The following is a 57671-nucleotide window of genomic DNA, read 5'->3' on the forward strand; positions in this document are numbered from 1 at the left end:
CCGCAGCGCGTGCGCGTCCACCGTGGCGGCGAAGCCAGCGGCGAAGCGTTGGAACGCCGCCGGGACATGGACGTAGCGCGGGTCCACCGCCGGCAGCACCGCGAGGTGTCCCAGGAAGCAGGCGAGGTCATCCACCCGGTACCCCGGGCCCAGGGAATCCACATCCAGCAGCGCCGAGACCTCCCCGCCGCGCATCAGCAGATTGGCCTCGTAGAAGTCCCCATGGGTGGGCACCACCGGACCACGGTCGGTCAGCGGAAGCACCGCGCTGATATGGTCCACCAGCGCCGTGATGCGTTCGGCGGCCCCGGGCAGCGCCGAGGTCGCCGCCGAGGCATAGGCCGAAAGCCGGTCGGTCCAGGCCTCCCGTGCCGGGAGCGCCATCACCTCGGCCGGGAGCTTCTCCAGCAGATCGATGAACCGCTCCGGCCCAGCTGCGGCGGCGCCGTCCGCGAGGAAATACTCGGCCAGGGACTCCCCCGGACCTTCTCGCAGCGCGACCACGTCGAGCACCGGCTCCCGGATCGGCACGGCGGCCGGGACCCCGGCGTCGAGCAGCAGCTGGTGCCGGGTGTGCAGGTGCTGGGCGCGCCGAGCGCGCAGCACCTTCAGGAACAGGCGGGTGCCGTCGTCGAACTCTGCGGCGATCACCGCGCGGCGCAGCGGACGGTAGCTGATGGTCTCCAGGCTGACCAGGTCGCGGCCGGCCCCCCAGATATTGCGGACCGAATCTGGGTCGGTGGCGATGCGCAGACCCGGAAGCGCGGGGTCCAGCGGATGCTGCCAGATCGAGAGTCGACCGTAGGGGCTGTGGGACTGCACGACCCCGTCGGCTTCTGCGGACACCGGCTCGGTGGTCATGCCCACGTAGAGCTCGTCCACGTGGTCGGAGGTCTCGGTATAGGCCCCTGCCGGTCCGCCGCGCGGCATCACGGGACGTCCGGTCGCGACCCGGTAGACCCCGGTCACCCCGGCCCCAGGGCGGTGCTGCAGGGATTCCAGGTGCACGCTGGTCGCGTAGACCCCGGTGTGCTGGATGGCCTCGGCGATCGGCGGGTGCGCGTCGAAGGACTCCATGAACGCCAGCTGCCTGGCTTCCAGCTCTGCCGGGGTCATGCCGCGAGACATCAGGCGCGCCGGCGCTTCAGCACTTCATCGAGGTTCATCGAGTCCTGTTTCGGCGCCTCGACCTGGGACCGCACAGCGGCGGGGTGCTGCGCGGGGGCCTCTTCGGCTGCCGGGGTCTGCTCCTCAGGGGTCTGCTCCTCGGCGGGTGTGGTGTCCAGGAACCTACGCTGGGTGAGCTTGACGTCGCTGCGCGGGGCCGGGGTCTGCACCGCGAGCGCCTCCGGTTCGATCCGCTGCGCCTTGTCCAGGTCAAGGTACTTCGGGCGCGGCACGGCGCGCGGCTGCCAGGGCCCGACCGGTTCAGCGGCCTCGCCGAGGACCGGGCCCGAGGCCTGCACCTCGGCGTCGAAGGTGCGTTCTAAACCCACGGGCAGTCCGTCCTCGTCGGTCGGCTGTAGCGAGTCCGGGCCTCCGGCGCCGCGGCCGTCTGCGCTCAGCGCGTCGAAGAGCCCCGCCTCGGTCGGGTTCACCCAGTCGGTGCCCTGCAGCGGGTTCATCGCCTCTTCGATGGCGGACTGCACCCGGGCCCGGCGGAGGCCGCGTCGGCGCAGCACCGCCATGGTCCGCAGGGCCACCAGTGCGAGCAGGAAGACGCCGGCGGCACCCAGCGGCACCGCGGCCGGGACTGCGGTCAGCGGAGCCAGGATCCCGGTGACGACGGCGCTCAGCGCGGCGATCACGCCCAGGAGTGCGACCAGGGTGCGTCCCCAGTGCATGTGAAACCCGGAGCCGGGCCGGGCAGAAGACCCCTCACGTGGGGAAGCGGCACGCGCCGAATCCGAACGTGTGAAAGCGGCACGCGCCGAATCCGAACGTGTGGAATCGGTGCGCTGGGATGAGCTCGCGCTGCTGGGCAGGTCGGTGCTGGAGGACATGGTCGCCCCTCGGTGGGTGTCGGGGTGGGCGGTGGGGCCGATCGTCGGCTCCGTGGAGGCCGGCGTCGCCGTCAGAAAGGACGCTGCGGCGCTGCTCGGCGCCGGAAGCGCGACGGGCGCGGCGTCCGCGAGGCTGGTCGCCTGGCGTCGTCCGCGCAGGACCAGGGTGCCCAGAAAGAGCACGGCGATCAGTGTCATGAGCGCGGAGGAGGGGATAGACAGGCCCTGCACCGTGGAGAGGAACGCGCTCTCGGTGTGTTCCATGCCCAGCATCCCTGACCCCCTCGCCCTTCATGAAGTACAGGCTGAGCCTATCCGATACCGGATTGTGATCCGCGGCAACGCGCCACAAGACCCTCACCGATCTCTTCGCGGGTCAGCGCGAAGCATCGGTGGTCCCGCCAGGCACCATGGATGTGCAGGAACCGCAGACGGACTCCTTCCTCGCGGAAGCCCAGCTTCTCCACCACGCGCAGGCTTGCCGCGTTCTCCGGACGAACGGCGACCTCGACCCGATGCAGTCCGCGTTCGAAGAACAGGTGATCCACGGCCAGTGCGACCGCGAAGGGGGTGATCCCGCGCCCGGCGTGGCCCTCGTCGAGCCAGTAGCCCAGGGAGGTGCTCCGGGCGGAGCCGCCGATGATCGGTCCCACGGTCAGCTGCCCCACCATCCGGGGCTCACCGCCCTGGGCGGTGAACCAGATCAGCCAGGGCAGGTGGGTGCCGGACCGGGCGCTGCGGCCCAGGCCGCGGGCCATCTGCCGGAAGCTGGCCGAGGAGTCCCGGGGATCCGGATTCTCGGGAGTGGTGGCATCCCAGGGCTGGAGCCAGGCGCTGTTGAGCACGCGCAGCGCCATATAGCGATGCTCATCCTCGGCTCCAAGCGGGCGCAGCTCGACCCGTCCGGCGGGGATCTGCCCGGCGGGACTCACCGGCCAGTCTCGGCTCCGACCGGGGAGCAGCCTCATGGGCGCATCGCGAAGCGCAGTGTGTCCAGCCCGATCATGCCGAGTCCGAGCAGCTCGGTATGGAAGGCCCGCAGATCGAAGGGCTCCCCGGCTTCGCGAGCGGACGCCTCGCATTCGGCCCGGAGCTCCTCGAAGACGCGCTGCCCGACCTTGTAGGACGGCGCCTGCCCGGGCCAGCCCAGATACCTGGTGAACTCGAAGTCCAGCTGTGCTGAGGAGATCGGAAGGTGAGCGCGCAGGAACTCCTTGCCCTGCTCGGGGGTCCAGGTCTGTCCGCCCCACTCCGGCGGGGCCTCGAAGCCGCAATGGACCCCGATGTCGAAGACCACCCGGGCCGCGCGCATCCGCTGCATGTCATACATCCCCATCAGATCTCCGGGGTCCGCGAGGAAGCCCAGCTCCGCCATGAGCTGCTCGGCGTAGAGCGCCCACCCCTCGGCGAAGCCGGAGACGAAGCTGCCGTGACGGCGCCAGGAGTTCAACCGGTCCTTGACCAGGGTCGCGGTGGCGATCTGCAGGTGATGCCCCGGGACCCCCTCGTGGTACACGGTGGTGGTCTCGGTCCAGGTGGTGAAGTGTTCATCGTCTTCAGGAACCGACCACCACATCCGACCCGGCCGGGAGAAGTCATCGCTGGGTCCGGTGTAGTAGACCCCGCCGTCCTGGGTGGGCGCAATCATGCATTCCAGGACGTCCATCGGGGCCGGGATGTCGAAGTGCACGTCTTTGAGCGCCGCGAGCGCGTCGTCGGAGAGTCGCTGCATCCATTCCTGCAGCGCAGCGGTCCCGGAGAGCTGCCGTGCGGGATCCGCGTCCAGGATCGCCTTGGCCTCCTCCACGGAGGCGCCCGGGCTGATCTGCTCGGCGACCACTTCCTGCGCCGCGACCAGTCGGGCCAGCTCTTCGATCCCCCACCGGTAGGTCTCCTCGAGGTCCAGCACGGTGCCGGTGAAGAACTGGCTGTGCAGCCGGTACGCCTCGGTGCCCACCGCGTCGGTGGCCGGCGCCTGCGGCAGCAGCTCTGTTTCCAAGCGCTGCGCCAGGCGCTGGTAGGCCTGCTGCGCGGCGTGGGTCCCGGCGGCGAGCGCCTCCTGTGTGGCGGAGCTGACCTGCGCCTGCCTCCCGCTGCGCGTGTACCCGGCGAGCGCGCCCGCGGGCAGGGCGTAGCTGCGGCATTGCTCCGCCACCGCCTGAACCTGTCGCTGGGCCGGCACCTGGCCGGCCTGGGCGGAGTTCACCAGCGAGGCCCAGTAGCCGTCCAGCGCGGCCGGGAGATTATGCAGCCGCCCGGCGATGTGCACGAAGTCCTGTTCACTCTGCGCGGGCATCAGCTCCAGCACCATCCGCACCGTCTGGGGCGCCGAGGCCAGGTTGTTCAGCTCGGTCCGCCCGGACTCGTGCAGCGCCACGTCGAGTCCGATCCGCTCGGCCATCGCGTGCAGGGTCACCGCGTCGATGCGGTCTTCCGGTGTCATCCCAGCCAGCTGGGCGAGGGTCTCTCGCTGCAGCGCGGCGATCTCTTCACGTCCGGCCGGAGAGTAGTCCGCGTACTCGGTCTCGACTCCGGGGCGGCCCAGCACCGTGGCCTCCTCCGGGGCCAGGGCGAGCAGCCGCTCGAAGTAGTCCTCGGCAAAGGCATCCACAGCCGTCGGGGTGCGGGGCGCGGGGTCGGACGGCGTGGGTTCGAGCCCAGCGGAGGCGGGCGCCACAGGTTCGCTCCCGGCGGGGTCGGACGGTGTGGCCGGCGTCGAGCTGCTCATGCGGATCAGTCCTCCGGATCGGTGACGTGAAGGTGGAGTCGGCGGGCGGCCTCGGAGATCGAACCGGTCAGCGAGGGGTAGACGGTGAAGGTGGTGGCCACGTCGTCGACGTGCAGCTTGTGCGTGACCGCCAGCGCGAGCGGGAAGATCAGCTCGGAGGCGCGCGGGGCGACGACGACGGCACCGATCACCGTGCCGGATCCCTTGCGCGAGAAGATCTTCACGAAGCCCTCACGGATGTTCATCATCTTGGCCCGGGCGTTGGTGGCGAGGTCAAGCTTGACCACGTCGGCCTGGTACTTTCCGGAGTCGACCTGCTCCTGGGTGACCCCGACCGTGGCGATCTCCGGAGAGGTGAACACGTTGGAGGCGACCTGGTGCAGCTTCAGCGGCTTCACGCTCTCGCCCTGCATATGGGCCACGGCCACGCGGCCCTGCATCGCGGCGACGGAGGCCAGCGGCATCACCCCGGTGCAGTCCCCGGCGGCGTAGATGTTGTTGGCCGTGGTGCGCGAGACGGTGTCCACCTGGATGTGGCCGGATTCGGAGATCTCCACCCCGGCCTCCTCGAGCCCCAGGCCGGCGGTGTTCGGGATCCCGCCCACCGCCATCAGGCAGTGCGAGCCGTGCAGCACCTCCCCGTTGCTGAGCCGGACCTCGACGCCGTGTTCCGTGCGCTCCACGGACTGGGCGCGCGTCCGCGAGGCCACGTGGACTCCGACACGTGCAAAGGAGTTCTCCAGCACCGTGGCCGCATCGGCGTCCTCCCCGGGCAGCACCTGGTCGCGGGAGGAGACCAGCGTGACCTGGGCGCCGAGCCGACGGTACGCCGAGGCGAACTCGGCTCCGGTGACCCCGGAACCGACGACGATCATGTGCTCCGGCGCCTCGGTGAGGTTATAGGCCTGGGTCCAGTTGAAGATCCGCTCCCCGTCGGGCTTGGCGGAGCCCAGCTCGCGCGGGTGGGCACCGGTGGCCACGATGATCGCGTCGGCGACGACCACCTCGCCGGCCTCTTCGCCGGAGGTGACCTCGATGCTGTGCGGCGGCACCAGCTTGCCGCGCCCGATAATCACGCGCACTCCGTAGGACTCCAGGGTGGCGCGGATGTCCCGGGACTGGCTGTGCGCCAGCTTGAGCAGACGCTCGTTGACCTTGGAGAAGTCGGCCCAGGCCTCCGCCTCCTGGGGGTCCTCGCCCTGCCCGGCTCGCAGGCCCTCGGCGTGCTCCCCGAAGCGCACGCCGAAGGCGGTGGAGATGTTGACCCGGCGCATCGCGTCCGCGGTGGCGATCAGCGTCTTGGAGGGGACCACGTCGGTGAGCACCGCTGAGCCGCCGAGGCCCTTCTCCTCGATGATGGTGACCTCCGCGCCGGCATCGGCGGCGACCATAGCGGCTTCGTAGCCTCCGGGGCCTCCGCCGAGGATGGCGATGCGGTCAGGGGCGAAGCGTCGTTGCAGATTAGTTGGAGTCACGGGCCCATTCTGCCGAGTCGACGCGGCAATGTCATACGCCACACGGGGATGTGACCGCTCCCGAGGACCTCATCGGCCGCGTCAGCCTGCCGCGGTGTCCCACCCAGACGGTAGATTGATCCCTGTGAGCCATGACAAAGTCCAGACCCAGCACAGCGCCCCGACCGACGACGGAATCGGAGACCGCCTGGTCCCGCATCCGGAGCTGACCCCCACCAATGACCCGACCGCCCCGGCGAATCTGCGGGCCGAAGCGGCAGCCCGCGCGCTGCTTGACCAGGCGGGGGTGGATTCCATCGACCTGGCCTGCACGCTGGGCTCGGGATGGGGCGAGGCCGCCGCTCAGCTCGGCGAGCTCGTCGCGGAGATCGACGCCGAGCAGGTGCCGGGCTTCCATTCCTCCGGCGTCTCGGGCCACAGCGGGACGCTGAAGGTCATCCGCTCCGACTCCGGAGCCCATGTCCTCGTCATCGGGGCGCGCACCCACTACTACGAAGGCCGCGGCGTGGACGCCGTCGCCCACGGGGTGCGCACCGCTGCCGCCGCGGGCGCCACCACCATGGTCCTCACCAATGGCTGCGGCGGACTGAACCCGCAGTGGAGGCCCGGCACCCCGGTGCTCATCTCCGACCACCTGAATCTCACCGGCACCTCCTCGCTGCGCGGCGCGCACTTCGTGGACATGACCGACCTCTACTCCCCCCGGCTGCGCGCCGTGGCCCGCGAGATCGATCCGGACCTGCCCGAGGGCGTCTACGCCCAGTTCCCCGGCCCGCACTATGAGACTCCCGCCGAGGTTCGGATGGCCGGAGTGCTGGGCGCGGATCTCGTCGGCATGTCCACCGCACTGGAGGCCATCGCCGCTCGCGCGGCCGGCATGGAGGTCTTCGGCATCTCTCTGGTCACCAACCAGGCCGCCGGGATCTCCCCGGAGCCGCTGAGCCACACCGAGGTGCTTGAGGCCGGACGCGAAGCGGCCCCACGGATCTCTGCCCTGCTGGCCAAGGTGATCGGGCGCCTCTTGGCCGGGTGAGCCTGGACTCCGACCGGCAGCCACCGATGACCAACCCCGACCCGTTACCCCGACCGAGATGAGGGAGCAGACCGCCATGACCGAGAAGCTGTTCGGCGCCGTGCGCCGCTGGATCGAGAATGACCCCGACGCCAAGACCCGGTCCGGGCTGGAGCGGCTGCTGCAGCGCGCCGAGGCCTCCGACGCCTCAGCCACCGAGGAGCTCCAGCGGCTCTTCGCCGGTCGGCTCGCCTTCGGCACCGCCGGGCTGCGCGCGGAACTGGGTCCAGGGCCGCTGCGGATGAACCGCCTGGTGGTGCGCCAGACCGCCGCCGGGATGCTCAGCTACGCCCAGGAGCAGCTCGCAAGTGCCCAGCAGAAGCCGGACAGCTCCCAGGAGTCGATGCGCAGCGCGACGCCGAAGATCGTGATCGGCTTCGATGCCCGCCACCAGTCCGACGAGTTCGCCGCCGATACCGCGGAGATCTTCTCCGCCGCCGGCTGGGAGGTGCACCTGTTCACCCGCCCCGGGCCCACCCCGCTGCTGGCCCGCCAGGTGCTGGTGCTCGACGCCGAGATCGGCGTGATGGTCACGGCAAGCCACAACCCGCCCCAGGACAACGGGTACAAGGTCTACCTCGGCGGGGAGCTCTCCCGCTTCCTGGAGCCCGATGGTCATGGGGTCGGCGCTCAGATCGTGCCGCCGGTGGATCAGGACATCGCCGCCCGGATCGCAGAACTCGTCGACGCCGACACACCATCCCGCGCCGACGGCGGCAGCGATGGCAGCACGCATGGCGGCGCCCCAGAGACCCGCCCGATCACCGATGAGGCCCGCGACAGCTATGAGCGCGAGGCTCTGGAGCTTCTGGACCCGGAGACCTACCCGCACCGGGACCTGCACGTGGTCTACAGCGCGATGCACGGCGTGGGCGGGGAGATGGTCACCTCGTTGCTGCGCGCCGGCGGATTCACCGTGACCCCGGTGGCGGAGCAGCACGAACCCGACCCCGACTTCCCCACCGCTGACTTCCCGAATCCCGAGGAGCCCGGCGCCCTGGACCTCGCGCTGAAGGCCGCCGAGGCGAACCACGCGGACCTGGTGCTCGCCAATGATCCCGACGCCGATCGGCTCTCCGCGGCGGTCTATGACGAATCCGCCAGCGCCTGGCGCCAGCTCTCCGGGGATGAGATCGGCGCACTGCTGGGCCGGCACCTGCTCGAGCGCGGTCCGCTGCGCCCCCAGGCCGGGGCCGGCGCACCGGTGCTGGCCAACTCGATCGTCTCCTCCCGGCTGCTGGAACGGCTCTGCCAGGTCCGCGGCGTCGGCCACGCCGCGACGCTCACCGGGTTCAAATGGCTCGCCCGCGTCCAGAACATGAGCTTCGGCTACGAGGAGGCCATCGGTTTCAACGTGGATCCCGAGCACGTCAAGGACAAGGACGGCGTCTCGGCCGCGCTGATCTTCGCGGAAATGACTGCCTCGCTGAAGGCTCGCGGGATCAGCCTGATCGCCGCGCTGGATGAGATCGCCGCCGAGGCCGGGGTCTTCGTCACCGGCCAGGTCACCATCCGGGTCAGCGACCTCTCCGAGCTGGGCAAGGTCACTGCCGCGCTGCGCGCGCAGCCTCCTGAGGAGATCGCCGGCTCCGCCGTGGTCGAATCCCTGGACCTGACCCAGGACCCGCTGCCCGGCACGCAGCTGAGCGGGGCTACCAAGACCGACGCGCTGATCTACCTCACCGCCGACGGCGACCGGGTGATCGTCCGGCCCTCCGGCACCGAGCCGAAGGTCAAGTGCTACCTCGAGGCTGTGGCGGAGACTCCCGGCGTCAATGCCGACCCCGAGGCCATCGGGGCCGCCCGCGCCCAGGCGACCGCGCGTCTCGAGCAGCTGCGCAGCTCGATGGAGTCCATGCTGGGCTGACCCCGCCGCTTCCCCCACTTGTTGTTCCGCAGATGCACGAGGAGACCCGATGACGCACACCCCCACCCCCGCCGAGATGGCCCCGCTGATCGATCACACCGCCCTGAAGCCCGACACCGATGAGGCCACTATCCGGCGGATCGTCGATGAGGCGCGCACCCATGGATTCGCCGCGGTCTGCATCAACCCGCGGTGGGTGCCGCTGGTCGTTGCAGAGCTCGCCGGCACCGAGGTCAAGACCTGTACCGTGGTCGGCTTCCCGCTGGGAGCCTCCACCACCGCGTCGAAGCTCGCCGAGACCGTGGAAGCGGTCCAGCTCGGCGCCCAGGAGGTCGATATGGTGGTGGACATCGCCGCGGCCAACGCCGGTGACCACAGCTACGTCGAGGCGCAGATCCGTGCGCTGGCTGATGCCGCCCATGCCGGCGGCGCGATCCTGAAGGTGATCCTGGAGACGGCGCTGCTCAGCGAGTCCGCGAAGGAGCTGGTCTGCCGGGCAGCGGAGGCCGCCGGTGCGGACTTCGTGAAGACCTCCACCGGGTTCGGCGGGGGCGGAGCCACGCTCGCGGACATCACGCTGATGCACTCCCTGGTCGGTGGCCGGCTGGGCATCAAGGCCTCCGGCGGCGTGCGCAGCTATGACGACGCGGCCGCGATGGTCACCGCCGGCGCCACACGCATCGGAGCGAGCTCCTCTCTTGATATCGTGGAGCCTAGAGATTCCAGCACATCGGGTGCTGCCGGCGGCTACTGAGGTGGGCGTCGCGCAGACCGCACCGCACCTAAGGGGAGCACATGATCAGCAACGGTAAGGTCAAGGCCCATTCGGGTCAGGGCAATTTTGTCGGAAACTTCGTCGCGTTCCTCGTCGTCTTCTTCATGCTCGTCGGGTCGATGGCCTCACTGTACTTCTGGGATCTGGATCAGGTGTGGCTGCCGGGGATTCTCTTCATCCTGCTCTACACCGGCTCGTTCTTCGCGGCCAAGGAGATCATCGGCCGCTCGGACTCCCTGGACATGCAGGACCTCCACGGTGAGCACGGCGAGCCGCTGGACGCCATGGCCTCACGGGTGAGCTCCTCGCGGGAGTCGGCTGCGGAGCCGCACGTCCGCTGATCTCCCCGCCCGGACCGTGATGACCACCTCGGCGCTGCGACCCGTGCGCGCTCGGAATCTCGGGATCGACCTGTTGCGGGTCATCTCGGTCGCCGCGGTGGTCATCGGTCATGCCTGGGCCGGGATGCCCGGAGCCGAGTACCTGCAGATCTGGCGGATGCCGCTGTTCTTCTTCCTGGCCGGGTTCTTCTTCTCCACCTCGCGCGGCCTCACCGAGGAGCTGCGGGCTCGCAGCAAGAGCCTGGCGCTGCCCTACCTCGTCTGGCTGCTGCTGCTCAGCGCGGCGGTGCTGGCGATGGCACATACCCCCTGGCCCTTCGAGCCCGGCACCATCAGCGGCGCCGTCATCGGCGGGGCCCGCACCGATATGCCCTTCCTGGCCTTCTGGTTCATCTCGGTGCTGTTCTTCGCCGCGCTGCTGCTGCGCGCGGTGCTCGCCCTGCCCTGGTGGGTCGGGGTGCTCCTCGGGGTCTCCGGGTTCGCCCTGGCTCAGCTGCCCGACTCCGCCATGGCCTACACCCCGCTGGGGATCGGTCTGGTGCCGGCCTGTATGGCCTTCATGCTGGCCGGACACTGGTTCGGCCGGTTCATGCGCTCACCGCGCGGGCAGGCTCTGCCGGGCAAACCCTGGTGGGGGCTGCTCTGTCTGGGCCTGGGCTTCGGCGCCGTGGCCAGCGGCGTGCCGACGATGAACATCAAGTGGTCCGGGTTCGGCGCGTTCCTGCTCTCTCCCGCGGTCTCGGTGCTGATCAGCATCGGCCTGGTGCTGATCTTCTCCACCGCGGTCGATGCGCTGCTCGGCGGCCCGCAGTCGCAGCGCGCGGAGGCCTCGCGGCAGCCGCGGCGCGCGCGAGTCCTGGGCCGGGTCATCTCTGAGCTGGTGCAGACCGCGACCTTCGTGGTGTTCTCGCATGCGCTGGTGCTCTATCTGCTGCTGCGCCTCTTCGAGCTGGAGAACCCGGTGCTGCGCACCGTGATCGCACTGGGTCTCTGCTGGTCGCTGGGCGCGATCATCAACCGCACCCCGCTGGCGCTGCCGCTGAACGGACTGCCGCGGTCGGCGCTGCGCCGCCCGGGCGCGACTCAGACCGGCGGGAAGATCGCCTCGAAGACCTGATTCAGCCAGGCCAGCAGCTCTGCGTCGGTGAGCTCCACCCCGGTGATCCCGCTGGTCTTCGGCTTGGGGATCAGCACCTGCTTCATGCTGGCCTTGTGCTGGCTGCCCGGGTACATCCGCTCCAGGCGCATCGCCTTGGACTCCGCGAGCTCGGCCACCGGGGCGAACCGGATGAACTTGCCCTGGGTGCCGACGTCGTGGATGCCCGCGGCCCGGGCGCGGTTGCGGAACCGGGCCACCTCCACGATGTTGGTCACCGGGTCGGGCAGGTCGCCGTAGCGGTCCTGCCATTCGGTGATGACCTCGCCGATCTTCTCCTCGGTGTCCGCCGCGGCGAGCTTGCGGTAGCCCTCCAGGCGCAGCCGCTCCCCCGGGACGTAGTCGTGGGGCAGATGGGCGTTGATCGGCAGCTCGATCTTGACCTCGGTGAAGGTCTCCTCGGTGTCCCCGCGATAGTCGGCCACCGCCTCACCCACCAGGCGCAGGTACAGGTCGAAGCCGACCCCTGCGATGTGACCGGACTGTTCCCCACCCAGCATGTTGCCGGCACCGCGGATCTCCAGGTCCTTCATGGCCAGCTGCAGGCCGGCACCGAGCTCGTTGTTCGCCGCCACCGCGCGCAGCCGCTCCAGGGCCACCTCGCCCAGCGGCTTCTCCGCCGGGTAGAGGAAGTATGCGTAGGCCCGCTCCCGGGAACGGCCCACGCGTCCGCGCAGCTGGTGCAGCTGCGAGAGCCCGTAGGTGGAGGCCCGGTCCACGATCAGGGTGTTGGCGTTGGAGATGTCCAGGCCGGTCTCGATGATCGTGGTGGAGACCAGCACGTCGAAGCGCTTCTCCCAGAAGTCCTGGATGATCTGCTCCAGCCGGGACTCGCTCATCTGACCGTGGGCGACCTCCACCCGCGCCTCGGGGACCAGCTCGCGGATCCTCGCGGCGGTGGCGTCGATGGAGGAGACCCGGTTGTGCACGAAGAAGACCTGGCCCTCGCGCATCAGTTCGCGGCGGATCGCGGCCGAGACCTGCTTATCGGTGTAGGGCCCGACATAGGTCAGCACCGGGTGCCGCTCCTCCGGCGGGGTGGCCAGCGTCGAGGTCTCCCGGATCCCGGCCATGGACATCTCCAGGGTGCGCGGGATCGGGGTGGCGGACATGGCCAGCACATCCACGTTGGTGCGCATCTTCTTGAGCTGTTCCTTGTGCTCGACGCCGAAGCGCTGCTCCTCGTCGATGATCACCAGGCCCAGGTCGTGGAAGTCGACCTCCTTGGAGAGCAGCCGGTGGGTGCCGATGACGATGTCCACGCTGCCCTCGCGCAGACCCACCATGGTCTCCTTGGACTCCTTGGCGGTCTGGAACCGTGAGAGCGGGGCCACCCGCACCGGGAACCCGGCGTAGCGCTCGGTGAAGGTCTCGTAGTGCTGGGAGACCAGCAGCGTGGTGGGCACCAGCACGGCGACCTGCTTGCCGTCCTGCACCGCCTTGAAGGCGGCGCGGATCGCGATCTCGGTCTTGCCGTAGCCCACGTCGCCGGAGATCAGCCGGTCCATCGGGATCTCCCGCTGCATATCGGCCTTGACCTCATCGGTGGCGGTGAGCTGGTCCGGGGTCTCGGCATAGGGGAAGGCGTCCTCCAGCTCCGACTGCCAGGGCGTGTCGGGGCCGAAGGAGAACCCGCGCGAGGCCATGCGTGCCGCGTAGAGCCTGATCAGCTCGCCGGCGATCTCCTTGACCGCCTTCTTGGCCTTGCGCTTGGTCTGGGACCAGTCGCTGCCGCCCATCTTGGAGAGCGAGGGCGCCTCTCCGCCGACATACTGCGAGACCTGGTCCAGCTGGTCGGTGGGGACCATCAGCCGGTCCTTGGCGCCGCCGCGCTTGGAGGCGGCGTATTCCAGGACCAGGTACTCGCGGATGCCCGCGGTGCCGGCCTTGATCGCCTGCGGGGAGCCGACCTTGCGCTGGATCAGCTCCACGAACTGCCCGATGCCGTGCTGCTCATGGACCACATAGTCTCCGGGCTTCAGCGCCAGCGGGTCCACCACATGACGACGACGCCGGGCCGGGACCTTCCGGGCGGAGCCGGAGTCCTGCCGGATGGCGCGGCCGAGCATCTCGGACTCGGTGAGCAGCGCCAGCTGCAGCGGGTCCACGGCGAAGCCCTCGGAGACGTTCGCTGTGGAGATCGTGATCCTGCCAGGAGCGGGGGCCTCTTCCAGGGTGTCGACCCGGACGCAGGGCACCTCGTGCTCGGTGAGCAGCTCCTGGACCCGCTGGGCGGAACCGGCGGCGGCGGTGGTGACCACCACCGACCAGTTCGCCTTGGCCCGCTCGCCCAGGAAGGTCATCACGTCTTCCACGCTGCCGCGGTAGCCGATCGGCTCGCGGGAGGCGATCGAGACGATGTCGGCGTCCTGTTCCAGCTCCTCGTCCAGTCCCAGCGAGGTCATCGACCACCAGCCGGCTCCGTGGGCGATCGAGGCGTCGCGGGTCTCGGCGAGGCTGGCGAAGCCCCCGGAGGCCAGGCCCTGCTGCTCGCTGCCGATCTGGGCGCCGCTGAGGTCCAGCGGTGCGGCCGCGCCGTCGGGGGCCGCGGACCAGGCGGCCGCGAGGAACTCCTCGTTGGTGGCGGCCAGATCATGGGCGCGACCGCGGGTCTTCTCGGGTTCGATCACCACGGTGAGCGAACCGGCGGGCAGCTGGTCCACGAAGGGCACCATCTCGGGCACCAGCACCGGAGCCAGGGACTCCATGCCCTCGGCCGCGATCCCCTCCGCAAGCTTGGTGAGCAGATCCGCGGCGTGCGGCATCTGCGCGATGAGCTCCTTGGCGCGGGCCTTCACGGCCTCGGTGATCAGCAGTTCGCGGCAGGGAGCGGCGTCGAGCACCTCGGGGTGTTCGGTGGACTCGGTGTCCAGCGAGCGCTGATCGGCCACGGCGAACCAGCGCATCTGTTCGACCTCGTCGCCGAAGAACTCGATGCGCATCGGGTGCGGCTCGGTGGGCGGGAAGACGTCGAGGATCCCGCCGCGCACGGCGAACTCGCCGCGTCGGGTGACCATGTCCACCCGGGAGTAGGCGGCGTCGGCGAGCTGCCCGACGGTCTGGTCGAAGTCCGCGAACTCACCGACCTTCAGCCGCACCGGCGCGAGGTCGCCCAGCCCAGCGACCAGCGGCTGGACCACAGCACGGACCGGGGCGACGACGACGTCGAGCACTCCTCCGGACTGATCCGGGTGCGCGAGCCGGCGCAGCACCCCAAGTCGGCGTCCGACGGTGTCGGAGCGTGGGGAGAGCCGCTCGTGCGGCAGGGTCTCCCAGGAGGGGAAGTGCGCCACGGCGGCGTCAGGGGCGTAGGCGGCGAGCGAGGTGGCCAGCTCATCAGCTTCGCGGTCGGTGGCCGTGACGGCCAGCAGCGTGCCGGTGGAGCTGGTGCGGCGCAGCGTGGTGGCGATCTCCGCGATCAGCGCCGGACGCAGCCCGGTGGTCGAGGCGATCTGCAGCTCCTCGGTGCGCTCCCCTGCAGGGTGCGCGGCGGCCGCGGCGACCCGCTTATAGGAGGAGTTCGCCGTGAGCGCTGCGCGCAGACCTGACAGAGCCATAGAAGAGTGACGCCTCATTTCGCATACAGAACGATGCCGGAGATCCGCGAGCGGGGTTTCGGCGCGGTGGGAGATTCGTGAGTTCGGGCCTCCCACAGGATACTCGCTGATCCGGTCAGAGCACCCCGGTCCTGCCAGGCTCCTCGGCAGATGACCCGCCGCCCGGGAGCGACCCGGTCCGGGCCGCGCGGCGGGTCCGCAGCACCCCGATCTCGTAGCCGACCAGGGCGGTGATCCAGAGCGCGGTGATCGGCAGCACGAACCAGAGCATCGCGGAGCTGAAGGGTTCCAGGGCGGCGTGACCGGCGGCGTAGAGCACCAGGTAGACCACATACGCGCTGTAGAAGGTCACCAGGACCAGCCCCTCCCAGCGTCCGATCGCCTGGGCGGTGAACGCCAGCGGCAGCAGGACCATCGCGGTGGCGATCATCACCGGAAGGTCGAAGTTCACGGCGGCGGAGGCGACCTCCACGCCCTCGGGAGAGATGATCGAGGTCAGTCCCAGGACCGCACCGATGTTGAAGATGTTGCTGCCCACCAGGTTGCCCACCGCCATGTCACGTTCTCCGCGCAGCGCCGCGATGACGCTGGTGGCCAGCTCCGGCAGCGAGGTGCCGATGGCCACGATGGTCAGCCCGATGATCAGGTCGCTGACCCCCAGGGAGAGCGCGATGGTGCTCGCGGCCGAGACCAGCATCTGCGCACCGACCACGAGCAGCGCGATGCCCACCACGAGCAGTCCCAGGTCCACCATGATCGAGCGCCGCTTGGTGGTGCGCAGCCCCTTGGTCAGCTTCACCGAGCCGCCGCCGACCGCCCGGTCGACGTCGAGCGTGTTCTGCTGGCTCGAGACGTCCCGCGCGCTGGAGATCTCCTGCTCGCTCGAGGCAGTCCGCTCGCGTCGCGTCTGACGCCGGGCGAGGACCACGGTGACCGCGAGGTAGACCACCAGCAGACCCACCAGGATGGATCCCTCAAGCGTGCTGATGCCGCCGTCGAGCGCCATCAGCAGCGCGATCACGGAGAACCCGATCATGATCGGGATGTCGACCTTGATCAGCTGGACCTTGACCACCAGCGCCCCGAAGATCGCGGTGAGTCCGAGGACGAAGAGGATGTTGGCGATGTTGCTGCCCACGACGTTGCCCAGGGCGAGTCCGGGTGAGCCGCTGAGCGCGGCGCCGGTGCTCACGGCCAGTTCGGGGGCGGAGGTGGCGGAGGAGACCACGGTCAGGCCGACGATCAGAGAGGAGAGCCCGACGGTGCGGCCCAGCGAGGCGGCCCCTCGAACCAGGGCCTCGCCGCCGCCGACGAGCAGGACGAAACCGCCCAGGAGCAGGAGAAGAGTCATGATGGTCACTCGCGCAACTTTACAATGGGAAGGTTCCGTGACCGCCGTCGCCGAACGCCTTCAGCAAGACGTCTACGAGGAGACCATCAGTGGCACTTGAATCAGAGCTCGTGATCCCGCACAGCGCGCAGGACATCATCGAGGCCTACGCCGATCGAGACTTCAATGAGCACCTCTCCGAGAAGGTCGGTGCGAAGCTGGTGAGCTTCGAGGTCGTCGGCCCGCTGGACGGTCCCTTCGAGATCATCACCGAGCAGTCGATGTCGGCCGAGAAGCTGCCGGAGATCGCCAAGAAGGTCATCAAGGGCGAGGTCAGCGTGCACGTGACCCACTCCTGGGGCGCACCCGACGCCGCGGGTTCACGCCGGGCCGACACGGCGGTGAAGATCTCCTCGGCCCCGGTCTCCGCGCAGTCCGCGCAGAACCTGCATGTGCGCGGGGCCACCGAGACGCTCTCCACGGTCCGTGGCGACGTCAACGTCAGCATCCCGATCGTGGGCAAGAAGATCAAGGCGGCCGCGGAGCCGTATATGCGCAAGTTCGTGGACCTCCAGGCCCGCGAGGTCAGCGCCTGGATCTCCAGCCGCAGCTGATCCGCCGGCCGCTGTGGCCGACGCGCCGCAGTACGCCTGGAGCTGCCGCGGGCGTCATGCGGCCCGTCTGCCCTGGTCCCGGACCTCGTGACGATTCAGCGGCGGGACCACGGGGCTCGTGAGAGGCGGGACCGTGGGCCGCGCGAGCGGCGGGATCGATGGCGCACCGATCCCTGACGGGCTCGCAGCGGAGTTCTTCTCGGAGGGCCCTCGGGCCGGTCTGCGGGTCTGCCCGAGGATCCTCTGCGCCTTGGACTCCCGGGTGATGAAGTAGATGAACACCATGAAGGCCGGCACAAAGACCAGGGACAGGATCAGGAAGAAGGACCAGATCAGATTCCAGAGATAGAGCCAATCGAACATCATGCGCCCCCTGCGCTGTGGTTCTGTGGAACGGAGACCGGTCAGCGGTTCAGGCTGACCGTCCTCGGTCGAGATCGACCGGCTCCCGCGGCCCGGCCGCGTGCCGCTCAGTAGGGTCGGACGTTGAGCCGGTTGTCGACCTGGGTGACGTCCGGAGAGGACCAGGTGGCCGCCCCGGCCTGATTCTTCTGCGCCAGGGTGGTCACATAGCCGGTGAGCACCGCCGTGTTCTCGATCACGGTCACGTTGATGTGGCTCGCGTCGACCTGTGGGTTGCGAAACAGCGCGGTGCGGATGCGTTCCGCGGCGTCTTCTGCGCCGGGGCGGGAGAGCAGCGTGATCTCGTTGAGCACCGATCGGACCCCGCGAATGTTCTCCACGGCCCGTTCGGCGGCATCGCGTTGGAAGTGCCAGTCGACCTGCCCGGTGAGCGTGATGCACCCGGCCTCCACCTGTGGCCGCACGCTGGCTGGGATGTTCGCAGACCAGGTCAGCGCGCGTTCGGCGACCCGGGCGATATCGGCGTCGGTGACCCATTTGGCCGACCGTGGGTTCACGGTGAGGTGGTTCAACACGGCCGCGATGCCGTGGACCCGGCGCATGGCGCGCGAGGCCGCGAGGAGTTCGAAGTAGTCCCCCACCGCTCCCGAGAGCGTGACGACAGACGCCTCCACCTCGACCTGAATCTCCGAGGCGTCAAGATCCGGGGTCCAGTCGAGTTCGGCGAGGACCAGCGAATGGATCTTGTGGTCTGAACGCGTCCTAGTAGCAATAATCCCAGGCGGGCCTCCTCGTCGCTGCTCGCCATCTGACGAGCTGTGACCAGCCTCTCCCGCCCGGCGTGTCGGATGTAGGGCCTTAGGTCCTACAGAGGTTCCCGGTGTTGCGCAAGCGGTCGGCCTCAGCTGTGGAAATCAGCGGTGGAAACCCGTGACGTGAACTCGAATCTGCTGCCCCGGGGCTGGGCACCGGTGGGACGCCGTCGGTCGGTGCACAGGGGCAGGGCGCAGGGTCAGTGCAGGGGGCCAGGGCGCAGAGTCAGTGCACGGCGTTCTGCGCGGCCGGCAGTCCATCGGAGATCAGCAGCTCCACCGCGTCGGCCAGCCGGGAGATGAAGATTCCCAGCTCCTTCTGTTCGGCGGCACTGAACTTCTGCAGCACGTAGTCCGCGCTGTCCATGCGTCCCGGGGGCCTGCCCACTCCGGCGCGCACGCGCAGGTAGTCGCGGTCGCCCCCGAGGTGGGTGGTGATGGACTTCAACCCGTTGTGCCCGCCCTCGGAGCCGCCACGCTTGAGCTTGGCGCGGCCGAAGTCCAGGTCGAGCTCGTCGTGGACCACGATCAGGTTCTGCGTGGGGACGGAGAAGTAGTCCATCAGTCCGCGCACCGGTTTCCCGGAGAGGTTCATGTAGCCCTCGGAGATCGCGAAGACCACCTTGGGTCCGCCGGGACCCAGTCGGGCTGCTACGGCCTTGGCCCCGACCTTGGTCCGCGTGTATTTCGCGTCCATGCGGTCGAGGAGTTCCTCGAGCACCATGTGCCCGATATTGTGCCGGGTATGACGATAGCGGGACCCGGGGTTCCCGAGTCCCGCTACCAACCACGTCTCTGAAGCCATGCTTCGAGCCTAGTGGAGTCTCAGCGTGAGGTTGTTCAGCTCTCTTCGCCTTCGGCCTTCTCTTCGGACTCGCCTTCGGCGGTCTCGCCCTCGGCGGCCTCATCCTCGGTGGTCTCTTCCTCGTCGCCCAGGTCCTGCTCGACGGGCTCGTGGATGGAGACGACCGGGGACTCCATGTCGCTCAGCGCCAGGGTCACGCCCTTGGGCAGCGTGATGTGCTCCGGGAGGGCGTTCTCGTCGCGGTCGGTGATGTCCACGGTGACGTGCTCGGGCAGGTGGGTCGCCTCGGCCTCGACGGCGACGGTGGCCTGCTCCAGGATCCACTCGAAGCCGACTGCGGGCTCGCCGGTGACCTCGACGTAGACGTCGACGACGACCTTCTCGCCGCGACGCACGGTGAGCAGGTCCATGTGGTCGATGGAGCGCTTGATGATGTCGCGCTGGATGGCCTTGGGGATCACCAGCTGCTCGGTGCCCTCGATGTCCAGGGTGATCAGCGCGTTGGGGTTACGCACTGCGAGGTGGGTCTGGTGACCGGGGAGCACGACGTGGATGGGGTCTTCGCCGTGGCCGTAGACCACTGCCGGGATCAGGTCGTCGCGGCGGGCCTTGCGGGCTGCGCCCTTGCCGAACTCGGTGCGCTTGGTGGCGGGAATGACAATCTTGTCAGCCATGGTGTTGTCCTTCGTTGGTTGGATTCGTATTGATCCAGGCACCAACGACAAGTGAATTCCAGGCTCTCCGCGCATGAGCAACGGTGATGTTCTCCTGCAAGTTCGCCTCGTCGATCACGGGGCTGACGTCTCACGGATCGATCCGCGGATGTCGCCCCCTCGCCTGGGCACAGCTGATGACTATACCAGCTGGTTAGCCGGCGATCACCACGGGGAAGTCGAACCGCTTCACCAGCTCCTCGGGCGCGATCCCGTAGGCCTCGCGCAGCACCAGTCGGGGTCCGCCGTCCTGCGCCTCGATCAGGAAGACGCCGTGGTCGGTGTAGACCCGGCTCACGCAGCCCAGCCCGGTCACCGGGTAGCTGCAGTCGGCCACGATCTTGGGGGTGCCGTCCTTGGCGAACAGCGACATCATCACAAAGACCTCTTTGGCTCCGATGGCGAGATCCATGGCGCCGCCCACCGCCGGAATGGCATCGGGGGCGCCGGTGGACCAGTTCGCCAGGTCCCCGCCCGTCGAGACCTGGAAGGCGCCGAGGACGCAGACGTCGAGGTGCCCACCGCGCATCATTGCGAAGGAATCGGCGTGGTGGAAGTAGCTGGCTCCGGGGAGTTCGGTGACCGGGATCTTTCCGGCGTTGATCAGCTCTTCGTCGATATCCTCGCCGTGGGCCTCACGCCCCATGCCGAGCATTCCGTTCTCGGTGTGCAGCGTGACCCGCTGCTCGGGAGTGAGGTGGTCCGAGACCTTGGTGGGCTGGCCGATGCCGAGGTTCACATAGGAGCCGGGCGCGATGTCGGCCGCGACGAGCTTCGCGAGGTCCTCACGGGAGAGCGGCTGGTGGTCCATCTGGCTGGCGGTGCTGTTCTGGCGGCTCATGCTTGCTTCGCTTCCTGGGTCTGGCTGGTGCCGGGGGTCAGGGCGGTCACGGTGTCCACGTAGATTCCGGGGGTGATCACGTTCTCCGGATCGAGGGAGCCGCTGGGGACCAGCTCCGCGACCTGCACCACCGTGTGCGAGGCGGCGGCGGCCATCACCGGGCCGAAGTTCCGGGCGGTCTTGCGGTAGACCAGGTTGCCGACGTCGTCGGCTTTGAGTGCCTTGATCAGCGCGACGTCGCCGCGGATCGGGTGTTCCAGCACGTAGTTCCGGCCCTCGATCTCTCGGGTCTCCTTGCCCTCGGCGAGGCTGGTGCCATAGCCGGTGGGCGTGAAGAAGGCGCCGATGCCGGCACCGGCGGCGCGCAGCCGCTCGGCGAGGTTGCCCTGCGGCACCAGTTCCAGCTCGAGCTCCCCGGCCCGGTAGGCCGCGTCGAAGTGCCAGGAGTCTGACTGCCGCGGAAAGGAACAGATCACCTTGCGCACTCGACGCTCCTTGATCAGCAGCGCGAGACCACGGTCCCCCTGCCCGGCATTGTTGCTCACCACCGTGAGGTCGCTGGTGCCGGAGTCCAGGAGCGCGTCAATGAGCTCCATGGGCTGCCCGGCGTTGCCGAAACCGCCGAGCAGCACGGTGGCGCCGTCGCTCACGCCGGCCACGGCCTCGGCGGCGGTGTCTACGAATTCAGTCATCGGTCTCTTCCCTCTAGTTCTGGGTGGGCTGGGCGGTCTGGATGGGCTGGGCGGCATGGATGGGCTGGGCGGCGTGGATGGGCTGGGTGGGCTGGGCGGCGGTACGGGTGGTGGCGTTCTCGAGCACGACGGCCAGGCCCTGACCCACTCCGATGCACAGTGTGGCCACGCCCCAGCGTTCGCCGCCCAGCTGCATCCGCTTCGCCAGGGTGGCCAGCACACGGGTGCCCGAGGCGCCGAGCGGATGGCCGATCGCGATGGCACCGCCCCAGGCGTTGACGATCTCCGGGTCGACCTCCCAGGCGTCGAGGCAGGCCAGGGACTGCGCGGCGAACGCTTCGTTGAGCTCCACCGCGCCGACCTCGGCCCAGCCGATCCCGGCGCGCTTGAGCGCCTTGTTGCTGGCTTCGACCGGGGCGTAGCCGAAGTACTGCGGTTCATTGGCGGCCGCGGCCCAGCCGGCGATCCGCACCTGCGGCGTCAGGCCCAGCTTCTCTCCGCCGGCCGCGGATCCGAGCCAGACGGCGGAGGCGCCGTCGTTCATCGGGGAGGCATTGCCGGCGGTGACGGTGCCGTTCTCGCGGCGGAACACGGTGCGCAGCCCGGCGAGCTTCTCATGCGTGACGCCGGCCCGGATGGTCTCATCAGTGTCCAGGTCTACGCCGGGCACGGCCACGGTGAGGTCGCTGAGGTGCCCCTGCGCCCAGGCGCGGGCGGCGAGGTCGTGGGAGCGGGCCGCGAACGCGTCCTGTCGTTCGCGGTCGATGCCGTGGCGCTCGCGCAGCTGCTCGGTGGCCTCCCCGAGCGAGACGGTCCACTGGCTGGGCATGCGCTCGTTGATCAGCCGCCATCCCAATGTGGTGTTGGCCAGCTCGAGGTTGGCCATCGGGAAGGGGCGTTCGGTCTTGGGCAGCACCCAGGGGGCTCGGGACATGGATTCCACGCCGCCGGCGAGGATCACATCGGTCTCCCCCAGCGCGATCTGCCGGGCGCCGGAGATCGCGGCATCCAGGGAGGAGCCGCAAAGCCGGTTGATGGTGGTGGCCGGCACGCTGACCGGCAGCTGGGCCAGCAGCCAGGCCATGCGCGCCACGTTGCGGTTCTCCTCGCCGGCGCCGTTGGCGTTGCCGAAGATCACCTCCCCGACGACCTCCCCCGCATTCTCCGGGTCCAGCCCGGGAGCCTGTGCAACGAGTTCGGAGATCACCAGTGCGGCGAGGTCATCTGGGCGCTGTCCGGACAGGGCGCCGCCGACCTTGCCGAAGGGGGTCCGAAGACCCTGATAGACGAAGACGTCCTGCATATGAGCTCCCTGTCTCTGGGTGAATCCACACCGTTGTTCGCTATGCAAACATCTGTGCGCTATGTAGTAGGGAGCATAGTCGGACCCCCAGCATTTCGCCAGAGGTGCGGGTCAGAGGTGCGGACTAGGGGTGCGGACTAGGGCTCGGGTCAGAGGCCCTGCGGCACGGTGAGTCGACGGACGTCCTCGCCCAGGGAGCGAATCAGGTCCTCCACCGCCGCGGCGCAGCGCTGCAGATCGGGCAACGTGCGAGCGAGGGACTCCTGAGCGGACTCCCTGCCGGCCGAGAGCGAGGTGTTCAGTGCGAGCACGGTGTTCCCGGCGGCGTCGCGGACCGGGACCGCCACCGAGCGCAGCCCGTCCTCGAGCTCTTCATCGACCACCGCGTAGCCCGTGGCGCGGACCCCGGCGATGATCTCGCGCAGCCGGGTCGGGTCGGTGACGGTGCGCGAGGTGTAGGCCCGATGGTCTGCGGTGCGCAGACGATCCTCGAGCGCCTCCTCCCCCAGCCCGGCGAGCAGCACCCGCCCCATCGAGGTGGCCAACGCCGGAAGCTTGGTGCCCAGCCCCAGGTCGATCCGCATGATCCGGCGGGTGTGCACCCGGCAGACATACATCACCTCATCGCCGAGGAGCAGCGCCGCCGAGCAGGATTCGCCGAGCTTCCCGGAGAGCTCACCGAGCGAGGGCTGAAGCAGCTCATGCCAGCCGCGTCCGGACCAGTATCCCTGCCCGAGCCCGAGCACCTTGGGCGTGAGCTCGAAGAACCGGCCATCGGTATAGGCGTAACCCTCGTGGACCAGGGTGAGCAGCATGCGCCGTGCGGTGGCCCGGCTGACCTCGGCGCGCCGGGCCACATCGGAGAGCGTCAGCTTGGGCTCCGTGGCGGAGAAGGACTCAAGGACCCGGAGCCCGGTGGCGAGCGATCGGACGAACTCATTGCGATTGACGCCGGACTGCGCGGCGGGCTCCTGATCCATGCAGTGATCCTATCCACCCACTGAACCACCCCTCCCTTCGCTGAGGGGCGGATTCTCCGAGTGGTTGACGCGGTTCTCGGGTCAGAATGCTCGCTGAATCCGCCTCTCAACGCTGGCCACGCATTGCCATGTCCGGGATTTCGAAGGGGTCAGCGAGGAGCTGCTCGAGCAGAACCTGCGCCGCGCCGAGGCGAAGCTCCAGCTGATGAACCGCCTGGGCGCGGAGACCATCCTGGTGTGCAGCAACGCCGGCACGGCCACCGTCGACGACGACGCGGTGGTCGCCCAGCAGCTCGCCGCACTGGCCGACCTCGCCGCCGGCTACGACATCCGGATCGCCTATGAGGCACTGGCCTGGGGCCGCTACGTCAATGATTACCGCCACGCCTGGCGGCTGGTGCAGCTCGCCGACCGCCCGAATCTCGGCACCTGCCTGGACAGCTTCCACATCCTCGCCCGCGGCCACGACCCGGCGGAGATCGAGGGCATCGACGGGGAGAAGATCTTCTTCCTCCAGCTTGCCGACGCCCCGCAGCTCGATATGGACGTGCTCTCCTGGAGCCGGCATCACCGGCTGTTTCCCGGCGAAGGCTCCTTCGACCTCAGCGGCTTCCTGAGCCATGTGCTCAAGGCGGGTTACACAGGTCCGCTCTCTCTCGAGGTCTTCAACGACACCTTCCGGCAGACCGACGTCACCAGCACCGCCGCTCATGCACGACGGTCGCTGACCTGGCTGGCGGACCGTGCCTCGGCGGCGAATGGGTGGAGCACCGACCGGCTCCCGTCCGCGCAGAGCCCGCGCAGCGTGGACTTCGTGGAGATCACCGGCTCCGATCTCGAGGCGGCAGATGAGAGCCTGGACCAGCTCGGCTTCACCTTCCGCGGCAAACACCGCACGAAACAGGTGCGCCTGTGGACTCTGGGCTCTACCCGGATCATCCTCAATGAACAGAGCCAGCAACCGGCACCGCACCTCTCGGCGATCGGACTGCTGGTCGACGACGCCGGCCAGGCCCTTGCCCGCGGTGCGGCCCTCGGGGCGCCCGTGGTCTTTCGCCGCACCTATGCCGGGGACCACGAGCTCCGAGCCCTCGGCGCACCGGATGGGACGGTCATCTACTTCAACGATGCCCCGGCTGAAGACACCTGGGTCACCGAGTTCGAGGGTGGGCAGGCTGCCGCGGAGTCCCGCCACGCGGTGGATCACATCAACCTGTCCTACCGCTGGCATGAGTTCGAAGAGACGGTGCTCTTCTTCCACAGCGTGCTCGGGCTGCAGGCGCAGACCCCGGAGAACGTGCCCAGCCCACAGGGCCTGGTGCGCAGCCAGGTGATGCGCACCGCCGATGCCACGGTGCGACTGCCGCTGAACCTCGCCCCACCCACTGCCCCGCTGCCCCCGCGTCACATCGCGGTGACCTGCACGGACATCCTTGAACTGGCGCGCCGAGCGCAGGAGCGCGGACTGCGCTTCCTGTCCATCCCGGACAACTACTACGCCGATCTGCACGCCCGCTTCGGGCTGGACCAGGACTACCTGGCCCAGCTGAAGACGCTGAACCTGCTCTATGACCGAGACGCCGACGGCGAGTTCATCCACTTCTACACCCCGACGATCGGGGGGCTCTTCCTGGAGATGGTCCAGCGCGTCGGGAGTTACGACGGCTACGGCGCGGCCAACGCCCCGGTCCGCCTGGCAGCCCAGCGCCGCCAGTCCCAACCCTTGCGCTGAGGCACAGATGCCGCGACTGACGAGGCGAGCCGGGGAGGTGCTGGTGGGTTTGAGCGGGCGCCCAGCGGGAACCCTGAACGATCGTCATCGGTGCCGCCTTCATCCTCGGTGAGGTCTTTGGTTCACCCACCTCCGAAAAGTGCACCTATGAATCCGCGGGGGACGGCTCCCCTTTACGCCTCAGGGCCGCAGCACGACCATGGGTGGATGAGTCCTGGAACCGAGACGCTGACCGTGGTCCTGGAGAACGTCGGGGGCACCTCATGGTGGGCCGGACTGCTGACCGTCTTGGCCTCACAGTCCGGAAGCACGCAACAGCGCTTTGTCGGTCAGGTCAATGGTGAAACGCGGTACAAGAGCTCCACGTTCCCCGTGGCAGGGCCGATCAGCTCCATCCCTCCCCAGGAGCAGTGGGCACCGGGGCTCACCGCCGCGCTGGACGAGCTGCGAGACGATCTGGCCCGAGACGGGTGGGAGCAGCAGACCCAAGGGAGTCAACCATGGTCTCTGACGTTTAGGCGGGCAGACCCTTCGGCCCCCTAGCCGCCGATCCACTGATACCGCACGGCCCGACACCCGGCACGGCCCCGCACCCCCGCCGCACTATGTGGAGGTCGATCTTTCGCGCATCTGATTCAGACGCTGCGCGGTCAGCTCTGAATCCGGCACGGAGACGAAATACCACTCGGCCAGCCTCCCCCGGCCCGGCACTGTGACCTCTCCTGTCGAGACTCTCTGCCTGAACTCCGAGCTTGTCTTGATCAGAACGTTCTCCGCACCCGCCAGGTACCCTATTCGGCCGGTTCCCATCCACTTCCATCCCACGTCCATAGCTCCTCCCGTGGGGGCTTTCTCGATGGAGTTGATGGCCTCCCAGGGAAGTGTTCGAGAGACGAATGGACCGACGGAAAGCGTCAGACCTGCTTCGTTCGCATGCGTGTGCACCACGAGCACCTTGATGATTCCGACCAGGAGAACAGTGGTCAGACCGAGGCCCACCAGCGTCAGGACGATGCTCTGGACAGATGCGTCCTGGGAAGCGAAAGAAACCACTATCGCAATTGCCGCGGTCCATCCCAGAAGACCGTAGATCAGCCAGTACACAGGCTTCTGGGGATAGCTGACTGTACTGAGGTTTTCGCCCACGGTCTGAACCCTTCTAGTGTCGACTCATTCGAGCTCGCAAGTCTGCTCCATTCCAGCACAGAGGACCTGCGGATGACAGCGCACCTCAGACCAGGGCCGGCTTGAACTCTGTTCCCACCGCGCGACTAGGTTCCACGCGGCGCCAGGCCTCGGCCAGGATCTCCACGGCGAGGCTGGTCTCCTCCGCGGGGTAGCTCAGGGGGAAACGGAGGAAACGCTCGAAGGCCCCTCCGAGTCCGAACCGTGGGCCGGCACCGATGGGAAGGCCGCCGTCGCGCGCCGCCAGGGCGAGCTGGGAACTGACGGGGTCTCCGATGTTGACCCAGGTGCACAGCCCTCCCGCCACGTGCGGCACCTCCCACTCCGGGAAGTTCGCTCCGAGCAGGCGCTCGACGTGATCGCGCCCCTCGGTGAGCTGAACGGTCCGAAAGCGCAGGATCTCGTCGTACTGCCCGAGCAGCTCAAGGGCGATGAGCTGTTCGAGGATGGGGGTTCCCAGGTCCTGGGCGTATCGAGCTTGTTCGAGTCGTCTGATCTTCTCGGGCTGCGCGCGGATCCACCCGATCCTCAGCCCTCCCCACACGGTCTTTCCCATAGATCCCACGAGGATCGCCGGCCCATACGCCGCCAGCGGCGCTCCCGCGGCACCGTCGATGCGCAGGTCCGCCGTCGTCTCGTCTGCGACCACCAGCGAATCGTGGCGAGCGGCGAGGTTCATGAGCAGCTCACGCTGGGGAGCCGGCATGACGGCGCCCGTGGGGTTGTGGAAATCCGGCATGACATACGCGAGCGCCGGATTCGCGCTGCGGAAGGCTTGCATGAGCCCGTGATCGTCCCAGCCGCGGAGGGGATCGACCGTGACGGTCACGAGTCTGCGGGCGGCTGATTTCAAGGCGTCGTAGGCGTGCGGGTAGCTCGGAGCCTCCACGAGAGCGGTGTCTGCGCGAGAGAGAAACGTCTTGGTGATCAGCGAGATCGCATGCTGGGCCCCTAGCGTCACCATGATGTTTCCCGGGTCGGTCGGCAGGCCTTTGGCCGTGTACCGATCGGCGAGCGCCTGGCGGAGGCGAGGCAGCCCAAGGGGGTCATAGCCAGTGCCGCTGAGGTAAGCCGGCAGTGCTTGCGCCGCTCGCAGCGAGGCCTCCCCGACCTGTGGCGCCGCAGGGAGCGCAGCTTTGCTGAAGTCGAGAGTGGTGGTGGTGCGCGCCTCGATGTGCTCGACCGGGCCATGACGACCCGGAATCGCGACCACGCTTCCGGATCCTCGGGTGCTGTGCAGGTAGCCAGCCTCTCGAAGACGCGCATAGGCCGCCGCGACGGTCGTGCGGCTCACTCCCAGCTCGGAGGCAAGCTCACGTTCCGCGGGCAGCCGCGTGCCGAGTGGGATCCGTCCATCCAGGGTGAGGAGCCTGATGCGATCCGCGAGAGCGCTGTAGGCCGACCCGGCCACGCGCCAGTGACCGAGCTCAGCGGCCAACCGGCGAGCAGTGAGAACCATCATCAGTCCACCCTGCCACAATTGGCATCTTGTTGTAATGCCAATCTGCTGGTGAACTTCTCTCATGACCCTTCTGAGCGCGTGGCGCGGCACCCAACTGTTGATCGGGCTGTTCCTCTACGGGTTCTCGCTGGCGATGATGATCAGAGCCACCCTCGGCGTCTCGCCCTGGGACGTCCTGGGTCAAGGCTCCGCGCTGCAGACAGGCCTGCCCTTCGGCGTCATGACCAACATCATCGGCCTCATCGTGCTGCTGCTGTGGATCCCGCTGCGGCAGAAGCCCGGTGTCGGCACCATCCTCAATGTCCTCCTCGTAGGCCCCAGCGCAGAGGTCGGCCTGGCGGTCCTCCGTGAACCCGAGACCCTGTGGGCACGCATCCTGTTGTTCACCGGTGGCCTGATCCTCCTCGCCGCCGCGAGCGGACTCTACATCGGAGCGCAATACGGACCCGGACCCAGAGATGGGCTCATGACTGGGATGCATCGTCGTTTCGGGTTGCCCATATGGTTCGTGCGCACCGCGATCGAAGGCACAGTTCTTCTCCTGGGCTGGCTCCTCGGTGGTCCTGTCGGAGTTGGCACGGTCGCTGTGGTCCTGCTCATCGGCCCGCTGGTCCACCTGGCGCTGCCGATCTTTCTTATCCCCATACCCGAGCAGAACCCACAAGGCACTGCGCCGAAACACCCCGATCGGCCCTCACAGACCGAGAGTGTGGACGTCGGCGGCGAAGCCCGCGGACCCAAGGGTGCATGACGGCATCGGCCCCGGCGCGTCCTCCCCTCCACCGTTCGACGTCGGCACCATGATCCTGGCTCAGGTCGTATGTGCGATCGCAACCTGTGGAGCCGGGAACACGGCAGGATTCACGGAATAGACCAGCCCCGCGTCAACCGGGCCGGTCAGGTCCTCGCAACCGGGCCTGAATTATGGTGTGCTTCTCTTCACACGCGCGACCGTCCTGGGCGGTCCACTTCGGAGAGAGGTATCGAATGAGTCCAGAGGTCGTCGGGTTCGCGATCGTGATGCTGGCAGCAGTGATGCTGATCGGCAAATACATCCGGGTCAAAGTGCCGTTCATTCAGAAGCTCCTGCTGCCCAGCGCCATCATCGCCGGCTTCATCGGACTCATCATCGGCCCCCAGGTCTTGGGCCGTCTCGGCGAACCCCTGGGCTGGGGCTGGTTGGAGGATGGTGGACTGCTCACGACTGGGATCTTCGACGTCTGGGCCGAACTGCCTGGACTGCTGATCTCGGTGGTCTTCGCCACGTTGTTCCTGGGATCGAGGATCCCGTCCCCGGTGCGGGCAGCGAAGCTGGTCGGCCCACAGCTCTCGATCGGTGTGGCCTACGGCTCCGGCCAGTACGTCATCGGCATCACGCTGGGGCTGCTGGTGCTCTCTCCGCTGCTCGGGGTGGACCCGATCTTCGGTGCGCTGCTCGAGATTGCTTTCGAAGGTGGTCATGGCACCGCTGCCGGCATGCAGCCCGCCTTCGATGACATGGGAATCCCAGAGGCAACAGACCTCGCCCTGGCCATCGCCACCGTGGGGCTCGTCTTCGGCATCCTGATCGGCATCTCGGTCATCAACTGGGGCGTGCGCACCGGGCGAACCCGAGTGATCAAGAACGTCTCCAAGCAGTCCAAGGCCGAATTGCGCGGGCTCTACAGCAAGAAGGAGAACGTCTCCACCGGCCGGATGACCGCGCGTCCCAGCTCGATCGAACCGCTGACGCTGCATGTGGCGATCGTGGGGCTGGCCATCATCATCGGGTGGATCATCCTGGAGGGGCTGGTCTGGGTCGAGGACCAGCTCTGGGGCCAGCCGGGATCGGTCTTTTCCGAGGAGGGCCTGACCCTGTTGGGCTATGTTCCGCTGTTCCCGCTGGCGATGATCGGTGGAGTGATCATCCAGGTGATCCTGGATCGCACCGGCAACACCAACCTGGTCGACCACGAGACCATGAAGCGCATCCAGGGCCTGGCTCTGGACATCCTGATCGTGGCCGCACTGGCGACCATCTCCTTGGAGGTCATCGCGAACTTCTGGGAGACCTTCCTGATCCTCTCGGTCGCAGGCATCCTGTTCTGCACCACGATCCTGCTGGTCTGCACCCCGCGCATCATCCCGGAATTCTGGCTGGAGCGCGGCATCGGCGACTTCGGGCAGTCCATGGGCGTCACGGCCACTGGTCTGGTTCTGCTGCGGGTGGCCGATCCCTACGACGAGTCCCCCGCCCTGGAGGCCTTCGGCTATAAGCAGTTGTTCTTCGAGCCGTTCTTCGGCGGTGGGCTGATCACAGCCCTGGCGATCCCGATCATGGTCGCCACCGGCAACGTCTATATCGTCCTGATCCCGATGATCGTGCTGTTCATCGCCTCCCTGGTGGTCGGCCGGATCTACTTCCGAGGAGTGCGCTCGGGCCGGTGGAAAGACCCCTCCGTGGAGGCGGCCAAGGTCAAGCAGGAGTGAGCGGAACTGCGCTCACTCTCTCGCCGCCTCTCGGCAGCTGGAATCAGCTGCCGGGGCGGCCGTAGCTCTCCAGGAGCCGCAGCCAGATCTCGCTGATCGTGGGATAGGCCGGGACCGCATGCCAGAGACGGTCCAGCGGCACCTCGGCGCTGACCGCGATCGTCGCGGCATGCAGCAGCTCTGCCACGTCGGGGGCGACGAAGGTCATCCCCAGGATCACCCGGCGCTGCTCATCGACGACCATGCGCGCCTTGCCTGAGTATCCGTCGGCATGCAGCGCCGCGCCTGCGACGTCGCCGAGCTCGTAGTCCACCACACGGATCTCATATCCGGCCTCGCGGGCCGCCGCCGCGGTGAGCCCTACCGAGGCCACCTCCGGGTCGGTGAAGGTCACCTGAGGCACGGCCGCGTGATCTGCCGTGGCGACATGTGCGCCCCAGGGGGCGTCATCGACCTTCGCACCTCGGGCACGGGCGACGACGACGTCCCCGGCCGCGCGGGCCTGGTACTTGCCCTGGTGTGTGAGCAGGGCGCGATGGGTCACGTCGCCGACGGCGTAGAGCCAGTCGAACCCGGAGACCCGCATGGTGTCGTCCGTCTCGATCCAGGAGCCCGGCTCCAGATCTACGGTCTCAAGACCCAGATCCCCGGTGCGCGGGGTGCGCCCGGTGGCGGCGAGCACCTCCTCGACCACGAGCGTCTCACCGGTGGACGTCTCGAGGCGGACCCCCTCACCCGTGCGGCTCACCCGTTCCGGAGCGGTGTGCAGCCGCAGCTCCACCCCTTGTGCCTCGAGTGCCTCGCCGACCAGCTCACCGGCGAAGGGTTCCATGCCTCCCAGCAGACCGCTGCGCGCCAAGACCGTCACCTTGCTGCCGAGGCCGGCATACGCCGTGGCCAGCTCCGCGGCCACCACACCGCCCCCGATGATCGCAAGGCTCTTCGGCACGCTCTGCGCGCTGGTGCCCTCGCGGCTCGTCCAGGGATGAGATTCATGCAGTCCAGGCACCTCGGGGATCGCTGCAGCGGAGCCGGTGGCCAGGACCACAGCGTGCCGGGCCGTGATCGATGTGACGCTGCCGTCGGCGGCGGTGACGCTGACCTCTCGGGGACCCCTGATCCGGGCATGACCGCGGAGCAGCTCGATCCCGGCACCCTGGAGCCAGCTCACCTGCCCCTCGTCCTTCCACCCGCTGGTGAAGGAGTCGCGGCGGGAGAGCACCGCGTCGACGTCGAGCTCCCCGGTCACCGCCTGGGCGGCTCCGGAGACTCCGCGGGCGGCTCGCAACGCCTGCGCCGAGCGCAGCAGCGCCTTCGAGGGCATGCATGCCCAGTACGAGCACTCTCCACCGACAAGCTCTGCCTCCACGATCACCACGCTCAGGCCCCCCTGAACGGCGCGATCGGCGGCGTTCTCACCGACAGCTCCTCCCCCGATGACGATCAGGTCGTAGACCTGGCCCGCAGGAGACTGCTGATCTGGTGCTTCTGCCTGGGATTCCATGACTGCTCCTTGGGATGGCGGGGGTGCTCTTCGGTCGCTGCTCGGCCCGGCCGCACGAGATGCCGCTGCGCCTTGTCCTAGTGCTCAACGCGACACCCCCGCGCTCTATTCATCAGGCCCGAATCCAGCGGCGGCTGTTCCTGGGCGACATCCAGTCCGGCAGCGCCGGCACCGAGATGCGCGCGGCGCTCATCAAGATCTGTTCGGACAGGGCCGGCATCACCGAGGACATGGCCCAGGTCTTCACCGCGGCGGCCGAGGCGCACCGGAGCACCGGGTCGCCGATCACCACCCATTCGGACCCGGGTTCACGCGGAGGCCTGGATCAGCAGCGACTGCTCCGGCGCCTGGAAGTGGATCTGACCCGGGCGGTCATCGGGCACAGCGGAGACTCCACCGATCTGGAGTACCTCAAGGAGCTCGCCCGGGCCGGGTCCTTCCTCGGCTTCGCCGCTTCGGGATGCGCCACACCGGATCCGACGAGGACCGGATCAGAATGCTTCTGAACCTCCTGGAACTCGGTCTCGAAGACCAGCTGCTGCTCTCCCACGACGCGGCGGTCTCCAGCCGGATCACCCCGCCCTCCTGGCGCACGGCGCACACCCCGCACTGGCGGAGGGACCACCTGCATCGACGGATCCTGCCCCAGCTGCGGGCGCAGGGCATGGACTCTGTCGTGGAGCATCGACTCATGGTGGGGAACCCGCGCCGAGGTCCTGGCAGTGGCCACCGAGGCCTTCGCCGATGACGGATACTCAGGGGCTCGCATCGACGAGATCGCTCGCCGCACCCGCACCACCAAGCGGATGATCTACTACTACTTCGGCGGCAAGGAGAAGCTCTACCTCGCAGTGCTGGAGAACGCCTACCGCGGGATCCGGCAGGCCGAACAGTCCCTGCACGTCGATGAGACGCAGCCGATCGACGCGCTGCGCGAGCTCGCCGAGCTGACCTATGAGCACCACCTGCGCAACACCGCCTTCATCCGGCTGGTCGCGATCGAGAACATCCACCGCGGCAAGTTCATCCGGAAGGTGGAGTCCCTGGGCGACCTGGGCAAGCCGTCGGTGACCATCCTCGAGGGGATCATCGCCGAGGGAAAGAAGCAGGGGGCCTTCCGCGAGGAGGTCAATGCGCTGGACCTGCACCTCTTGATCAGCTCCTACTGCGTGTTCCAGGTCGCGAACCGATACACCTTCGGGCACCTCTTCGACCCGGACTTCACCACCGAGTCCCGCCAGGAGCACATGCGCCGGTTCATCGGCGACGTCGTCGTCGCCTGGGCCACCCACCCCACGCGTTGAGGGGCGGATTCTGCGAGCATCTGACCCCTCACGAGGCCTCAGATAGTCGCAGAATCCGCCCCTCGGCGCAGGGTGAGTGCGGGACGGCGCTGCTGGTTATGCGTGACCGTCGAAGAGGGAGGTCACCGAGCCGTCGGTGAAGACCTCCTTGATCGCCCGGGCCAGGATCGGCGCGATCGAGAGCACGGTGAGCGTCTCGAAGCGCTTCTCCTCGGGGATCGGCAGCGTGTTGGTCACCACGATCTCGCGCGCCCCACAGTTGGCCAGCCGCTCGGCGGCGGGGTCGGAGAACACCGCGTGGGTCGCGGCGATGATGACGTCCTTGGCCCCGGCGTCCTTGAGCACCTGCACGGCCCCGGAGATGGTGCCACCGGTGTCGATCATGTCGTCGATGAGCACGCAGGTGCGGCCCTCGACCTGGCCCACGACCTGCTTGGAGACCGCCTTGTTCGGCTGGGTCACGTCGCGGGTCTTGTGCACGAAGGCCAGCGGCGCGCCGCCCAGGCGCTCGGCCCACTGCTCGGCCACGCGGACCCGACCGGTGTCTGGGGAGACCACGGTGACCTCGTCGTCGGCGACGCGGCCGCGGATGTGATCAGCCAGCAGCGGCACCGCGAAGAGGTGATCCACCGGGCCGTTGAAGAATCCCTGGATCTGCGCAGTGTGCAGGTCCACGCTCATGATCCGGTCAGCGCCGGCGGCCTTATAGAGGTCCGCGACCAGTCGGGCCGAGATCGGCTCGCGGCCGCGGCCCTTCTTGTCCTGGCGGGCATAGGGGTAGAACGGGGAGACCACGGTGATCCGCTTGGCCGAGGCGCGCTTCATGGAGTCGACCATGATGAGCTGCTCCATGAGCCAGTTGTTCATCGGCGCCGGGTGGGACTGCAGCAGGAAGATGTCCTTGCCGCGGACCGATTCAGAGGATCGGACGTAGATCTCTCCGTTGGCGAAGTCGTAGGCGCTGATCGGCAGCAGCTCGGTGCCGAGCTCCTTCGCGATCTCCTCGGCCAGCTCCGGGTGTGCGCGCCCCGATGCCAGCACCAGCGTCTTCTCCCCGCTCAGCCTGATTTCGTCCATGGGTGTTGTTGCCTCTCGCCGGCGTTGCTGTGGGTGGGTTAAGTAGGTGGTCGTCAGACGGCGTCGGGCCGCGTGGACGCCTGGGCGTCGGCGGCCGTGGCCTGGGCGGCGTCGGCGGCTGCGGATCCTGGCCGTTTGGCCTGGACCCAGCCCTCGGCGTTGCGCTGCGGCGCGATGGAGAGCGCCAGCGCTCCGGCGGGCACATCCTTGCGCACCACGGCGCCTGCCCCGGTGTAGGCGCCGTCGCCCACCGAGACCGGCGCGACGAAGACGGTGTTGGAGCTGGTGCGCACGTGAGAGCCGATCTGCGTGCGGTGCTTGTTCTCGCCGTCATAGTTCGCGGTGATGTTGCCGCAGCCGATATTGGTGAACTCCCCGATCGACGCGTCACCGGCATAGCCCAGATGGCTGAGCTTGCTGCCCCGGCCGATCTCCACGTTCTTGGTCTCATAGAAGGCGCCGATCTTGCCCTCGGATCCCAGCACGGTGCCCGGACGCAGGTAGGTGAACGGTCCCACGCTCGCACCGGCGCCGATCTGGGCTCCGGAGCCGTGGACCCGGGTCAGGGTCGCAGCCTCTCCGACGATCACGTCGCGCAGCGTGGTGTCCGGGCCGACGACGGCGTTGCGCCCGATATGCGTGGCGCCGTGGAGCTGGGTGCCGGGAAGGATGGTGGAATCCTCCTCCAGGGTGACGGTGGCGTCGATCCAGGTAGTGGCCGGATCGATCACGGTCGTGCCGGCGCGCATGGCCCGCTCCACGATGCGCTTGTTCATCTCCGCGCCGAGGGCCTGGAGCTGGACCCTGTCGTTGGCACCCTCGACCTGCCAGCGGTCCTCGGTGATCACGGCAGAGACCCGCCCACCCTCGGACCGCGCGATGGAGAGCACATCGGTGAGGTACATCTCACCCTGCGCGTTGTCCGTGGTGACCTGGGCCAGCGCGCGGGTGAGCACGGCGGCGTCGAAGGCGTAGATCCCGGAGTTGATCTCGGTGATGCTGCGCTGCTGCGCGCTGGCGTCCTTGTGCTCCACGATCCCGAGCACGTCCTGCGGGTCCTCGGTGCTGCGCAGGATCCGGCCGTAGCCGGCGGCGTCCTGGAGCACCGCGGTGAGCACGGTGACGGCATTGCCGTCCCGCTCATGGGCCTCCACGAGCTCGGCGAGCATCTGGGTCTGGAGCAGCGGAACATCGCCGTAGGTGACGACGACGGTGCCGGTCTCCGCGGGAGCCCCTGCCGCGGTGAGCGCGTCCAGAGCACAGGCCACGGCGCGGCCGGTGCCGGGGACCTCGTCCTGGTCGGCGATCACAGCGCGCGGCTCGACCGAAGCGATGTGGTCCGCGACCTTCTCGCGCTGGTGACGCACCACGGCGACCAGCTGCTGCGGGTTCAGGCCCTTGGCCGCGCTCAGCGCGTGTCCGATCATCGAGACGCCGCCGATCGGGTGCATGATCTTCGGGGTGCTGGACTTCATCCGGGTCCCGGCTCCGGCCGCGAGCACGATCACTGCGGTGGGCTGGGAGGACTGGGTGTTGGTCACGAAGGCTGCTCCTCGACGCGGTATTTGGGACTCCTCAGTGTAGAGAGGTCCGGCGATCTCGACTGCCGTTCCGCCTCTAGGATTCGAACCTAGACTGCACAGCTCCAAAGGCTGGCGTGCTGCCATTACACCAAGGCGGAGTGCGACGGCGGTCCGAGGATGCTCGGCGCTGCGAACACCCTCATCTCCGGCCACGCGCTGGTCCATCTTTGCATGGGCCGCCTCGCGGGATGAAACTGCGACCCCACCGTGGCATTACCCTGGATGGGTGGCACATCTTCTCGGGGCCGAAGCCCTACACCTGGAATTCCCTACCCGCACCGTATTCAACTCGGTGACGATCGGCATCAACGAGGGCGACCGCGTCGGCGTCGTCGGGCGCAACGGCGACGGCAAGTCCTCGCTTCTGGCCATGCTCACCGGCCGGCTGGAGCCCGACTCGGGCCAGGTCACCCGGCGCAAGGGCGTGCAGTTCGGCGTGCTGGACCAGTCGGATGATCTCCAGGATGAGCACACCGTGGGCTATTCGGTGGTCGGCGACGCCGATGACCACGAGTGGGCCTCCGATGCGAAGATCCGCGACGTGATCGCCGGACTGGTGGCCGACATCCCCTGGGAGTCGAAGATCTCCGAGCTCTCCGGCGGCCAGCGCCGCCGGGTGGCGCTGGCGAAGCTTCTGGTGGGCGAATGGGACATCATCGCCCTGGATGAGCCCACGAACCACCTCGACGTGGAGGGCATCTCCTGGCTGGCGAACCACCTGAACCGACGCTGGCCGCGCAGCTCCGGCGGACTGCTGGTGGTCACCCACGATCGCTGGTTCCTCGATGAGATCAGCACCACCACCTGGGAGGTCCACGACGGCCTGGTCGAGCCCTTCGACGGCGGCTATGCCGCCTATGTGCTCCAGCGCGTGGAGCGCGACCGGCAGGCGGCCACCGTGGAGGCCAAGCGGCAGAACCTCATGAAGAAGGAACTCGCCTGGCTGCGCCGCGGCGCCCCCGCCCGCAGCACCAAGCCGAAGTTCCGCATCGAGGCGGCCAACGAGCTCATCGCCGACGTCCCGCCCCCGCGCAACCCGATCGAGCTGAAGAAGATGGCCACCGCCCGGCTGGGCAAGGACGTGGTCGACGTCCTCGACGTCTCACTGGCCTTCGGCGACAAGCAGATCCTCAACGAGGTCACCTGGCGGATCGGTCCCGGTGAGCGCACCGGAATCCTCGGAGCCAACGGCGCCGGCAAATCCACGCTGCTCAACCTGATCGCAGGCAAGCTGCAGCCCGACACCGGCCGGGTCAAGAGCGGCAAGACCGTGCGCCTGGCCACCCTGGATCAGCAGTTCTCCCAGCTGGCCGACATCGAGGGCGACCGGGTCCGCGAGGTGCTGGCCCGGGAGAAGACCCAGGTGGTCATCGACGGCAAGGAACACACCCCGGCGCAGCTCTTGGAGCGCCTCGGCTTCTCCACCGCCCACCTCTCCGCCCGAGTGGGCGAGCTCTCCGGCGGACAGCGACGCCGCCTGCAGCTGCTCCTGGTGCTGCTCTCCGAGCCCAACGTGATGATCCTCGACGAGCCCACCAACGACCTCGACATCGACATGCTCGCCGCCATGGAGGACCTGTTGGACTCCTGGCCCGGCACCCTGATCGTGGTCTCCCACGACCGGTACCTGCTCGAGCGCGTGACCGATCAGCAGTACGCGATCTTCGACGGACGCATGCGCCACGTGCCCGGCGGCGTGGAGGAATACCTGCGGCTCAAGAATGCCCGGGCCAACGGCGCCTCCGCGGACACCTCAGGATCTGGCAGCTCCGGGTCCGGTGGCAGCGCCGGTGGCGGGTCGAGCAAGGCTGCGGCCGTGGCACGCCGCGAGGCGATGAAGTCTGCCTCGGCCTCCTCCGCCGGTGGCCCGGCGCTGAGCAGCGCCGAGGAGCGCGAGGTGCGCAAGGAGGTCGGATCGCTCGAGCGCAAGATGCAGAAGCTGATCACCCAGATGGAGAAGAAGCAGCGCCAGATGGCCGATCATGATCCCAGCGACTTCGAGGGTCTGGGCAAGCTCACCGCCGACGTGAGCCGGCTGCAGAGCGAGAATGCGGCACTCGAGGAGCGCTGGCTGGAGCTCTCCGAAAAGGTGGGCTGAGCGGGTCGGGCTGAAGCCGAGACCAGCTCGGCCTGGCTGCTGAGCGCTCAGCCCGGCTGATGCTGGAGGCGACCCTTCACAGCCACTCGTCGCCGACTTCGAGGTAGTTCGGGCCGCCTTCGGGGGCGAGGGTGCCGGCGTCGATCACCCAGGTGCCGTCCTGCGCCTTGTTCAGCTCGATCGGCGCCTGGTCTTCGATGAGGGCCCAGACATACTCCCGGGAGCAGTCGCCTCCTGAACCGGCCACCTCCGGGTTCGGAACGATGTACACCCGAGAATGCGTTCCTTGTTCATCGACGAAGATGTAGTCATCGTCGAAGACCATGTACGGCGTCTCGAGTTCGTTGAAGAAGGCATACGCGTACTGGAAGTACGACGCGTGGGAGAAGGCGAGCACGACGTCGTCGATGTCCTCCGGGCTGGCGCGGCTCTCCTCGTCGGCGACGTCTCCGAGGTAGTCCGTGTGCTCGAGCACCTCACCCAGGTGTCCTCTGGATTCCTCGTAGACCAGGGGCTTGTACTGCCTCCACCCCACGTCCGCCTCCTCGGGCAGACGCTCATAGATGCTCTCGACGTCGACCTTCCCCACGGAATCGTTGAAATCCTCGATGGCAGCGCGAACCTCGAGAACGTCGGCTCTATCGGAGGTGTTCTCCGAATCGGCCGGGGAATCCGCAACCGGCTCTGGTCCCGCGCAGCCCGTCGCGGCCGAGACGATCCCTTCCACGGCAGACGCGACAGGTGCGCACGCGACCATGGTGAGCGCCGTGGCGGGAATCAAAAGGACTGCTGGGATCGCTCTGCGGTTCATGCTCAGCCCTGTTTCGCGAGGAGGAGTTGATCTGTCTGAAGTATGCCCTGGAATCCTCGGTGGCGGAACTGCCCCGCGCACCGTCACCCTGGGCGAAGCCTCAGCGCAGTCCCCGCTGGCCTCAGATATCGCGGCCGTTGATCAGCCGCGCCCCAGGAGCCGGACCGGTGACCGGTATCGCCCACACCTCGGTGCGCTCCTCCAGGCTGGTGCAGAGCTGATGGGCGGATTCCGCGTCCCGGGCGAGGAACACCAGGGTCGGGCCGGAGCCCGAGACCATCCCCTGCAGCGCACCCTCGATCATGCCGATGTCCATCATGTCTTCGAGCGAGGGCAGACTGGCCACAGCGGGAGCCTGCAGGTCATTGGCCATCAGCGAGGCCACCAGCTCGGCGTCGGCGGTGCACACCGCCCGGACCAGGTCTGGATCCAGGACCGGCGCCTCGGCCTCGACTCCGGCCTCGGCGCGCATCTGGTCAAGCTTGGCGTATACGCCGGGCGTGGACAGCCCCGTGTTGGCTGGGACGAGGACCAGGTGAAGCTCCCCGCGGCTGAGCAGCGGCGAAAGCTCATCGCCCACACCCTGACCCACGGCCGCCCCGCCCAGGATCGCGAACGGCACGTCGGCGCCGAGCTCGGCACCGAGCTCCGCCAGCTGCTCCTTGGAGAGCCCCGCCTCCCAGAGCGCCGAACAGGCCACCAGAGCGGCGGCGGCATCGGCAGAGCCTCCGCCCATCCCCCCGGCGACCGGGACGTTCTTGGTGATCGTGAGGTCCACCCCGTCGGTGATGCCGAGCCGGTCACGCAGCTTCGAGGCGGCGCGGTGCACCAGGTTGCGCTCATCGAGCGGGATCGCCGCGGCCACCATCTCCTGGGTCTCCGGATCCCGGGTCTGGACCTCGGTGAAGCTGGAACGCTCCGAGAGGCTCACCGTGATCGCGCCGTCCTCGCGCCGCGCCGCGCTGACCTCCTCATAGAGCGAGACTGCCAGATACAGCGTGGCGACCTCGTGGTAGCCGTCCTCGCGAAGCGGACCGACCCGCAGGCTCACATTGATCTTGCCCGGAGCTGCGGCGGTGACATGTCCGAAGAATTCGCTATCGCGCATGCCTCGACCCTACTTCTCGCCACTGACATGTGGGACCGCGCGGTCCGGACCGGAGCCGGGCGCGTCGTCGTCCGCGGTGGGGTCCGGCGTTGCGTCCGCGGTGGGGTCCGGCGTCGGGTCCTCGGGCTGGGCTTGCGTTGTGTCCTCGGCGGGGGCAGCGCGCAGCGCGGCGGCGATCGCGGTGAACCCGGTGATGTCCAGGGTCTCGCCGCGGGCGGAGGGGTCCACTCCGGCGGCGCGCAGCACCGCCTCGGCGCGGGTCGGAGAACCGGCGATCCCGGCCAGGCAGGCCCGCAGGGTCTTGCGTCGGGTGGCGAAGGCAGCGTCGATGACGGCGAAGACCTCTTCGCGGCTGAGCTCATCGGAGGCCTCTTCGCGCCGGTCGAAGCGGACCAGCCCGGAGGAGATTCTGGGCTCGGGCCAGAACACCCGCTTTCCGACCACGCCGGCCTTGCGCATGGACGTGTCCCAAGCGGCCTTCACACTGGGAACACCGTAGATCTTGGAGCCGGGCCCCGCGCAGAGCCGATCCGCGACCTCGTCCTGGACCATGACCAAGCCCTTGCGCAGCGAGGGCAGGATCTGGAGCAGGTGCAGCACCACCGGGACCGCCACGTTGTACGGCAGATTCGCGACCAGCACCTCCGGGCCCTGCCCGTCGCCGAAGTCCGCGAAGGACTCAGGCGTGAGCTTCAGCGCGTCCTGCTCCATCACACGCAGATTCCCGGCACGCTCGGGCCGGAAGCTCTGCACCGTCTCAGCCAGCTGGCCTGCCAGCTTGGGGTCGATCTCCACGGCGCTGACCAGCGCCGATTCATCCAACAGGCCCAGTGTCAGGGAGCCGAGTCCCGGTCCGACCTCGAGCACATGCTCACTGCCGTCGAGATCGGCGAGGCTCACGATCCGCCGGATCGTGTTGGGGTCGATGACGAAGTTCTGTCCCCACTGTTTGGTGGGGCGCACGCCGAGCTGATCCGCCAGCGCGCGGACATGGGCTGCGGAGAGCAGCTGCGGCGGTGACGGCTGCGGTGACGGCTGCGGTGACGGCTGCTGCGGCGAGGACGGCGGTGTCTTGGAGTCGCTCATGTCCAGCTCCCATAGGCCTGGGTGGTGTTGAACATGATCTGCTGGCACATCGAGTCCAGCCCGGTGTCGCGCACCTGGGCCATGAGCCGCATGGTCTGCGGGATCAGATACGGCGCGTTGGGCTGCCCGCGGTAAGGGTGTGGTGTCAGGAAGGGCGTGTCGGTCTCCACCAGGATCAGCTGCGGATCGGCGACCGAGAGCGCCTCGCGCAGAGCACGGGCGTTCTTGAAGGTGACCGTGCCGGCGAAGGACATGTACCACCCGTTGGCGTTGCAGATCCGAGCCAGGTCCGCGTCGCCGGAGAAGCAGTGGAAGACCACCGAGCTGGGCAGGGTGGGCGCGGCGTTGAGCACCTCCACCACCTCTGCGTGAGCCTCGCGGTCATGGATCTGCATCGCGAGTCCGCGTTCGACGGCGAGCGCGATGTGGTCCTCGAAGCTGCGTCGCTGGGCGGCGATGCCCTCCTCGCCGGTGCGGTAGAAGTCCAGCCCGGTCTCGCCGATCGCCACCACCTGGTCATGGCGAGACAGCTCGCTGATCTGGGCGAACGCGGTCTCGTAATCACCCTGGGCGGCGAGCACCGGTGCATCATTGGGGTGCAGCGCGACGGCGGCCTTCAGCGCAGGGTGCTCGGCGGCGGCGTTCACCGAGAATTCCGAGGATGCCACGTCGTAGCCCACGCACAGCGCGCCGACCACGCCGACGGCCCGGGCGGCCTCGAGGGCCTGCTGCACCGAGACCGAGATCTCCCCGTCCCGGAAGTCCAGGTGGGCGTGGTTGTCGATCACCGGCACAGCCAGCGGCTCGGGGGCAGGCGGGTACTGCAGCCGGCGCTTCTTCCCGGATTTCTCCTCCGCCTGATCGCGAGCGGGGCCCGTGGCAGCCCCGGCGGTGACGCCGTCAGCGGAAGCCTCCGAGGCGGGGGCTGATCCGGACGAGACCGGGCGCGCGCCGTCGTCGTCGGACGGTGCCGGCCGATAGGCGGGCGGGGTCTCCCCCGCCACCGCGGCGGGGCTCGACTCGGCGTCTGGAAGGATTCGCTGCTGATGACTCACGGTCATCAACTCTATCGCTCACCCCCTGCCTCGCCTTCCACACCACGGCCTCCGGCTGCTCGCGCCTCGAAGGACCTGGCCTCCCCTGGCTGGGGCGAGAACAGGTGCCATATCCCGTGCGAAACCCTCCACAGCACCCGTCATCGCCCCAGGAACCGCAGCGAGTCAATCCCGGCGGTGCGTGACGGCACCACGGACCTGACGCGTCGCGGAGACGAAGCCCTCCGCGTGGTCCCTGGCGTTGAAGCGCAGCACGATCCATCCGGCGGCCAGGAACGCGTTGTCCCGCCGCTGATCGGCCATCGCCTGTTCCGGGGTGAAGTGGCTGGCGCCCTCGTACTGGATGGCGATCTTGAGTCCCGGATATCCCAGGTCGGCGCATCGGGAGCGCGGGTCATCCGCGTGCAGCGGCACCTGGAGCGTCGGCTCAGGAAGCCCTGCGCGGACCAGCGCGAGTCGCAGCCGGGTCTCGGCCCCGGAGTCAGCACCCACCCGGACATACGGCAGGGCTGCCAGCGCCCGCGCTCGGCCTGGGACTCTGATCACGCGGGCCAGGGTCTCCCGAAGCTCATCGATCGTCGTGTAGGGATCCCGCCTGCCCTCAAACTTTGGATACGGGGACCGCACCAGGTGGTCCCCGAAGCACACGAGCTCCACCTCCTTGAGCGCGGCGGCGAAGTCCAGCCAGGTGCGCGCCGGGCTCGCCACACGAGCTCCCTCGAGTCTGAAGTGATCATCGAGCACGGCGGACTGCCGGTGGCTGACCACCTCGGGGCGTCGTATCCGCCGGTTCGACTCTCGCGGTTGGGTCAGGTGTATCGTCTCGCTCTCCCCCAGCCGTCGGGGCGGCTCCCAGCCATAGAGGCGGGCGGCGGTCGCATGCGAGATCCAGCAGTCCGGCAGGATTCGAGCCAGGGCTAAGGCATCCTGCAGAGAGGTCCGCTGCGACGCGGCTGAGATGTGGAGCCCATGGGCCAGGCAGCGGATATCCCGACGCCGGACCCGATCCTCATGCAGCTCCAGCGATCGCAGATCCGCCCGGGTGAACACGCTCTCCCGGAGGTCTGCTGGCAGTTCCTGCGGCTCCCGCATGGGAGACATCCTGGCCCATGCGCAGCATCACATCGGAGTTCTCCACAGGTCTGAACCTCGAGACTCGACACCCGAGGTCGCTGGGGCGCAGACGGGTGTATCAACCTCGGGAAGACAGCTCATTCCGCCTGTTTGCGCCCCGCAGAGGCAGGGAGAGGCGCACGCACGCAGGCGGGACGCACCCAGGCAGAGGCAGGCAGAGGCGCCCGGCCCGGCTCAGTTCGCGTAGATCCAATCGATGACACCCTCGAAGTCGGCGAGCACCCGATGGCGCTGCAGCTTCATTGAGGCGGTCATATGACCGGACTCCTCGGAGAGTTCGACGTCGAGCAGCTCGAACTTCCTGATGGACTCGGCGCGGGAGACCCTGCGGTTCGCGGCCTCCACCGAGAGCCCGATCTCCTGGCGCACCCGGGGGTGCTTGGCGGCGTCGATCAGCGAGAGCGAGCGGTAGCCCTGAGCCCGGCACCAGTCGGCCACCGCGTCGGCGTCCAGGGTGATCAGCGCGGCGACATAGGGCCGGTCATCTCCGACCACGATGACCTGCGCGACCAGCGGATGCGCCCGGATGACCTCCTCCATCGGCATCGGGTAGACGTTCTTGCCGCCTGCGGTCACGATCAGGTCCTTCTTGCGCCCGGTCAGCCTGAGGAAGCCGTCCCCGTCCAGGTCCCCCAGATCCCCGGTGCGGAAGAAGCCCTCCGCGTCGAAGGCCTCGGCCGTTGCCTGGGGCTGCCCGTGATACCCGTCGAAGATCACCGGGCCCTTGAGCAGCACCTCCCCATCCGGGGCGATCCTCACCGTGTTGCCGGGCACCGGGATGCCCACGGTGCCGATGCGCGTGGCGCCGGGGATGTTCAGCGTGATCGGGGCGGTGGACTCGGTGAGCCCGTAGCCTTCCTGGACCGGGAGTCCCGCGCCGGTGAAGAAGTGCGCGATCTCCGGGTTCAGTGAGGAGGCGCCGGAGATCATGTAGCGCACGCCGCCGCCGAGGCGGGCGTGGAGCTTGGCGTAGACCAGCTTGGCGAACATGGCGCGCCGCGCGCGCAGCCGCATCGAGGGGCCGGGGCCTTCTCCCGTGGCCTCGGCCTGCAGCGCCTTCGAGTACGCCACGGCGGTCTCCTTGGCGGTCTCGAAGACCTTGCCTCGACCCTCGGCGCGGGCCTTGGCGGAGGCGCCGTGGTAGACCTTCTCGAAGACCCGCGGCACCGCCAGCAACCAGGTGGGGCGGAAGCTGGCGAGGTCCTCGAGCAGATTTTCGGAGCTGGCCGAGTGCGCGACCTGCACGCCGCGGTGCAGACACATCAGCTGCACGGCCCGGGCCAGCACATGGGCCAGCGGCAGGAAGATCAACGTGCGGGACTCGTCCTCGCCGAGGATCTGATCCGCGAAGGGCAGCATGTTCGCCGAGCCTTCGGCCAGGTTGCGGTGCGTGATGCGCACCCCCTTGGGCCGACCGGTGGTCCCGGAGGTATAGACCAGCGTGGCGACGTCGTCCAGGCCGGCCCGTGAGCGGGCGGCTTCAAGCCGCTCATCGGAGATGTGCTCTCCGGAGGCGGTGAGGTCATCGAGCTGGAGCACCTCGCCGATGGGCAGCACCGTGGGGCGGTTCCCGTTGAGCTTCGCAGCGGCCGCGCGGAGGTGGTCCTGGAGCTCCACGGTTCCGGCGAGCGCAAGCTTGGCACCGGAGTCCTTGAGCAGGGCGCTGACCTGGTGCGCGGAGCTGGTCTCATAGATCGGCACCGAGATCGCTCCGGCGAACCAGATCGCCTGGTCCACCACCGCCCAGCTGTAGCTGGTGGGCGCCATCACCGCGATCCGGTCTTGGGGCTCGACGCCGAGCGCGATCAGCCCCTTGGCGACCCCGCGAACCTGGTCGAGGAAGCTGGTGATCGAGACGTCCACCCAGCCGCCGGTCCCGTTGGGCACGGCATAGACCGGATGGTTCGGGCGGGCGGCGAAGAGGTCAAGGACCCCGTCAGTGGCGTTGGTGTGCGGCTCCAGCCACGCGACCTGCGCGGTGGCAGCTTCGCGGATCTGGTTGCTGCTCGTCTGGGTGGGATGTTCGCTGCCCACTTGCTCCTCGGTCATGACCCCGCCTGCTCATCGATTCCCCTGCGGTGGAGTGCCTCTCCGCTCTGCAGGTCATTCTACTGTTCAACCGGACTCTTCGGCGCGTCTCCGGGCAAGTGCCGCATCATAGATCTCGCTGGCGGGGACGGCATGCGCGGCCGCGAGCTCCTTGGCCGCCGTCTTCAGCTTGGCACCCTCGGCGACCCGCTGTAGAACGACGTCGGCCAGCTCCTGCAGGCTCATCGGTTCACCACCTGTTCCGGGGGCTGACCCACCGCCCAGGACCAGGACCATCTCGCCGCGCAGGTGGCGCTCGGCCGCCAGGCCGGCGAGCTCGCCCAGGCCGCCGCGCAGCACCTCTTCGTAGCGCTTGGTCAGCTCCCGGGCCAGCGCCGCCGGACGGTCCTCCCCCAGCGATGCGGCGAACTCACGCAGCGTGGCGGCGATCCGGTGCGGGGACTCGAAGAGCACCGTGGTCCACTCCTCGGCCGCCAGCCGGTCCAGCAGCTTCTTACGCTCACCCGCCTTGCGGGGGACGAACCCGGCAAAGGTGAACCGGTCGGTGGGCAGACCGGAGAGGGCCAGCGCGGTGGTGACCGCAGAGGCACCCGGGGCAACGGTGACCCCTACGCCCGCGGCGATGGCGGTCTCCACGAGCCTGAACCCCGGGTCCGAGACCGAGGGCATGCCGGCGTCGGAGACCACGAGCACCCGGGTCCCCTGGCGCGCCTGCTCGACGAGCTCCTCGGAGCGCGCCGCCTCGTTGTGCTCGTGCAGGCTCACCACCCGGGCCTGGAACCTGACCTGCAGCGCCCGAGCCAGGTGGCGCGCGGTCCGGGTGTCCTCCGCGGCGATGACCTCCGCGGTGGCCAGCAGCCGCTTGAGCCGATCGGTCGCGTCCCCAAGGTTGCCGATCGGCGTCGCAGCGAGCACGATCGGGGTGTCCCACAGGCCGGAATCATCGGGCTCCCGGGTGTGCTGCGGCTGCTCTGCCTCGCCTGACTCCATGACACGCCCGCTTCTGATCGGTGACCGGCTTGCGCCAAGTAGCATACCCATAGTGAACCCCGCCGAGCCTGTCCGCAGCACTCCGGCCCCCGCCGGGGTGACCGGGCGCCTCACCGAGCCGGAGCCCGGCAGCCTCTCCCGGATGCAGCGCCGGCTTCAGGCCGAGGCCTACCGGCCGGGACTCTGGGGCTGGATCCTGCCCGGGATGATCACGCTCCTCGCCGGAATCCTGCGGGTGAGAGATCTCGCCACCCCACACCTGCTGATGTTCGACGAGACCTACTACGCCAAGGACGCGTACGCGCTGATGCTCGCCGGCTACGAGCTGGTCTGGCCGGATGACGCCGACGATGCCTGGCTGGCCGGTGAGCCGCAGCCCACCGGTGAGGGCGGCTACGTGGTGCACCCGCCGCTGGGCAAATGGCTGATCGCGCTGGGGCTGCGGGTCTTCGGGACCGAGAGCGCGTTCGGCTGGCGGATCTCAGGGGCGGTGGCCGGCACCCTGGCGGTGCTGCTGATCGCGCTCATCGCGCAGAGGATGTTCCGCTCGGTCTTCCTCGGCGCGTTCGCCGGGATGCTCACCGCGATCGAGGGCCACCACCTCGTGATGAGCCGGGTAGGCCTGCTGGACATCTTCATGATGCTCTTCTGCCTCGCGGCCTTCGGCGCCCTGCTGCTGGATCGATACAGCGGACGACGGCGGCTGGCCGCCTGGGCGGTCGACCCGGGCCCCGAGGGACACCGGGCCGGCGGGCCGTGGTTGGGAGTTCGCCCCTGGCGGCTTCTGGCGGCCGTGCTGCTGGGCGCGGCGGTGGCGGTCAAGCTCTCGGCGCTGGCGTTCCTCGCGGTCTTCGGCATCATGGTGATCCTCTGGGACCTCCAGGCCAGGCGCCTTGTCGGGGTCGAACGCTGGGCCAGGTCCGGGATGCTCAAGGACGCCCTCCCGGCGGTGGTCACGGTGCTGCCCCTCGCAGCAGGCACCTACCTGGCCAGCTGGAGCGGCTGGCTGGCCACGCAGGGAGGCTGGGGCCGGCAATGGCACCTGACCCACCCGGCTGAGGGGCTGGCCCGGCTGGTGCCGGATCCGCTGCGATCACTGTGGAACTACCATGTCTCCGCCACGGACTTCCATCAGGGACTCAGCAGCGGACACGACTACGCCTCCACCCCTTGGACCTGGCCGTTCATGGGGCGACCGGTCTCGATGCACTACGACTCGGTCTCCGCCGGAGAGACCTACGCTCAGACCGGGGAGATCTGCGCCGCGGAGACCTGTTCCTCAGCGGTCCTGGACCTGGCGAATCCACTGATCTGGTGGAGCGGGTTGATCGCGCTGATCCTGGTGACGCTGCTCTGGGCCGGGCGCCGAGATTGGCGCTACGGTGCGATCCTCTCCGGCATGGTGGCAGGACACCTGGTCTGGCTGGTCTTCCCGGGCCGGACCACGTTCTTCTTCTATACGATCAGCTATCACCCGTTCCTGATCCTGGCGCTCACCGCGATCGCCGCCCTGGTGCTGCGCATCGGCACTGCGACTCAGCGCCTCGACGGGACCCCGCGTCCGGCGGCCGTGATCGTAGCTGCACGAGCGCGCAACACCGTGATCCTGCTCTGCTTCGTGATGCTGTGTGTGGCCGTGTCGGTGTTCTTCCTCCCGCTGTGGACCGCAGAGCTGATTCCCTACGAGCAATGGCGCATGCGGATCTGGATCGATTCCTGGCTCTGAAATCGCGGGGCACCCGGCCTGCCTCGATCCTCTCCGACTCCTCGGGCCTAAGCTGGTGGGAGCCAAACCGGTCGAAAGGAACGCCATAAGCATGCTTGACCCCGCCGCATCGCTGCCCTCGCGCCCGCTCTGGGCCGAGGAGGCCCGCTGGTCTGTCGAGCGGGCCTGGCCGGTCCCAGGACAGCCGCAGGTGTTGGCGGTGGAGGTCACCGCCGCGGAGGATCTCGAGTCCGCAGGTTTCTCAGGCGCAGCAGCATCAGGCACAGGCTCCCCGGCCGGAGGTTCCTCAGGCGCAGCAGCATCAGGCTCGGCGGCCTTGAGCTCCGGTGGGGCACGGCGCGCCCGACGAGCCGGGTACTACCGGGTCGAGCACCAGGGCGGTGCCGCCCGGCCCGGCGAACACCTGGAGCTGTTTCCGCCGAACACGGATCCCGCCCTGCCCGCCCTGCAGCAGGCCGCCCGGGGCGGTCTCGTGATCGCCCACGAACCGGGCCTGCGTGCAGTGGTGTGGCATCGCGACGAGGCGAATGAGACCTACACGGTCGTGCTGCCCGCTGGCGGAGCGAGCGAGCTGCTCGCGGGCATGCGGCGGGCGCAGGCGTTCTCCGGTCCGTTCAGGCTTCCCCGATTGATCAGCCATGGTGACTCCACCGCCACGTTCCAGGCGCTGACCGGCGTTTCGCTGCACCGACCTCACCGGATCGGCGCGCAGGCATGGGAGACCGCCTGGGAGCAGTCCCTGGACGCGTGGTCCACCGCGATCCAGCACCCGGGCGAGCTGCCCGTCAGCACCCCGGTGCATGGGGCCGCCACGGAGATCCGCCGCCTGCAGCGCTGGGAGGCGCTGGTCAGGCCCTATATCGTCGGTTCGGAGAACTTCCAGCGAAACGTGAGGACGGCCTGTGAGGCGCTGGCCTCGATCCCCGAGCGACGGATGGTGCCCGCCCACCGACAGCTGCGTGATGAAGACCTGCTCTACTCCCCGGAGGTGGGTCCGGCTCTGGTGAAGGTCTCCAGCGCCGGATGGGCCCACCCCGCACTGGACCTGGGCGGACTGCGCGCCTGCGCGAAGTGGAACGAGCTGCGCGGGCTGTGGGACGCGCCCCGTCGCGCGGTGGTCTTCCGACTGATCAACGACGCCGCCTACCGCAACGGTGTCGCCGCGGATGCGTTGGAGGCCTATGAGCGCGCCGCCCTGCTGCGCCTGAGCGCCCAGTTCACCCTCTCCCCCAAGCTGGCCGACGCCGCAGAGTCCCTGCGCGCCAGTCTTCTGCAGCCGGAACCGCGGGGCTGAGGTTCATGCCCGTACCCGATGCCTCCTCCGACACCTCCTCCGAATCCGGGGACGAATCTCGAGACGAATCCACGTCCGCCGCCAAGGCCGCCGTGCGGTCCCGGCTCCGAGCGGCTCGCCGAGAACTTACTGCTGAGCAGCTCTCGATCCGCGGCCGGGCACTGTCTCAGGTCCTCCAATCGGTGGTGCCGGCCGGCTCGGCGGTGGCGGGGTATCTCCCGATGCCCGGCGAGCCCGACGTCCGACCGTTCCTCATCGACCATGCCGAGGTCGGCAGTCCGGTATATGTCCCGGTCATCGCCAGCTCAGCAGACCGACTCCTGACGTGGGTGCCGTGGTCGCCTGCGGCGCAGCTGCGGCGCAGCGCCTTCGCGGCCGTCGAGGAGCCCCTGGGTGACAGGCTCGACACCGACACGCTGCGCGAGCGTCACCCCGAGGGGCTCACCGTCCTGGTGCCCGGCCTGGCGGTGGACCATCAGGGGGCTCGCATGGGCCAGGGCGGCGGCTTCTACGACACCGCCTTCGGAGCCGGCACCGGTCAGCCGATCTCCACCTCCGGCGGGCCCGCCGCGGGGCACGCACCCAACCTCGGTCCGCTGCGCTTCATCGCCGTGGTGCACGCCGAGGAGGTCCTCCCCCCGGGGGCCTTTCCGGTGGAACCCCACGACCTGCGCGTGCACACCATCGTGACCGAACGCGAAGCCACCACGCCACGGCCCTTATAATCGACTGGCAGTATTGCCGCAGTCTGGCCGGTGCACCCGACCGTCCAGCACCCTTCACCTCTGAGGAACTCGATGCCCACTTACGCCTATGCCTGCAAGGACTGCAGCCATGCCTTCGACATCGCCCAGACGTTCAGCGAAGATTCGCTGACCGTCTGCCCCGAGTGCCAGGGCACATTGCGCAAGAAGTTCGGCTCCGTGGGAGTCTCGTTCAAGGGCTCCGGCTTCTACCGGACAGACTCCCGCGCCGCCGCCAGCTCCGGCGGCGAGACCTCGAAGAGCTCAGGCTCCGAGGGGTCAGCGGCCAGTTCCAGCGGCGGCTCCTCCGATTCCTCCTCCACCAAAGCGGCCTCCGGTGCAGGCTCCTCGAGTTCAGGGTCCGCAGGCTCCGGCTCATCGGGCACCTCCAGCTGACTCCTTGGGAGTGCTCACTCCCTCCCGGGCGGTGGCTGGCGGTCCGCCTCCGCGCAGACTCAGGTGCAGGCTTCCCTCCTGAGTGGCCTGGGCGATGGACTCCGCCGCAGCAGGATCCACGGCCAGAATCACGACGCCGCCGGCCTCGGTCCCGCTGGGCAGCCAGTTCTCCGAATCATCCTGCGGGGTCCACAGCACCGGCACTGCGGTCGCCACCAGCTCTGAGGCCGAGCCCCGTTCCGGGGTGTCGCTCGATGCCAGGACATCCACCCGCTGACCCGGTCTGACCAGCGCGACCATCGCCGGATCTGCCGGACGCACCGGCACTGCCACCGTGCCGCGCTGCTGTCCGGCGAGCAGGCCTGGACCCACGAGCTGATCCGGGTGGATCAGCGCACCTGCTGGCATCGGCACGGCGGCCTGACGTCCCACCACCTGTTCGGCCTGCACGGAGTAGTCGTGCGGAACCGCGGCCACATCGACCTGGACCTCTTCCACCACGGCGGCACTCAGCCGCTCCCCCGCCCCGATATCGGCACTGACCCGAAGCGCCGCAGTGGTCTCCACCTGCCCCTCGGCCCCGGTGAGCACCGCCGTCCCGGCGACCCCCAGACCCAGGACCAGAGCGAGCGGTATCCGGAACCGCTGGATCAGCCGGGGCAGCCCGGCGCCTCGCAGACGGCGATTGATCCCCGGGGACCTGCGCCGCTGGGCCCGGACCGCGGGGGGCCAGCCGACGGGAACCGGCCTCGCAGAGGGCCGGACAGCTGGTGCCGGACCGACGCGCCGTGTCGAGGCTGGACTTTCCGGCGATCGCCCCGTGCTCGGCGAAGCCGGCTGGGTTCGGGACCGGCGGGGACGCTGCGGAAGGAACGGACCGGCAGGCTCCGGGTGCGGGCCAGCGCGCCGGTGCTCACCACCGGAATCACCGATGGTACCGCCGCCGGAACCACCGCGGAGACCGCTGTGGGAACCGCTGGGGGAATCACCGCGGGGCCGGGTACGTCGCAGAGGACTGATGCTGGACATGTCCACCAGCCTCGCCCACCGGGACGCCTCAGGTGCCGAAACTCATAGCTCTGTGGAGCCGGGGCGAGGTCTGCGTCGGCACGGTGGGCTGGGGAAAAGTGCCCCCGCTCGACCTGGAAGGTCCAGGATCAGCCCCAGTGTGGGGGCCGCTGACTCAGGATCCATTGCTCATGGTCCGTCAGGGGCGCCTCGGGGCTGGGACGCTGCGATCGGCGGGGCTCGCCAGGGGTCCGCTCCCCCGCAGGATCCGACGCCTGTTCCGAGGACCCGGCGCGGTGCCCCACGGGCACCTCGTCTTGGTTGAAGGGGTCCGTGAAGTCAGACTCCACGGCGTGGGACTGCCCCGAGGTCGGCGGCGCGACCACGCGCCGTCGTGGCCTCCGCCCGGCACCGCCAGAACCGGCGCCACCAGACCCGGCACCGCTAGAACCGGCGCCGCCAGACCCAGCACCGCCAGACCCGGCGCCTACTGCTTCCATGCCCCGCGCTCCCGCGGCGGCAGCCACTTCTTGGACTTGCGGTGAGAATCCTCGTCCTCGAGGTCCGCCGCTCCTCCGAAGCGGATTCCTTCGCCCCGGAGCTCCTGCTCGCGGGCCCTTCGGCCGCGCGGGGTCTCGCTTGCGGTCTGCACGGTGATCCGGCCCGCCTCGGCGAACTCCGGGCCTGAGGCCAGACCGACCTGTTCGGCCACGACCTCCGTGCAGCGCACCGGGTTGGAGAAGACCTCGATGGTCCAGAGCGCCATATAGCTCCAGCCCAGCGCCTCGAAGGCGGCGGGACGCTGACGGGAGCGCTCGCGCACCGACATCGCGCCGTAGCTCCTGGTCCCGTCGGAGACCATCGCCACCGGCACCATGGGCTGATCCGAGGTGACCCTGCGGGAGCAGGCGGCGAGATCCAGGGTCCCGCGGAACCCGTCCTCGACCCGTCCGCCGCGCGCCCGGATCCGGTCCACCAGATCCAGCACCAGCGGATCGGTCAGCTGCGCGGAGGCGGTGGGGTTGTCCGAGCCTTCGAGGCCGAGCCTGATCAGGTCATAGATCTCACGGGCGCCATAGGTCAGCAAGTCGCGGTCCATATCGGCGTTCGAGAGCGAGGTGACCACGCGCAGATGCTCTCGAGCCCGGGTCAGCGCGATCGCGAAGTGTTCGCGGCCGCGCACCTCGGAGAGCTCCCCGAAGCGGGTCGCCGCCTCGCCCTTCACCGAGCGTCCGAAGCCGAGGCTGAAGATCACGTCGTCGCGGACCAGGCCGGTGGCGCGCTCCACGGGAGTCACCACGAACCTCTCGCCGTGGGCGCCTTCGGTGAAGAACGGCTTCGCCCAGGTGTGGTTGGCCAGGTTCAGCCGGATCGCGTCGGCGACCCGCCGGGCGTGCCAGGCGGAACCGGTGATCACGGCCAGCGAGTGCCCGCGTCGGGAGCGCACATGCTCGAAGACCATGTCCACCACCCGGTTGACCTCACCGGTCGGGGATTCCACGGCGTCGCGGTACCCGGCCTGGATGCCCGCGACCAGCTCCACGGTGAAGCGGCGATCCTGCCCGGTCAGCTGCGCGGCGTCGGGGAGGCGCGTGAGCTCGCCGTCGTAGAGCGCGGAGGAGAGCAGCCCGGTGAGCTCCTGGTCGACCCCGCGGTGGACCTGACGCAGCGCATGATGCGGCAACACGGCGGCCAGCTCCTCGTAGATCGAGGCGGGGCGGGGCTGTTCGGTCTCGCGAGCCACCGGATCGGCGGAGACATGGAACGGGGTCGGGGAACCGGCCACCGGGTCGCCGAAGGCCACCACCTGTTCGGCCCGGGTCACCGCGTTCAGCGCCGTGGGCACCGCGAGCGACTCGGCGTCGAGCAGGATCACGACGTCGGCGCGGTACTCGGGCGGGAACTGCTCCCCGAGGCCCAGCGGCGAGGTGGTCCAGATCGGGACCAGCGGCTGGGTCACCTTGGAGTTGATCGTCTCCAGGCCCTCGATGGTGGGCGTGGCGTCGCGCAGCAGGGCGCGCAGGTCCGCGGCGGCCTGGGGATGGGCCTCCACGGCCGACTTCCAGCGCACCGCCAGGGCATGGCCGAGGCGCTGCGCGCTGGACTCGATGTGCCCCGCGTCGGAGCTGCGGAAGGCCTCCTCGACGCTGCGCAGGTTCTCACCGGTGGTCATCGCCAGGTAGTCGTCCCCAGAGATCATCGCCTCCAGCGCGGACTGCCACCAGGCGAGCTCCAGCTCCTCGGCGACCACGCTCGCGCTGATCTCGCGCTCGGAGAAGTCCTCGATGAGATCCCGGAAGCCCTGCTCGCGCAGCTGCTCGCCGAGCAGCGTGCGCTCGGGCAGGGTCTCCAGCGGCTTCTCGTCGGCCGCCAGGGTCTCCACGGTCTCCAGCAGCACCTCGATGGGCATCTCGGTCAGCGACCCGGTCTCCAGCACCTCATCAAGACGCTGCAGCCGGGCCTGGACCTCACCGAAGGCGTCGCAGAGCGCATCCAGGCGGTGCGGCACCTTCGGCGCGGAGCCGGAGAGGGACCACTGGTTCCATTCCTCCCGCTCGGACTGCACATCGATCAACGAGGAGTGCAGATCACCGATGGCGACGCCTGGGCGCACGTACTCCTTGGCGAGCCGGCGCAGCCGGGAGCGGGTCACCGAGGTCATCTCGACGTTGTTCTGCCGACGCCACCATCCCGGGGCGGTGGCGGCGATCAGATCGTCCACCGCGCGGGCATAGACGTCGTGGCTGAAACGGCCCAGGGATTCCTGCACCCGCTGGAAGAGCAGCACCTGGCTGTTCCACTCGCTGAAACTGGCGCCCGGGGTGATCCCGGCAGCCTCGCAGGCGGAGACCATCATCTGCTGCAGCTCCGGCAGCTGTTCGCGCAGCTCGATGACCAGGGCCATCGCGTCCCGGGTCTCCTGTCGGTTGGAGAGCCGGGCGTGGAACCAGGGGCTGTCGCGGGTCTCGGCGGAGAAGGCACCCAGCTCGGCGGCGCGCTTGAGCTTCACGGTGATCTGGCTGCGGTCCACGGTGTTGTCCAGCACCGAGCGCTTCAGCCGGACCGAGGTCGACGGCGCCGGGCTCAGGCTGGTCAGCGCGGCCAGGGCCTGCATGGCCTGGTAGGGCGAGCAGTCCCAGCGGCGGCGCACATTGTGCAGCGACTTCACGTGTTCCACCAGCTGATGGCGGGACTTCTTCAGCCTCGTCTGCAGGGTTCCCAGCCGAGGCGGCTCGGCCCGCTCATTGCGGCGGATGGCGCGGATCAGCTGATCCCGGATCTCCTCGGAGGTCCCGGCGGCGGAGATGTTCCCGGCCAGCGTGCCCAGGTGGACCTCGGAGAGCCGGTTCTTGAACTGCTCCAGGGTGGCGGTGCGCTCGGCGAGGACCAGCACCCGTCTGCCCTGCCAGGCCAGGCCGGCCGCGGCGTTGATCGCGGTCTGGGTCTGACCGGTGCCGGCGGGGGCGGAGACCACCACAGACTGCCCGGCGAGCACCGCGTCCAGCGCGGCCTGCTGGTGCGGATCCGCGTCCGCGACCAGGCGTTCGTCGCGGGGCTCCCGCTCATCCACCGGGGGCAGGTCTCTGCGGGCGCGCTCGGCGCGCGCCTGGCCCAGCGGCTTTCCGGTGGCCATGGCCCGGATGACGGGGTGATCCAGGTCCAGCCCGGTGGGATCTCCCAGGAAGGTCAGGTCCGCGAAGGTCGAGACATAGAGCTGGCGCCACACCTGCACCGAGTGCAGGGTGTCCACGCCCCCGGCGATCCGGGCCAGCGCATCTGCGGGTCGGTTGGGGTCGAAGCGGGCGGTCACATAGCCGGAGCTGTGGAACTCCACCGGGTCCAGCCGGGTCCCGTGCCGGGAGCCGAAGTGCCGGATCAGGGCAGGGTTGAGCCGGGCGGGCGCGCTGAACTGGATCTCGAAGTCGCCGCTGCCGTCCTCACGCGGACGCAGGGTGATCGGCACCAGCATCACCGGAGCCGTGAAGTCCTCGGTGAACTGCTCCCCCGAGGAGGACTGACCGGCATCCTCGGTCCAGCTGACCACCCCGGCGGCGAGGAAGCCGACGTCGATCCCGCGCTCCTCGGACATCTCGCGGGTCTTGGCCCGGATGCCCTGGGCGGCCTGCTTGCCGATGGTGAAGGCATGCTGATCGTTGAGCAGCGTGGAGAGTCGGGTCTTGCGGCCCGCCATCAGCTGCATCATGCCCGAGGAGTTGGCGTCGGTGAGGTCGATGGCATTGTGCTGGCTCGGTGAGAACCGCAGCATCGTGTCGTTCTCGGTGCCCGAGCCCACAGATTCCAGCCAGGCCGCCATCGGGTCGCGACCGTGGGCTGCCCGGGGTGCCGAGGGCGTCGAATCTGGCGACGCCGCGGAGCCCGCGGATGCGGGTGAGGAAGGCGAGACCGGGGAGTCCGGAGAGCCGGGCGACCCGGGCGAGTCTGCGGACCCGGGCGAGTCTGCGGATCCGGGCGACTCAGGGGAACCGGGCGATCCGGGCGACTCTGGGGTCGACGCCGATGCGGCCGAGCTCGCGGAGTCTGCGGAGGCCACGGACTGCGCAGAACCCGGGGAGTCCGGAGCGCCGGGCGAGTCCGAGGCCGCAGCGGCGGCGTCGTCGTCGGTGTCACGGTGCTGATGCTCCAGCGCAGGTGCTGCGGGCCCATTCTCGGACGGCACGTCCCACTCCTCAGCGGCTGGTTCTTTGCTCACAGACGACCTTCCACAATCCCCACCGGGATGGGCTCACGCCCATTCCGGCACCCCCGTCTCCCTCAGGAACGACGAGGATCGCCGATAATTACATGCAGTGAAGTCTAGTGATCCCGGCGGCACAACCCGCAATCGGTTTCAGCCTGACCTTGAAGCCGCCGGTCGGGCCGCGAGTCAGGGCCAGAAGTGGATCAGTGAGCCGATCAGGAACGCAGAGATCGCGAGCCCGGCGAGCAGAAACTCCAGCAGGATCCCGAGCCCGACGGCGCGCAGCGCATGCAGGCTCGCAGTCCCGGCGGCACGCCAGTCGCGCTCTCGGCGCACGAATTCGGCACCGAAGAGCCCCGCGGCGAAGCCGATGAACAGCCCCAGCGGCGGGAACACGATCAGCCCGATCAGGGCCGCGAGGATCGCGATCATGATCGGCCCGCGCGGAATCTGCTGCCGGTGCAGCGATCGACCGGTGAGCACCGTGGAGCTGCCCCAGCCGATCACGGCCAGGACCACGCCCAGGATCGCCGCGGTCCAGGCCACCGGGCCGCCCATAAGCACCGCCCAGACGATCAGGGTGACGATGATCAGCAGCGAGCCCGGCAGGATCGGCAGCACCACGCCGAGCGCGCCGAGCACCAGCAGCAGCCCGGCGATGACAGTCGTGATCGCCTCGGCGGAGGGAGCATCAAGCATGAGTCGTCTGACTCACTCCCATTCGATGGTGCCTGGCGGCTTGGAGGTGACATCCAGGGTGACCCGGTTGACCTCTTCGACCTCGTTGGTGATCCGGTTGGAGATCTTGGCGAGCAGCTCATAGGGCAGCCGTGACCAGTCTGCGGTCATCGCGTCCTCGGAGGAGACCGGGCGCAGCACGATCGGGTGGCCGTAGGTCCGGCCGTCGCCCTGGACTCCCACGGAGCGGACGTCGGCGAGCAGCACCACCGGCATCTGCCAGACCTCCTGGTCCAGTCCGGAGGCGGTGAGCTCCTCGCGGGCGATCGCATCGGCCTTGCGCAGGATCCGCAGCCGGTCCTCAGAGACCGAGCCGATGATCCGGATGCCCAGGCCGGGGCCGGGGAACGGCTGGCGCTGCACGATCTCGGCCGGCAGTCCGAGCTCGGCACCGACGGCTCGGACCTCGTCCTTGAACAGCGCGCGCAGCGGCTCGACCAGCTTGAAGACCATGTCCTCGGGCAGCCCGCCGACGTTGTGGTGGGACTTGATGTTCGCCGCGCCCTCTCCGCCGCCGGATTCCACGACGTCGGGATAGAGGGTGCCCTGGACCAGGAATTCCACCGTGGCGCCGTCGGCGGCCGCCTCGGCGAGCACCGCCTTCTCGGCGCCTTCGAAGGCCCGGATGAACTCCCGGCCGATGATCTTGCGCTTGGTCTCGGGATCGGTGACGCCCTCAAGTGCGGCGAGGAAGCGTTCCCGCTCATCGGCCACATAGAGCTTCGCGCCGGTGGCGGCGACGAAATCGCGTTCGACCTGTTCGGCCTCGCCTTCGCGCAGTAATCCGTGATCGACGAACACGCAGGTCAGCTGGTCTCCGATGGCCTTCTGCACGAGGGCGGCGGCCACGGCGGAGTCCACGCCGCCGGAGAGTCCGCAGATCACCCGGGCGTCCCCGACCTGGGCGCGGATCGCGGCGACCTGTTCTTCGACGATGTTACCGGTGGTCCACTCGGGGGTCAGGCCGGCGCCGTTATAGAGGAAGTTCTCGAT

Annotated in this window: 48 protein-coding genes, 1 tRNA gene and 1 pseudogene (1 of these 50 running past the window's edge); 17 read left to right on the forward strand and 33 right to left on the reverse strand. The window is 68.8% G+C overall.

Features of this window, described 5'->3' with window-relative positions:
* From I2487_RS12745 to I2487_RS12765, 5 genes are all read right to left on the reverse strand, one after another.
* On the reverse strand, positions 1-1116 hold a 1116-nt coding region (locus tag I2487_RS12745), incomplete at its 3' end, for a phosphotransferase (protein ID WP_207173058.1).
* Positions 1117-1127: 11 nt separating this feature from the next.
* Complete coding sequence (locus tag I2487_RS12750) at positions 1128-2267, reverse strand: hypothetical protein (protein WP_207169483.1); 1140 nt, start codon at positions 2265-2267, stop codon at positions 1128-1130.
* A 47-nt stretch (positions 2268-2314) separates the two neighbouring features.
* Positions 2315-2971: a GNAT family N-acetyltransferase gene (locus I2487_RS12755; RefSeq protein WP_207169484.1), complete on the reverse strand. Its 657-nt coding sequence runs from the start codon at positions 2969-2971 to the stop codon at positions 2315-2317.
* On the reverse strand, positions 2968-4731 hold the full coding sequence (locus I2487_RS12760; protein WP_207169485.1) for a DUF885 domain-containing protein: 1764 nt from the start codon (positions 4729-4731) through the stop codon (positions 2968-2970). Before I2487_RS12760 ends, I2487_RS12755 begins: the two co-directional genes overlap by 4 nt.
* Before the next feature lie 5 nt (positions 4732-4736).
* Positions 4737-6122 carry an NAD(P)H-quinone dehydrogenase gene (locus I2487_RS12765; protein WP_518523728.1) on the reverse strand — a complete coding sequence of 462 codons (1386 nt, stop codon included), beginning with the start codon at positions 6120-6122 and terminating at the stop codon, positions 4737-4739.
* A gap of 289 nt (positions 6123-6411) precedes the next feature.
* Between I2487_RS12765 and I2487_RS12770 the strand changes: the two genes are divergently transcribed.
* The 5 genes from I2487_RS12770 (at position 6412) to I2487_RS12790 (ending at position 11378) form a co-directional block, all read left to right on the forward strand.
* The gene (locus tag I2487_RS12770) at positions 6412-7239 is read left to right on the forward strand and encodes a purine-nucleoside phosphorylase (protein WP_207169525.1); all 828 of its coding nucleotides are present in this window, start codon (positions 6412-6414) and stop codon (positions 7237-7239) included.
* Positions 7240-7315: 76 nt separating this feature from the next.
* On the forward strand, positions 7316-9145 hold the full coding sequence (locus I2487_RS12775; protein WP_207169486.1) for a phospho-sugar mutase: 1830 nt from the start codon (positions 7316-7318) through the stop codon (positions 9143-9145).
* Positions 9146-9194: 49 nt separating this feature from the next.
* Positions 9195-9899, forward strand: coding sequence for a deoxyribose-phosphate aldolase (gene deoC, locus I2487_RS12780; RefSeq protein ID WP_207169487.1), 705 nt, complete (start codon positions 9195-9197; stop codon positions 9897-9899).
* Positions 9900-9940: 41 nt separating this feature from the next.
* Complete coding sequence (locus I2487_RS12785) at positions 9941-10261, forward strand: hypothetical protein (protein ID WP_207169488.1); 321 nt, start codon at positions 9941-9943, stop codon at positions 10259-10261.
* 19 nt (positions 10262-10280) lie between these two features.
* On the forward strand, positions 10281-11378 hold the full coding sequence (locus tag I2487_RS12790) for an acyltransferase family protein (protein ID WP_207169489.1): 1098 nt from the start codon (positions 10281-10283) through the stop codon (positions 11376-11378).
* Here I2487_RS12790 and mfd read toward each other — a convergent pair.
* Positions 11345-14974, reverse strand: coding sequence for a transcription-repair coupling factor (gene mfd / locus I2487_RS12795; protein WP_207169490.1), 3630 nt, complete (start codon positions 14972-14974; stop codon positions 11345-11347). The genes I2487_RS12790 and mfd overlap by 34 nt on opposite strands.
* Positions 14975-15089: 115 nt before the next feature.
* Positions 15090-16325, reverse strand: a complete 1236-nt coding sequence (locus tag I2487_RS12800) for a calcium/sodium antiporter (protein WP_218624096.1) — start codon at positions 16323-16325, stop codon at positions 15090-15092.
* An 89-nt stretch (positions 16326-16414) separates the two neighbouring features.
* Here I2487_RS12800 and I2487_RS12805 point away from each other — a divergent pair, with 89 nt between their 5' ends.
* Positions 16415-16918 carry a DUF2505 family protein gene (locus tag I2487_RS12805; RefSeq protein WP_207169492.1) on the forward strand — a complete coding sequence of 168 codons (504 nt, stop codon included), beginning with the start codon at positions 16415-16417 and terminating at the stop codon, positions 16916-16918.
* Between the two features lie 54 nt (positions 16919-16972).
* Here I2487_RS12805 and I2487_RS12810 read toward each other — a convergent pair whose 3' ends face one another.
* The 8 genes from I2487_RS12810 to I2487_RS12845 all read right to left on the reverse strand — a co-directional run bounded on the left by I2487_RS12810 (position 16973) and on the right by I2487_RS12845 (position 23427).
* Positions 16973-17284 (reverse strand): hypothetical protein, encoded by a 312-nt coding sequence (locus tag I2487_RS12810; RefSeq protein ID WP_207169493.1) that lies wholly within the window; start codon positions 17282-17284, stop codon positions 16973-16975.
* Positions 17285-17388: 104 nt separating this feature from the next.
* Positions 17389-18186 (reverse strand): BON domain-containing protein, encoded by a 798-nt coding sequence (locus I2487_RS12815; RefSeq protein WP_255546370.1) that lies wholly within the window; start codon positions 18184-18186, stop codon positions 17389-17391.
* 133 nt (positions 18187-18319) lie between these two features.
* Positions 18320-18898, reverse strand: a complete 579-nt coding sequence (gene pth / locus I2487_RS12820; protein WP_207169495.1) for an aminoacyl-tRNA hydrolase — start codon at positions 18896-18898, stop codon at positions 18320-18322.
* Positions 18899-18933: 35 nt separating this feature from the next.
* Positions 18934-19572: a 50S ribosomal protein L25/general stress protein Ctc gene (locus I2487_RS12825; protein WP_207169496.1), complete on the reverse strand. Its 639-nt coding sequence runs from the start codon at positions 19570-19572 to the stop codon at positions 18934-18936.
* 193 nt (positions 19573-19765) lie between these two features.
* Positions 19766-20452: a 3-oxoacid CoA-transferase subunit B gene (locus I2487_RS12830; protein WP_275955621.1), complete on the reverse strand. Its 687-nt coding sequence runs from the start codon at positions 20450-20452 to the stop codon at positions 19766-19768.
* Positions 20449-21144: a 3-oxoacid CoA-transferase subunit A gene (locus tag I2487_RS12835; RefSeq protein WP_207169497.1), complete on the reverse strand. Its 696-nt coding sequence runs from the start codon at positions 21142-21144 to the stop codon at positions 20449-20451. The genes I2487_RS12830 and I2487_RS12835 overlap by 4 nt, the downstream gene beginning before the upstream one ends.
* A gap of 13 nt (positions 21145-21157) precedes the next feature.
* Positions 21158-22447, reverse strand: coding sequence for a thiolase family protein (locus I2487_RS12840; protein ID WP_207169498.1), 1290 nt, complete (start codon positions 22445-22447; stop codon positions 21158-21160).
* A 149-nt stretch (positions 22448-22596) separates the two neighbouring features.
* Positions 22597-23427, reverse strand: coding sequence for an IclR family transcriptional regulator domain-containing protein (locus tag I2487_RS12845; RefSeq protein ID WP_207169499.1), 831 nt, complete (start codon positions 23425-23427; stop codon positions 22597-22599).
* A 112-nt stretch (positions 23428-23539) separates the two neighbouring features.
* Between I2487_RS12845 and I2487_RS12850 the strand changes: the two genes are divergently transcribed.
* Both I2487_RS12850 and I2487_RS12855 read left to right on the forward strand, forming a co-directional pair.
* Positions 23540-25159, forward strand: coding sequence for a bifunctional sugar phosphate isomerase/epimerase/4-hydroxyphenylpyruvate dioxygenase family protein (locus I2487_RS12850; RefSeq protein WP_255546372.1), 1620 nt, complete (start codon positions 23540-23542; stop codon positions 25157-25159).
* A 207-nt stretch (positions 25160-25366) separates the two neighbouring features.
* A complete protein-coding gene (locus I2487_RS12855; RefSeq protein WP_207169501.1) occupies positions 25367-25702 on the forward strand; it encodes a hypothetical protein in 336 nt (111 codons plus the stop codon).
* A 60-nt stretch (positions 25703-25762) separates the two neighbouring features.
* On the opposite strand, the gene I2487_RS12860 is transcribed toward I2487_RS12855, so the two are convergent.
* Both I2487_RS12860 and yczR read right to left on the reverse strand, forming a co-directional pair.
* Positions 25763-26305: a hypothetical protein gene (locus I2487_RS12860; RefSeq protein ID WP_207169502.1), complete on the reverse strand. Its 543-nt coding sequence runs from the start codon at positions 26303-26305 to the stop codon at positions 25763-25765.
* Positions 26306-26390: 85 nt separating this feature from the next.
* Positions 26391-27806 (reverse strand): MocR-like transcription factor YczR, encoded by a 1416-nt coding sequence (gene yczR / locus I2487_RS12865; RefSeq protein WP_207169503.1) that lies wholly within the window; start codon positions 27804-27806, stop codon positions 26391-26393.
* A gap of 61 nt (positions 27807-27867) precedes the next feature.
* Between yczR and yczE the strand changes: the two genes are divergently transcribed.
* Together yczE and I2487_RS12875 are read left to right on the forward strand one after the other, a co-directional pair.
* Positions 27868-28557 (forward strand): membrane protein YczE, encoded by a 690-nt coding sequence (gene yczE / locus I2487_RS12870; RefSeq protein ID WP_255546365.1) that lies wholly within the window; start codon positions 27868-27870, stop codon positions 28555-28557.
* A gap of 236 nt (positions 28558-28793) precedes the next feature.
* Entirely contained in the window at positions 28794-30275 is a 1482-nt protein-coding gene (locus tag I2487_RS12875) for a sodium/glutamate symporter (RefSeq protein WP_207169504.1), read from the forward strand.
* Positions 30276-30318: 43 nt separating this feature from the next.
* Here the strand turns inward: I2487_RS12875 and I2487_RS12880 are convergent, their stop codons facing one another.
* On the reverse strand, positions 30319-31779 hold the full coding sequence (locus I2487_RS12880; protein ID WP_207169505.1) for a dihydrolipoyl dehydrogenase family protein: 1461 nt from the start codon (positions 31777-31779) through the stop codon (positions 30319-30321).
* Between the two features lie 176 nt (positions 31780-31955).
* On the opposite strand from I2487_RS12880, the pseudogene I2487_RS15570 reads away from it, so the two are divergent.
* Together I2487_RS15570 and I2487_RS12895 are read left to right on the forward strand one after the other, a co-directional pair.
* Positions 31956-32527, forward strand: a pseudogene (locus tag I2487_RS15570) (phosphotriesterase family protein).
* Positions 32502-33083: a TetR/AcrR family transcriptional regulator gene (locus I2487_RS12895; RefSeq protein WP_345941434.1), complete on the forward strand. Its 582-nt coding sequence runs from the start codon at positions 32502-32504 to the stop codon at positions 33081-33083. The pseudogene I2487_RS15570 and the gene I2487_RS12895 overlap by 26 nt, the downstream one beginning before the upstream one ends.
* 96 nt (positions 33084-33179) lie before the next feature.
* On the opposite strand, the gene I2487_RS12900 is transcribed toward I2487_RS12895, so the two are convergent.
* The 3 genes from I2487_RS12900 to I2487_RS12910 all read right to left on the reverse strand — a co-directional run bounded on the left by I2487_RS12900 (position 33180) and on the right by I2487_RS12910 (position 35841).
* Positions 33180-34160 (reverse strand): ribose-phosphate diphosphokinase, encoded by a 981-nt coding sequence (locus I2487_RS12900; protein ID WP_036477284.1) that lies wholly within the window; start codon positions 34158-34160, stop codon positions 33180-33182.
* Between the two features lie 53 nt (positions 34161-34213).
* Complete coding sequence (glmU, locus tag I2487_RS12905; protein ID WP_207169508.1) at positions 34214-35701, reverse strand: bifunctional UDP-N-acetylglucosamine diphosphorylase/glucosamine-1-phosphate N-acetyltransferase GlmU; 1488 nt, start codon at positions 35699-35701, stop codon at positions 34214-34216.
* Between the two features lie 68 nt (positions 35702-35769).
* Positions 35770-35841: transfer RNA gene (locus I2487_RS12910), tRNA-Gln, on the reverse strand.
* Positions 35842-35969: 128 nt separating this feature from the next.
* On the opposite strand from I2487_RS12910, the gene I2487_RS12915 reads away from it, so the two are divergent.
* Positions 35970-37841, forward strand: coding sequence for an ATP-binding cassette domain-containing protein (locus tag I2487_RS12915; RefSeq protein ID WP_207169509.1), 1872 nt, complete (start codon positions 35970-35972; stop codon positions 37839-37841).
* A gap of 76 nt (positions 37842-37917) precedes the next feature.
* Here the strand turns inward: I2487_RS12915 and I2487_RS12920 are convergent, their stop codons facing one another.
* From I2487_RS12920 to rsmI, 7 genes are all read right to left on the reverse strand, one after another.
* Entirely contained in the window at positions 37918-38652 is a 735-nt protein-coding gene (locus tag I2487_RS12920) for a hypothetical protein (RefSeq protein WP_207169510.1), read from the reverse strand.
* 121 nt (positions 38653-38773) lie between these two features.
* On the reverse strand, positions 38774-39760 hold the full coding sequence (locus tag I2487_RS12925) for a 4-(cytidine 5'-diphospho)-2-C-methyl-D-erythritol kinase (RefSeq protein WP_207169511.1): 987 nt from the start codon (positions 39758-39760) through the stop codon (positions 38774-38776).
* A 9-nt stretch (positions 39761-39769) separates the two neighbouring features.
* Positions 39770-40846: a 16S rRNA (adenine(1518)-N(6)/adenine(1519)-N(6))-dimethyltransferase RsmA gene (gene rsmA, locus I2487_RS12930; protein WP_207169512.1), complete on the reverse strand. Its 1077-nt coding sequence runs from the start codon at positions 40844-40846 to the stop codon at positions 39770-39772.
* Positions 40843-41901 carry a TatD family hydrolase gene (locus I2487_RS12935; protein WP_345941435.1) on the reverse strand — a complete coding sequence of 353 codons (1059 nt, stop codon included), beginning with the start codon at positions 41899-41901 and terminating at the stop codon, positions 40843-40845. Before I2487_RS12935 ends, rsmA begins: the two co-directional genes overlap by 4 nt.
* Positions 41902-42066: 165 nt before the next feature.
* Entirely contained in the window at positions 42067-42993 is a 927-nt protein-coding gene (locus I2487_RS12940; protein ID WP_207169514.1) for a PDDEXK family nuclease, read from the reverse strand.
* A gap of 216 nt (positions 42994-43209) precedes the next feature.
* Positions 43210-45084, reverse strand: coding sequence for an AMP-dependent synthetase/ligase (locus I2487_RS12945; RefSeq protein ID WP_218624095.1), 1875 nt, complete (start codon positions 45082-45084; stop codon positions 43210-43212).
* Positions 45085-45150: 66 nt separating this feature from the next.
* Positions 45151-46074: a 16S rRNA (cytidine(1402)-2'-O)-methyltransferase gene (rsmI, locus tag I2487_RS12950; protein WP_207169515.1), complete on the reverse strand. Its 924-nt coding sequence runs from the start codon at positions 46072-46074 to the stop codon at positions 45151-45153.
* On the opposite strand from rsmI, the gene I2487_RS12955 reads away from it, so the two are divergent.
* The 4 genes from I2487_RS12955 to I2487_RS12970 all read left to right on the forward strand — a co-directional run bounded on the left by I2487_RS12955 (position 46073) and on the right by I2487_RS12970 (position 50233).
* Positions 46073-47800 (forward strand): dolichyl-phosphate-mannose--protein mannosyltransferase, encoded by a 1728-nt coding sequence (locus tag I2487_RS12955; protein WP_255546367.1) that lies wholly within the window; start codon positions 46073-46075, stop codon positions 47798-47800. The two genes, rsmI and I2487_RS12955, sit on opposite strands and share 2 nt — an antisense overlap.
* Positions 47801-47891: 91 nt before the next feature.
* Positions 47892-49094 (forward strand): hypothetical protein, encoded by a 1203-nt coding sequence (locus I2487_RS12960; protein WP_207169516.1) that lies wholly within the window; start codon positions 47892-47894, stop codon positions 49092-49094.
* Between the two features lie 5 nt (positions 49095-49099).
* A complete protein-coding gene (locus I2487_RS12965) occupies positions 49100-49819 on the forward strand; it encodes a 5-formyltetrahydrofolate cyclo-ligase (protein WP_207169517.1) in 720 nt (239 codons plus the stop codon).
* A 72-nt stretch (positions 49820-49891) separates the two neighbouring features.
* A complete protein-coding gene (locus tag I2487_RS12970; RefSeq protein ID WP_207169518.1) occupies positions 49892-50233 on the forward strand; it encodes an FmdB family zinc ribbon protein in 342 nt (113 codons plus the stop codon).
* Here I2487_RS12970 and cpaB read toward each other — a convergent pair.
* The 5 genes from cpaB to guaA all read right to left on the reverse strand — a co-directional run.
* Positions 50213-50824 carry a Flp pilus assembly protein CpaB gene (gene cpaB / locus I2487_RS15775; RefSeq protein WP_207173060.1) on the reverse strand — a complete coding sequence of 204 codons (612 nt, stop codon included), beginning with the start codon at positions 50822-50824 and terminating at the stop codon, positions 50213-50215. The genes I2487_RS12970 and cpaB overlap by 21 nt on opposite strands.
* Positions 50825-51390: 566 nt before the next feature.
* Positions 51391-51627 carry a hypothetical protein gene (locus I2487_RS12980; RefSeq protein ID WP_207169520.1) on the reverse strand — a complete coding sequence of 79 codons (237 nt, stop codon included), beginning with the start codon at positions 51625-51627 and terminating at the stop codon, positions 51391-51393.
* 101 nt (positions 51628-51728) lie between these two features.
* Positions 51729-55919 carry a DUF4011 domain-containing protein gene (locus tag I2487_RS12985; RefSeq protein ID WP_207169521.1) on the reverse strand — a complete coding sequence of 1397 codons (4191 nt, stop codon included), beginning with the start codon at positions 55917-55919 and terminating at the stop codon, positions 51729-51731.
* A gap of 207 nt (positions 55920-56126) precedes the next feature.
* Positions 56127-56639, reverse strand: a complete 513-nt coding sequence (locus I2487_RS12990; protein WP_207169522.1) for a DUF456 domain-containing protein — start codon at positions 56637-56639, stop codon at positions 56127-56129.
* Positions 56640-56651: 12 nt separating this feature from the next.
* Positions 56652-57671, reverse strand: partial view of a glutamine-hydrolyzing GMP synthase gene (gene guaA / locus I2487_RS12995; RefSeq protein ID WP_207169530.1) — the 3' portion only. 531 nt of this gene lie beyond the right edge of the window; the window shows 1020 of its 1551 coding nt (coding positions 532-1551); its start codon lies off the right edge, out of view; its stop codon occupies positions 56652-56654.

Source organism: Nesterenkonia sp. E16_10, from assembly GCF_017347085.1.
In the GTDB taxonomy this organism is placed as follows: domain Bacteria; phylum Actinomycetota; class Actinomycetes; order Actinomycetales; family Micrococcaceae; genus Nesterenkonia.

Bases quoted from the DNA above. Each gene is read 5' to 3' on its own strand.
- I2487_RS12750 (WP_207169483.1), bottom strand. From the start codon at position 2,267: ATGGAACACACCGAGAGCGCGTTCCTCTCCACGGTGCAGGGCCTGTCT.
- I2487_RS12755 (WP_207169484.1), bottom strand. From the start codon at position 2,971: ATGAGGCTGCTCCCCGGTCGGAGCCGAGACTGGCCGGTGAGTCCCGCC.
- I2487_RS12760 (WP_207169485.1), bottom strand. From the start codon at position 4,731: ATGAGCAGCTCGACGCCGGCCACACCGTCCGACCCCGCCGGGAGCGAA.
- I2487_RS12765 (WP_518523728.1), bottom strand. From the start codon at position 6,122: ATGGTCGCCGCCGATGCCGGCGCGGAGGTCACCATCATCGAGGAGAAG.
- I2487_RS12775 (WP_207169486.1), top strand. From the start codon at position 7,316: ATGACCGAGAAGCTGTTCGGCGCCGTGCGCCGCTGGATCGAGAATGAC.
- deoC (WP_207169487.1), top strand. From the start codon at position 9,195: ATGACGCACACCCCCACCCCCGCCGAGATGGCCCCGCTGATCGATCAC.
- I2487_RS12785 (WP_207169488.1), top strand. From the start codon at position 9,941: ATGATCAGCAACGGTAAGGTCAAGGCCCATTCGGGTCAGGGCAATTTT.
- I2487_RS12790 (WP_207169489.1), top strand. From the start codon at position 10,281: ATGACCACCTCGGCGCTGCGACCCGTGCGCGCTCGGAATCTCGGGATC.
- mfd (WP_207169490.1), bottom strand. From the start codon at position 14,974: ATGGCTCTGTCAGGTCTGCGCGCAGCGCTCACGGCGAACTCCTCCTAT.
- I2487_RS12800 (WP_218624096.1), bottom strand. From the start codon at position 16,325: ATGACTCTTCTCCTGCTCCTGGGCGGTTTCGTCCTGCTCGTCGGCGGC.
- I2487_RS12810 (WP_207169493.1), bottom strand. From the start codon at position 17,284: ATGATGTTCGATTGGCTCTATCTCTGGAATCTGATCTGGTCCTTCTTC.
- pth (WP_207169495.1), bottom strand. From the start codon at position 18,898: ATGGCTTCAGAGACGTGGTTGGTAGCGGGACTCGGGAACCCCGGGTCC.
- I2487_RS12825 (WP_207169496.1), bottom strand. From the start codon at position 19,572: ATGGCTGACAAGATTGTCATTCCCGCCACCAAGCGCACCGAGTTCGGC.
- I2487_RS12830 (WP_275955621.1), bottom strand. From the start codon at position 20,452: ATGAGCCGCCAGAACAGCACCGCCAGCCAGATGGACCACCAGCCGCTC.
- I2487_RS12835 (WP_207169497.1), bottom strand. From the start codon at position 21,144: ATGACTGAATTCGTAGACACCGCCGCCGAGGCCGTGGCCGGCGTGAGC.
- I2487_RS12840 (WP_207169498.1), bottom strand. From the start codon at position 22,447: ATGCAGGACGTCTTCGTCTATCAGGGTCTTCGGACCCCCTTCGGCAAG.
- I2487_RS12845 (WP_207169499.1), bottom strand. From the start codon at position 23,427: ATGGATCAGGAGCCCGCCGCGCAGTCCGGCGTCAATCGCAATGAGTTC.
- I2487_RS12855 (WP_207169501.1), top strand. From the start codon at position 25,367: ATGAGTCCTGGAACCGAGACGCTGACCGTGGTCCTGGAGAACGTCGGG.
- yczR (WP_207169503.1), bottom strand. From the start codon at position 27,806: ATGATGGTTCTCACTGCTCGCCGGTTGGCCGCTGAGCTCGGTCACTGG.
- yczE (WP_255546365.1), top strand. From the start codon at position 27,868: ATGACCCTTCTGAGCGCGTGGCGCGGCACCCAACTGTTGATCGGGCTG.
- I2487_RS12875 (WP_207169504.1), top strand. From the start codon at position 28,794: ATGAGTCCAGAGGTCGTCGGGTTCGCGATCGTGATGCTGGCAGCAGTG.
- I2487_RS12880 (WP_207169505.1), bottom strand. From the start codon at position 31,779: ATGGAATCCCAGGCAGAAGCACCAGATCAGCAGTCTCCTGCGGGCCAG.
- I2487_RS12900 (WP_036477284.1), bottom strand. From the start codon at position 34,160: ATGGACGAAATCAGGCTGAGCGGGGAGAAGACGCTGGTGCTGGCATCG.
- I2487_RS12920 (WP_207169510.1), bottom strand. From the start codon at position 38,652: ATGAACCGCAGAGCGATCCCAGCAGTCCTTTTGATTCCCGCCACGGCG.
- I2487_RS12925 (WP_207169511.1), bottom strand. From the start codon at position 39,760: ATGCGCGATAGCGAATTCTTCGGACATGTCACCGCCGCAGCTCCGGGC.
- rsmA (WP_207169512.1), bottom strand. From the start codon at position 40,846: ATGAGCGACTCCAAGACACCGCCGTCCTCGCCGCAGCAGCCGTCACCG.
- I2487_RS12940 (WP_207169514.1), bottom strand. From the start codon at position 42,993: ATGCGGGAGCCGCAGGAACTGCCAGCAGACCTCCGGGAGAGCGTGTTC.
- I2487_RS12945 (WP_218624095.1), bottom strand. From the start codon at position 45,084: ATGACCGAGGAGCAAGTGGGCAGCGAACATCCCACCCAGACGAGCAGC.
- I2487_RS12955 (WP_255546367.1), top strand. From the start codon at position 46,073: ATGACACGCCCGCTTCTGATCGGTGACCGGCTTGCGCCAAGTAGCATA.
- rsmI (WP_207169515.1), bottom strand. From the start codon at position 46,074: ATGGAGTCAGGCGAGGCAGAGCAGCCGCAGCACACCCGGGAGCCCGAT.
- I2487_RS12960 (WP_207169516.1), top strand. From the start codon at position 47,892: ATGCTTGACCCCGCCGCATCGCTGCCCTCGCGCCCGCTCTGGGCCGAG.
- I2487_RS12965 (WP_207169517.1), top strand. From the start codon at position 49,100: ATGCCCGTACCCGATGCCTCCTCCGACACCTCCTCCGAATCCGGGGAC.
- I2487_RS12970 (WP_207169518.1), top strand. From the start codon at position 49,892: ATGCCCACTTACGCCTATGCCTGCAAGGACTGCAGCCATGCCTTCGAC.
- I2487_RS12990 (WP_207169522.1), bottom strand. From the start codon at position 56,639: ATGCTTGATGCTCCCTCCGCCGAGGCGATCACGACTGTCATCGCCGGG.